At 40.6% G+C, this 57671-nt stretch carries 60 protein-coding genes (1 of these 60 running past the window's edge); 9 read left to right on the plus strand and 51 right to left on the minus strand.

Annotated elements, in window-relative coordinates; translation table 11 throughout:
• Nucleotides 1-144 precede the first annotated feature (144 nt).
• Together J5X91_RS10320 and fadR are read right to left on the minus strand one after the other, a co-directional pair.
• Entirely contained in the window at nt 145-750 is a 606-nt protein-coding gene (locus J5X91_RS10320) for a peroxiredoxin C (RefSeq protein WP_011327532.1), read from the minus strand.
• Between the two features lie 278 nt (nt 751-1028).
• Nucleotides 1029-1742, minus strand: coding sequence for a fatty acid metabolism transcriptional regulator FadR (fadR, locus tag J5X91_RS10325; RefSeq protein ID WP_011327531.1), 714 nt, complete (start codon nt 1740-1742; stop codon nt 1029-1031).
• 443 nt (nt 1743-2185) lie between these two features.
• On the opposite strand from fadR, the gene dsbB reads away from it, so the two are divergent.
• Both dsbB and J5X91_RS10335 read left to right on the plus strand, forming a co-directional pair.
• Nucleotides 2186-2704 carry a disulfide bond formation protein DsbB gene (gene dsbB, locus J5X91_RS10330; RefSeq protein WP_011327530.1) on the plus strand — a complete coding sequence of 173 codons (519 nt, stop codon included), beginning with the start codon at nt 2186-2188 and terminating at the stop codon, nt 2702-2704.
• Nucleotides 2704-3006 carry a DUF6170 family protein gene (locus J5X91_RS10335; RefSeq protein ID WP_011327529.1) on the plus strand — a complete coding sequence of 101 codons (303 nt, stop codon included), beginning with the start codon at nt 2704-2706 and terminating at the stop codon, nt 3004-3006. Before dsbB ends, J5X91_RS10335 begins: the two co-directional genes overlap by 1 nt.
• A gap of 15 nt (nt 3007-3021) precedes the next feature.
• On the opposite strand, the gene J5X91_RS10340 is transcribed toward J5X91_RS10335, so the two are convergent.
• Nucleotides 3022-3321 carry a helix-hairpin-helix domain-containing protein gene (locus J5X91_RS10340; protein WP_208834716.1) on the minus strand — a complete coding sequence of 100 codons (300 nt, stop codon included), beginning with the start codon at nt 3319-3321 and terminating at the stop codon, nt 3022-3024.
• A 315-nt stretch (nt 3322-3636) separates the two neighbouring features.
• On the opposite strand from J5X91_RS10340, the gene J5X91_RS10345 reads away from it, so the two are divergent.
• Nucleotides 3637-3954 (plus strand): YebG family protein, encoded by a 318-nt coding sequence (locus J5X91_RS10345; RefSeq protein ID WP_089367888.1) that lies wholly within the window; start codon nt 3637-3639, stop codon nt 3952-3954.
• A gap of 59 nt (nt 3955-4013) precedes the next feature.
• Here the strand turns inward: J5X91_RS10345 and putP are convergent, their stop codons facing one another.
• Nucleotides 4014-5525, minus strand: a complete 1512-nt coding sequence (gene putP / locus J5X91_RS10350) for a sodium/proline symporter PutP (protein ID WP_280117914.1) — start codon at nt 5523-5525, stop codon at nt 4014-4016.
• Between the two features lie 321 nt (nt 5526-5846).
• Here putP and J5X91_RS10355 point away from each other — a divergent pair, with 321 nt between their 5' ends.
• Complete coding sequence (locus tag J5X91_RS10355; protein ID WP_179807121.1) at nt 5847-7070, plus strand: HDOD domain-containing protein; 1224 nt, start codon at nt 5847-5849, stop codon at nt 7068-7070.
• A 63-nt stretch (nt 7071-7133) separates the two neighbouring features.
• Here J5X91_RS10355 and J5X91_RS10360 read toward each other — a convergent pair whose 3' ends face one another.
• From J5X91_RS10360 to ccmA, 10 genes are read right to left on the minus strand one after another with little or no spacing between them, the layout of a single operon-like run.
• Nucleotides 7134-7865, minus strand: coding sequence for a VacJ family lipoprotein (locus J5X91_RS10360; protein WP_208834720.1), 732 nt, complete (start codon nt 7863-7865; stop codon nt 7134-7136).
• Nucleotides 7866-7874: 9 nt separating this feature from the next.
• The gene (ccmI, locus tag J5X91_RS10365; RefSeq protein ID WP_182676792.1) at nt 7875-9116 is read right to left on the minus strand and encodes a c-type cytochrome biogenesis protein CcmI; all 1242 of its coding nucleotides are present in this window, start codon (nt 9114-9116) and stop codon (nt 7875-7877) included.
• Entirely contained in the window at nt 9117-9578 is a 462-nt protein-coding gene (locus tag J5X91_RS10370; protein ID WP_208834722.1) for a cytochrome c-type biogenesis protein, read from the minus strand.
• Nucleotides 9578-10147 (minus strand): redoxin family protein, encoded by a 570-nt coding sequence (locus tag J5X91_RS10375; RefSeq protein ID WP_011327521.1) that lies wholly within the window; start codon nt 10145-10147, stop codon nt 9578-9580. Before J5X91_RS10375 ends, J5X91_RS10370 begins: the two co-directional genes overlap by 1 nt.
• Nucleotides 10144-12114, minus strand: a complete 1971-nt coding sequence (locus J5X91_RS10380) for a heme lyase CcmF/NrfE family subunit (RefSeq protein WP_011327520.1) — start codon at nt 12112-12114, stop codon at nt 10144-10146. The genes J5X91_RS10375 and J5X91_RS10380 overlap by 4 nt, the downstream gene beginning before the upstream one ends.
• 2 nt (nt 12115-12116) lie before the next feature.
• Entirely contained in the window at nt 12117-12596 is a 480-nt protein-coding gene (gene ccmE / locus J5X91_RS10385; RefSeq protein ID WP_011327519.1) for a cytochrome c maturation protein CcmE, read from the minus strand.
• Nucleotides 12596-12796 carry a heme exporter protein CcmD gene (gene ccmD, locus J5X91_RS10390; protein WP_011327518.1) on the minus strand — a complete coding sequence of 67 codons (201 nt, stop codon included), beginning with the start codon at nt 12794-12796 and terminating at the stop codon, nt 12596-12598. The genes ccmE and ccmD overlap by 1 nt, the downstream gene beginning before the upstream one ends.
• A gap of 2 nt (nt 12797-12798) precedes the next feature.
• On the minus strand, nt 12799-13536 hold the full coding sequence (locus J5X91_RS10395) for a heme ABC transporter permease (protein ID WP_208834726.1): 738 nt from the start codon (nt 13534-13536) through the stop codon (nt 12799-12801).
• Nucleotide 13537: 1 nt separating this feature from the next.
• A complete protein-coding gene (gene ccmB, locus J5X91_RS10400) occupies nt 13538-14224 on the minus strand; it encodes a heme exporter protein CcmB (RefSeq protein ID WP_011327516.1) in 687 nt (228 codons plus the stop codon).
• Complete coding sequence (gene ccmA / locus J5X91_RS10405) at nt 14224-14844, minus strand: cytochrome c biogenesis heme-transporting ATPase CcmA (RefSeq protein ID WP_208834729.1); 621 nt, start codon at nt 14842-14844, stop codon at nt 14224-14226. The genes ccmB and ccmA overlap by 1 nt, the downstream gene beginning before the upstream one ends.
• 113 nt (nt 14845-14957) lie before the next feature.
• Between ccmA and J5X91_RS10410 the strand changes: the two genes are divergently transcribed.
• Both J5X91_RS10410 and J5X91_RS10415 read left to right on the plus strand, forming a co-directional pair.
• Nucleotides 14958-17060, plus strand: a complete 2103-nt coding sequence (locus J5X91_RS10410) for a flagellar hook-length control protein FliK (RefSeq protein WP_208834733.1) — start codon at nt 14958-14960, stop codon at nt 17058-17060.
• 2 nt (nt 17061-17062) lie between these two features.
• Nucleotides 17063-17371, plus strand: a complete 309-nt coding sequence (locus J5X91_RS10415; RefSeq protein WP_011327513.1) for an EscU/YscU/HrcU family type III secretion system export apparatus switch protein — start codon at nt 17063-17065, stop codon at nt 17369-17371.
• A 30-nt stretch (nt 17372-17401) separates the two neighbouring features.
• Here J5X91_RS10415 and J5X91_RS10420 read toward each other — a convergent pair whose 3' ends face one another.
• The 31 genes from J5X91_RS10420 to J5X91_RS10570 form a co-directional block, all read right to left on the minus strand.
• Nucleotides 17402-17803, minus strand: a complete 402-nt coding sequence (locus J5X91_RS10420; RefSeq protein WP_011327512.1) for a DUF2802 domain-containing protein — start codon at nt 17801-17803, stop codon at nt 17402-17404.
• A gap of 18 nt (nt 17804-17821) precedes the next feature.
• Complete coding sequence (locus J5X91_RS10425) at nt 17822-18319, minus strand: chemotaxis protein CheW (protein WP_011327511.1); 498 nt, start codon at nt 18317-18319, stop codon at nt 17822-17824.
• Nucleotides 18320-18343: 24 nt separating this feature from the next.
• Nucleotides 18344-19093 (minus strand): CheW domain-containing protein, encoded by a 750-nt coding sequence (locus tag J5X91_RS10430; RefSeq protein ID WP_089367882.1) that lies wholly within the window; start codon nt 19091-19093, stop codon nt 18344-18346.
• A gap of 3 nt (nt 19094-19096) precedes the next feature.
• Nucleotides 19097-19867 (minus strand): ParA family protein, encoded by a 771-nt coding sequence (locus J5X91_RS10435; RefSeq protein ID WP_011327509.1) that lies wholly within the window; start codon nt 19865-19867, stop codon nt 19097-19099.
• A gap of 12 nt (nt 19868-19879) precedes the next feature.
• Nucleotides 19880-20839 carry a flagellar motor protein MotB gene (locus tag J5X91_RS10440; protein WP_208834737.1) on the minus strand — a complete coding sequence of 320 codons (960 nt, stop codon included), beginning with the start codon at nt 20837-20839 and terminating at the stop codon, nt 19880-19882.
• Nucleotides 20840-20847: 8 nt separating this feature from the next.
• A complete protein-coding gene (locus tag J5X91_RS10445) occupies nt 20848-21612 on the minus strand; it encodes a flagellar motor protein (protein ID WP_208834742.1) in 765 nt (254 codons plus the stop codon).
• Complete coding sequence (locus J5X91_RS10450) at nt 21605-22780, minus strand: chemotaxis response regulator protein-glutamate methylesterase (RefSeq protein WP_208834746.1); 1176 nt, start codon at nt 22778-22780, stop codon at nt 21605-21607. The genes J5X91_RS10445 and J5X91_RS10450 overlap by 8 nt, the downstream gene beginning before the upstream one ends.
• Before the next feature lie 51 nt (nt 22781-22831).
• Nucleotides 22832-25009, minus strand: coding sequence for a chemotaxis protein CheA (locus J5X91_RS10455; RefSeq protein ID WP_182683999.1), 2178 nt, complete (start codon nt 25007-25009; stop codon nt 22832-22834).
• Between the two features lie 15 nt (nt 25010-25024).
• The gene (locus J5X91_RS10460; RefSeq protein WP_011327504.1) at nt 25025-25786 is read right to left on the minus strand and encodes a protein phosphatase CheZ; all 762 of its coding nucleotides are present in this window, start codon (nt 25784-25786) and stop codon (nt 25025-25027) included.
• Nucleotides 25787-25801: 15 nt separating this feature from the next.
• Nucleotides 25802-26185 carry a chemotaxis response regulator CheY gene (gene cheY, locus J5X91_RS10465; protein ID WP_011327503.1) on the minus strand — a complete coding sequence of 128 codons (384 nt, stop codon included), beginning with the start codon at nt 26183-26185 and terminating at the stop codon, nt 25802-25804.
• A gap of 40 nt (nt 26186-26225) precedes the next feature.
• Nucleotides 26226-26936, minus strand: coding sequence for an RNA polymerase sigma factor FliA (locus J5X91_RS10470; RefSeq protein ID WP_011327502.1), 711 nt, complete (start codon nt 26934-26936; stop codon nt 26226-26228).
• A 26-nt stretch (nt 26937-26962) separates the two neighbouring features.
• Nucleotides 26963-27823 (minus strand): MinD/ParA family protein, encoded by an 861-nt coding sequence (locus tag J5X91_RS10475; protein ID WP_208834752.1) that lies wholly within the window; start codon nt 27821-27823, stop codon nt 26963-26965.
• Nucleotides 27816-29306, minus strand: coding sequence for a flagellar biosynthesis protein FlhF (gene flhF / locus J5X91_RS10480; RefSeq protein WP_193038479.1), 1491 nt, complete (start codon nt 29304-29306; stop codon nt 27816-27818). Before flhF ends, J5X91_RS10475 begins: the two co-directional genes overlap by 8 nt.
• A 20-nt stretch (nt 29307-29326) precedes the next feature.
• Nucleotides 29327-31438, minus strand: coding sequence for a flagellar biosynthesis protein FlhA (gene flhA, locus J5X91_RS10485; protein ID WP_208834757.1), 2112 nt, complete (start codon nt 31436-31438; stop codon nt 29327-29329).
• 72 nt (nt 31439-31510) lie between these two features.
• Nucleotides 31511-32641, minus strand: coding sequence for a flagellar biosynthesis protein FlhB (gene flhB, locus J5X91_RS10490; RefSeq protein ID WP_058372792.1), 1131 nt, complete (start codon nt 32639-32641; stop codon nt 31511-31513).
• Between the two features lie 9 nt (nt 32642-32650).
• On the minus strand, nt 32651-33430 hold the full coding sequence (fliR, locus tag J5X91_RS10495; RefSeq protein WP_011327497.1) for a flagellar biosynthetic protein FliR: 780 nt from the start codon (nt 33428-33430) through the stop codon (nt 32651-32653).
• A 2-nt stretch (nt 33431-33432) separates the two neighbouring features.
• Nucleotides 33433-33702 (minus strand): flagellar biosynthesis protein FliQ, encoded by a 270-nt coding sequence (gene fliQ, locus J5X91_RS10500; RefSeq protein WP_011327496.1) that lies wholly within the window; start codon nt 33700-33702, stop codon nt 33433-33435.
• A gap of 41 nt (nt 33703-33743) precedes the next feature.
• A complete protein-coding gene (gene fliP / locus J5X91_RS10505; RefSeq protein ID WP_011327495.1) occupies nt 33744-34484 on the minus strand; it encodes a flagellar type III secretion system pore protein FliP in 741 nt (246 codons plus the stop codon).
• 4 nt (nt 34485-34488) lie between these two features.
• Complete coding sequence (gene fliO / locus J5X91_RS10510) at nt 34489-34872, minus strand: flagellar biosynthetic protein FliO (protein ID WP_041454360.1); 384 nt, start codon at nt 34870-34872, stop codon at nt 34489-34491.
• Nucleotides 34869-35267 (minus strand): flagellar motor switch protein FliN, encoded by a 399-nt coding sequence (gene fliN / locus J5X91_RS10515; RefSeq protein WP_011327493.1) that lies wholly within the window; start codon nt 35265-35267, stop codon nt 34869-34871. Before fliN ends, fliO begins: the two co-directional genes overlap by 4 nt.
• A 20-nt stretch (nt 35268-35287) precedes the next feature.
• On the minus strand, nt 35288-36379 hold the full coding sequence (gene fliM, locus J5X91_RS10520) for a flagellar motor switch protein FliM (RefSeq protein ID WP_011327492.1): 1092 nt from the start codon (nt 36377-36379) through the stop codon (nt 35288-35290).
• Between the two features lie 9 nt (nt 36380-36388).
• Complete coding sequence (fliL, locus tag J5X91_RS10525) at nt 36389-36919, minus strand: flagellar basal body-associated protein FliL (protein WP_089367876.1); 531 nt, start codon at nt 36917-36919, stop codon at nt 36389-36391.
• A 57-nt stretch (nt 36920-36976) separates the two neighbouring features.
• Nucleotides 36977-38557: a flagellar hook-length control protein FliK gene (locus J5X91_RS10530; protein ID WP_208834759.1), complete on the minus strand. Its 1581-nt coding sequence runs from the start codon at nt 38555-38557 to the stop codon at nt 36977-36979.
• Nucleotides 38558-38694: 137 nt separating this feature from the next.
• Nucleotides 38695-39144 (minus strand): flagellar export protein FliJ, encoded by a 450-nt coding sequence (gene fliJ / locus J5X91_RS10535; RefSeq protein WP_041454359.1) that lies wholly within the window; start codon nt 39142-39144, stop codon nt 38695-38697.
• Nucleotides 39144-40478 (minus strand): flagellar protein export ATPase FliI, encoded by a 1335-nt coding sequence (fliI, locus tag J5X91_RS10540; RefSeq protein WP_011327488.1) that lies wholly within the window; start codon nt 40476-40478, stop codon nt 39144-39146. Before fliI ends, fliJ begins: the two co-directional genes overlap by 1 nt.
• A gap of 18 nt (nt 40479-40496) precedes the next feature.
• A complete protein-coding gene (fliH, locus tag J5X91_RS10545) occupies nt 40497-41312 on the minus strand; it encodes a flagellar assembly protein FliH (RefSeq protein WP_244363830.1) in 816 nt (271 codons plus the stop codon).
• A gap of 3 nt (nt 41313-41315) precedes the next feature.
• Entirely contained in the window at nt 41316-42356 is a 1041-nt protein-coding gene (gene fliG, locus J5X91_RS10550; RefSeq protein WP_011327486.1) for a flagellar motor switch protein FliG, read from the minus strand.
• Entirely contained in the window at nt 42349-44064 is a 1716-nt protein-coding gene (gene fliF, locus J5X91_RS10555; protein WP_182676773.1) for a flagellar basal-body MS-ring/collar protein FliF, read from the minus strand. Before fliF ends, fliG begins: the two co-directional genes overlap by 8 nt.
• Nucleotides 44065-44084: 20 nt before the next feature.
• On the minus strand, nt 44085-44417 hold the full coding sequence (gene fliE / locus J5X91_RS10560) for a flagellar hook-basal body complex protein FliE (RefSeq protein WP_041454357.1): 333 nt from the start codon (nt 44415-44417) through the stop codon (nt 44085-44087).
• A gap of 160 nt (nt 44418-44577) precedes the next feature.
• Entirely contained in the window at nt 44578-46038 is a 1461-nt protein-coding gene (locus tag J5X91_RS10565) for a sigma-54 dependent transcriptional regulator (RefSeq protein ID WP_208834762.1), read from the minus strand.
• Nucleotides 46035-47147 (minus strand): ATP-binding protein, encoded by a 1113-nt coding sequence (locus tag J5X91_RS10570; RefSeq protein WP_208834836.1) that lies wholly within the window; start codon nt 47145-47147, stop codon nt 46035-46037. The genes J5X91_RS10565 and J5X91_RS10570 overlap by 4 nt, the downstream gene beginning before the upstream one ends.
• 145 nt (nt 47148-47292) lie before the next feature.
• Here J5X91_RS10570 and J5X91_RS10575 point away from each other — a divergent pair, with 145 nt between their 5' ends.
• Complete coding sequence (locus J5X91_RS10575; RefSeq protein ID WP_208834769.1) at nt 47293-47883, plus strand: DNA-3-methyladenine glycosylase I; 591 nt, start codon at nt 47293-47295, stop codon at nt 47881-47883.
• A 306-nt stretch (nt 47884-48189) separates the two neighbouring features.
• Here J5X91_RS10575 and J5X91_RS10580 read toward each other — a convergent pair whose 3' ends face one another.
• Complete coding sequence (locus J5X91_RS10580; RefSeq protein ID WP_208834776.1) at nt 48190-49623, minus strand: sigma-54 dependent transcriptional regulator; 1434 nt, start codon at nt 49621-49623, stop codon at nt 48190-48192.
• A 373-nt stretch (nt 49624-49996) separates the two neighbouring features.
• Here J5X91_RS10580 and fliS point away from each other — a divergent pair, with 373 nt between their 5' ends.
• Nucleotides 49997-50398, plus strand: a complete 402-nt coding sequence (gene fliS, locus J5X91_RS10585; protein WP_089367871.1) for a flagellar export chaperone FliS — start codon at nt 49997-49999, stop codon at nt 50396-50398.
• A 6-nt stretch (nt 50399-50404) separates the two neighbouring features.
• Nucleotides 50405-50704, plus strand: a complete 300-nt coding sequence (locus J5X91_RS10590) for a hypothetical protein (protein ID WP_036981719.1) — start codon at nt 50405-50407, stop codon at nt 50702-50704.
• A gap of 382 nt (nt 50705-51086) precedes the next feature.
• Here the strand turns inward: J5X91_RS10590 and fliD are convergent, their stop codons facing one another.
• The 5 genes from fliD to flgL form a co-directional block, all read right to left on the minus strand.
• Nucleotides 51087-52499 carry a flagellar filament capping protein FliD gene (fliD, locus tag J5X91_RS10595; protein ID WP_208834794.1) on the minus strand — a complete coding sequence of 471 codons (1413 nt, stop codon included), beginning with the start codon at nt 52497-52499 and terminating at the stop codon, nt 51087-51089.
• An 80-nt stretch (nt 52500-52579) separates the two neighbouring features.
• The gene (locus J5X91_RS10600) at nt 52580-52996 is read right to left on the minus strand and encodes a flagellar protein FlaG (protein WP_208834800.1); all 417 of its coding nucleotides are present in this window, start codon (nt 52994-52996) and stop codon (nt 52580-52582) included.
• A gap of 164 nt (nt 52997-53160) precedes the next feature.
• A complete protein-coding gene (locus J5X91_RS10605; RefSeq protein ID WP_208834805.1) occupies nt 53161-54684 on the minus strand; it encodes a flagellin in 1524 nt (507 codons plus the stop codon).
• Between the two features lie 269 nt (nt 54685-54953).
• Nucleotides 54954-56480: a flagellin gene (locus tag J5X91_RS10610; RefSeq protein WP_208834808.1), complete on the minus strand. Its 1527-nt coding sequence runs from the start codon at nt 56478-56480 to the stop codon at nt 54954-54956.
• A gap of 620 nt (nt 56481-57100) precedes the next feature.
• Nucleotides 57101-57671, minus strand: partial view of a flagellar hook-associated protein FlgL gene (gene flgL / locus J5X91_RS10615; RefSeq protein WP_208834811.1) — the 3' end only. 689 nt of this gene lie beyond the right edge of the window; the window shows 571 of its 1260 coding nt (coding positions 690-1260); the start codon falls outside the window, past its right edge; it ends in the stop codon at nt 57101-57103.

Here is a 57671-nt window from a genome sequence, read left to right on the forward strand (position 1 = left end):
GTTACCAACAAGGCGTCATGAGCGCAGCTTTCCACGATGTGTGAAAAAGAAACCATCTAAATATCCCTATAAAAAAAAGCCAGTCAGTGTTAACTGACTGGCATTAGCCAATTGGCGGTTTTTTTATTTAAAACGAGAGCTAAATTATAGATCGCCTTCGTTTTCAGATAGGAACTTAGCAACGCCTTCAGGGCTTGCATCCATACCTTTTTTACCTTCAGTCCAACCAGCAGGACATACTTCACCGTGCTCAGTGTGGAACGCTAGCGCGTCAACCATACGTAGCATTTCATCAATGTTACGACCTAGTGGTAAGTCGTTCACTACTTGGTGACGTACATTGCCTTCTTCATCAATTAGGAAAGAACCACGAAACGCAACACCCGCTTCAGGATGCTCAACGTCGTATGCTTTACAAATTTCATGTTTAATATCTGCAACTAGTGCATATTTAACTTTACCGATACCGCCATCTGCAACAGCAGTGTTACGCCATGCGTTGTGTGAGAATTGTGAATCGATAGAAACACCAATTACTTCAACGCCACGTTTTTGGAATTCTTCATAACGCTTATCAAATGCAATAAGTTCAGAAGGACATACAAACGTGAAATCTAGTGGGTAAAAGAAAATAACTGCTTTTTTACCTTTAATTTTTTCATGAAGGTTATAGCTATCTACAATTTCACCGTTACCAAGAACTGCTGCAGCGGTAAAGTCTGGTGCCTGGCGGCCTACTAATACACCCATTTTATTCTCCAAATATTTTGAGTTTGTTGTCAATTGCTTATGCAATGCTGATAGTTATATGGGCTCTAAAACTTAAAAACCAATAGCGCACATATAATTATTATTATTTTAGAGAGAACTGGTGCGAAATGACAATCGTATTTAACGATTCCTCCCATCGATAATACTGAACGCTAAAAAGTGATGGGGTTTATTTTATTAGCTCAGTTTCTTGGTTATAAAGTATTAATAAAATGAAGACATAAAAAAACCTGCAAATGCAGGCTTTTAAAATAGGTTTAATCCATTATGTCGCTGGGCATATCGCCACGAATTTGTTGCCAAATTTCACCGGTTTGATGACCATATTTACGCATCATCATGATCGCACCGTCGTGTTCTCTGTTTTCAGCCAATTTAGTTAAGTCTTTATAAAACTGGCGAGCCAACTCACGCGTCCCCGGATCTGAAAAATAATGACAACCTATTTTTGAATAAAATCCTTTAAAGCCATTGAGTATAAGCACGTAAATACGATTATTACCTGCAACAGCTAACTCGTGATGCACTTTATAATCGTAATCAGCAAATGCTTGCGCACTGTCTTCTAACTCATCGCTTTGTGAGAGAATTTCAATCACACGTTCTGGATTTAACTTTATAGCTGCACGCGTATAAATTGCGCTTATATTAGTGCGTGCAGAGAGTAACTGGTCGGTTAACTCTGGCATTTTATCTTCATCAAGACGTGCTAACGTTTCAAGAATATTTAGTCCTGACGTTTCCCAAAAGTTATTCACTTTTGTTGGCTTACCATGTTTAATAGTTAACCAGCCATCTCGAGCCAATCGCTGTAATACTTCACGTAACGTCGTTCGGGTAACACCTATTAACTCTGAGAGTTCACGCTCAGCAGGTAGAATAGATCCAGGAGGGAAATCGCCATTCCAGATAGACTCTACTATGTATTCTTCAGCAAATCCTGCTGGGCTTTTCGCTTTAAAAATTCTCATCCAATTCCCACTCGAATTAATTCACACTACTACATACGATTAACCGACTGATTGTACCAGACGACGCTCAAGTAACAAGTAAAGTACGCCATATTACTGCCAGTATGCGATTAAAATATTTGTGCCTATAAAATGCTTTATATTTTTTACTAACACTTGTCGCAAGCACTTATATATTCACCCTAGATACATTTTAAGTAGTTATTTACTTTAAGTTCGCGCCTTGCCTTATTAACTTATTACGTAAAGTCACCTCACACACATACTTTACTCGTTTAAAGGGCCACCTCTTTATTCACATTATTGGATTTTTATTGGCTTTTAGAATTATAACCTTAACTTTAATCATCATAAATGCATGTGGGTAGGCTTTAAGTCGTTTTGCTTGCCCCTAACTTTATCCTACGTCATAATCTAACGTCTTATTTAAATACGGATTTATTATGAACTGGCTTGCACAATTACCCACCCAACGTACTCCTTGGCTTTTGTTTAGTGGTATTGTTTTTCTGCTTGAAATAACGGCACTGTTTTTTCAATATAAAATGGGATTGGCGCCATGTATCATGTGCATATATCAGCGTACTGCGGTATTAGGTTTACTTATTGCAGGTATTATTGGTACTAGTAATCCAGAGCATAGAGGGGTTCGCTTGCTCGCCTATAGTGTATGGGCTGTTTCTAGTGTTTGGGGATTTATAATTGCCCGCGAGCATATCGAAATGCAAACAACCACTGATCCTTTTGCATTTAGCTGTGAGTTTGAACCTAACTTTCCTGCCTTTATGCCATTACATGAGTGGATCCCAAGCTTTTTTGCAGCCACTGGTGATTGCGGAAACATTGACTGGCAATTTGCGGGGCTAAGTATGCCGGCATGGATGGAAGTAATATTTGCGCTGTTTGCAGCCACTTTATTTTTACTGGTAACGAGTCGCTTAATGACTAAAAGGTCGCTGTAATGCTTGTGTTTTTTTCAAGCCAAATTAATGCTCTAAAACATTTAAAAATACGTGACAGACAAGCTGTTATAGCGATTTCTTTAAGTATGCTTTCACCTGTTAATAAAGTACTACTTCGTATTATAAAATTATTATTACTCAGTCCGCTGTTTTTAATATTTGCCGTATTTGAAGGCTGGTTACTCATCCCTTTTTTACTACTCGGTGGGTTGTGTTACCCACTACTAACGACTCCAATTGAAATTAACTTTGCTAAAAAGCATTTATGTGAAGCATTAACCCAATATACTAAGGGCGCTTAACGCGCCCTTTTTAACTTAAAACGAAACCTTACCTTCAAGCTTTGCAGCTAATTTTTTACCTATACCTTTTACCATTTTCAAATCCTCTAACGATGTAAAGTTACCCTTTGCTTCGCGATAATCTATAATAGCTTGTGCTTTTTTCTTACCAATACCAGGGAGCTTAGATAGCTGGCTAACATCAGCAGTATTAATATTTAAAGCTGCCTGCTTTACTTGCTGAGTTATTGCTGAGGTATCTACATTTGCATAAGTAAGGGTTACTGGCAACATACAAAAAGCTGCAGCTAAAACACTGTATTTTAGTTTTTTCATCTTTCTTCCTTTTTTGTTCATACATGAACATTTACTTTGTTGTTTATATGTTTAAGTCATAACGCAAAAGGCTTTTTACACCTGCACTTTATTAAATACTTAAACCTAACATTCACTCCCTGTGAGATCCTTAACTGCAACGGTACACAAAAGTGATTAAGTTAAATAAAGTAAAGTTAATCTTTGTTGTCAACTATTATCACTTAATATTAATTAGGGGACTTGCAAATTTAAGCACAAACTTGTACTGTACATAAAAACAGTAATCTAATGGTTTATATATACTATATGCCACGCAAGTAAGCAGGAGAAATCATGGCTGTTGTTGTTAAATATGTTGTAGAACGAAACGGAGTCGAGCGCATGACGTTTACTACCAAAAAAGAAGCTGATGCCTATGATAAAATGCTCGATATTGCAGAGTCGCTTGAAATTTTGCTAGAAAAAGTTGATGTACCATTAAGTGAGCAACAAGTAGAGTCACTCGCTTTAGAAATGGCAAAAAGTAAAGATGACTTCATGACAATATTAAAAGGTGGTAAAGAGCCTATAGCCCCTAAAGCTGCTGTAAAAGGCAAAAAAGCAGATAATGTTGCACCCATAGAAGAAAGTAGCGACAAAAAAGCAAGTTAATAAATTTTGCATAAAAAAAGGGAGTAACCTAAGTTACTCCCTTTTTTGTTTATAACTTTTTATAGTTCTTGTTCTACTTCATCAAATAAGGTTGTAATTTCTTTAGCTGGCTCACTGGTCATTAAGCTAACTAATACAATCGCAATACTTGATAAAATAAAGCCTGGGACTATTTCATAAATAACGCTACTTAAACTCCCACCATTAATGGTAATTGGTGCGTATATCCATATAAGTACTGTTGAAGCCCCCACTAACATGCCTGCTAAGGCGCCAGCAAAGTTCATTCTTCTCCAGTAAAGGCTAAACAATACGAGTGGTCCAAATGCAGCGCCAAAGCCTGCCCACGCATTACTCACTAAGTCTAAAATAGAACTATCTCTATCGTAAGCTAAGTAAATAGCAAACATAGCAACTAATGCCACACTAATACGCCCAACAAAAACCAGCTCTTTTTGAGAGGCTTCGCGATGCAGGTATATTTTATAAAAGTCTTCAGTTAACGAGCTTGAACACACTAGCAATTGTGAAGAGATAGTACTCATTACAGCCGCTAAAATAGCTGCTAATAAAAAGCCAGCAATCAATGGATGAAAAACCAATTCAGATAGCACTAAAAATATTGTTTCTTTATCATTTATCGGCATTTCATTTTCTAGTATGAAGGCTGCCCCAAATAAACCAGTTAGTACTGCGCCTATTGCAGATAATGTCATCCAAGACATACCAATGCGTCGCATTGCTGGAATATCTTTAACTGAACGTACCGACATAAAGCGTACTATAATATGAGGCTGACCAAAGTAACCAAAGCCCCAAGCTAACGCAGAAATAATTGCGATGGTAGAGCCACCAGCAAACCAATCTAGCATATTTAGAGAGTGAACTTCACTGGCCTTTGGCGAGATAAGTAACAGGTCATAGCTTGCATTAGCGAGCGTTTCCATTACTGGCTGATCAAGCATAGTAAACGTTACTATTGGTACTACTAATAGCGCAATAAGCATAATGCAACCTTGTACAAAGTCGGTCAAACTTACCGCTAAAAAACCACCAAAAAGCGTATAAAGTACTACAACGCCAGTAGTAACATAAAGGCCAACTTCATAGCTCATTCCAAATGAATTTTCAAATAACTTACCACCAGCAACCACGCCAGATGAGGTATAAAGTGTGAAGAAAACAATAATAACAATAGCTGAAATAACACGTAATATATTCTTATTGTCCGCAAAGCGATTTGCAAAATAATCCGGGATCGTAATTGAATCATTCGCTTTTTCAGTGTAAACACGAAGCCTAGGTGCAACTAAGAAGTAATTTGCCCAAGCACCAAGCACTAAACCAATCGCAATCCAAACCTTACTCAAACCAAAAAGATACATAGCGCCGGGAAGGCCCATAAGTAACCAACCGCTCATGTCAGATGCACCTGCAGATAGCGCAGCAACACTTGGTGATAAATTACGGCCCCCTAACATGTAACCTGAAACATCGCTGGTTGATTGCTTAAATGCATACAATCCTATACCTAGCATTACAACAAAGTATAATGCTAGTGAAATAATCATTCCTGTTTCCAAACTCGCCTCCACTAATAAATTGCAACAGGCTTTTGATCCAAATAATGACTCTTAAAATATTATAGTTAAGACAGTATTGGGATAAAAACCATTCTCTGTCACTATAGCATGGGTAATAGTTAAAATTCCAACATGTCAACTTTAGTGAATTAAAAACAAACAAATCGTATATATTTAAGTCAAAATTTCTGTAACTTATTAAAAATATGTTATTAATCTAAGATAAGCTTATTTACATCATGCTATTTTTAATGTTTTGCCATATATTGTTACAATCAATAGTTATTTTTTATCTATACGGAATTTTTTATGTACTTTTACGCTGCACGCCAACCGATCTTAGATCGCGATAAAAAGCTTATTGGCTATGAATTACTATTTCGTGATGGTGTAAATAACGTGTTTCCCGATATAGATGGAGATGAGGCAACAACACGCCTAATAGAAGGCAGCCAGTTTAATTTTGGCCTTGAGGATTTAACTGACAATAAACCAGCATATATCAATTTTACTCTAGAAACTTTACTAAAAGGCTACCCTACTTTACTGAGTAAAGACGCTGTGGTGGTAGAGATACTCGAAACGGTGCAACCTGGTAAGCGTTTACTTGCTATTGTTAAAGACTTAAAAGAAAAAGGTTATACATTAGCCTTAGACGACTACATTCATCAACCTGTGTGGCGCCACTTTTATCCATTTATTGATATTATAAAAATTGACTTTTTAACCTGTAATATAGAAACAATTAAAACAATTATTGATGATTTAAAACCTTATCCACATCTAAAATTACTTGCTGAAAAAGTTGAAACCCATGAGGTGTATAACCAAGCATTGGAACTTGGCTTTGATTATTTTCAAGGGTTTTTCTTTTCAAAACCAGAGATGATCCAAAGTAAAGCGCTTCCCCCCTCTGGTATGACATTAGCCGAACTACTTTATGAGACCTCAACGCTTGATATGGATCTAAAAAAGATCACCGATATATTTGAGCGAGATGTAAATCTATCTTATAAGTTACTGCGTTATTCAAACTCTGCAGCATTTGCTAGACGTGCAAAAATAAGCACAATAAAACAAGCGCTTATCACCCTTGGTGCCAATGAAATTAAAAAGCTTTTATCTTTATTATTTGCAGCGCAAGTTTCAACAGATAAGCCTATGGAGCTAATTAGGTTATCGCTCACTCGGGCGCGTTTTAGTGAGTTACTGGCTATTTCGCATGGTAAGTTTAAAGACACTGGAATGGTTTTTTTAACCGGCATGATGTCGCTTATGGATGCTATTTTAGATGAAAGCATGCAAAGTGTGATGCAAAAGCTGCCATTATCTAATGAGATTAAAGCCGCTTTACTTAATGATGAGGGCTTGCTTGCAAGCTACTTAAACTTGGTTAAGTTTTATGAGCAAGGCAACTGGCTGGCAGCTAATCAGATCAGCCAACAACTTGGTTTAGATGATAAAGTACCCGATGCTTACCACGAAGCAATTAGCTGGGTGAACGAGCAAATGCAGTTAATGAGCAATGTTTAATAACAACTTTCTAATCACTAATGAGAAAATAAAACGCCAGCATTGCTGGCGTTTTTAATAGGTTTACAAACTTTCTAAAAAATCTTCATCAAAGTCATCAGGCTCTTCTTTGATTGGCGGGTTACCGTCGTAAAGTTCGTATAATTGGCGTTGAAAATAAATATCTTTAATAAATAAGTAAGGGTCTAGTGAATCGTTCAATAAACCTTCTTGCGCAATTAGTGATGCACGGGCCTCAACAGCTTTTAACGCAAACACTAAAATTGTTTGTGGTGTAGTTAACGCTATTTCAGGTAAAACAAAGTTATCAACTACATCGCCGGTTAAGTTACGCGCTGTAGAAGGCCCCATAGCAGGTAGCATCAAGTAAGCACCATCACCTGCACCCCATACACCTAATGTTTGCCCAAAATCCTCATCTACATGTTCTAGCCCTAATGAGCTGGCCACATCAAATAAACCAAAAATACCTACGGTCGAGTTAACTAAAAAACGTGCTAAGCTAACACTGGCATTACCTGGTTTACCCTGTAAACCGGCGTTGATCATATCTACCGGCGCACTAATATTATTGGTAAAATGCACTAAGCTTTGACGCACTGGTACAGGGGTCACCGTGATATACCCTACGGCGGCCGGTCTTAGTATGTATGTGTCTAAAACATCCATATTAAAGTCGTATATTGGGCGGTTAATATTTTGTAGTGGATCGCGTTCGTCCTTTTGGCTATCAGGTACTTGTGCACACCCGGCCAGCACTAACAAAAATATATAAATTAAACCATGTTTTAACATCGCGTATCCTTAAGGTATTAATGTGTCTATTTGCAGTTGCAACTGACGGGTACTTTCACGTTTTAATGCTGCTGAATGCCCTTCTAACTCACCGCTACTTGGCATTACTGAATCATCATTAGAGATACGTGCAGTAATAACTATATCTTCTGCGCTTGACAAGTTTAATCCTGCAACCATAGAGTTTGCATCACTTAGTTCAACTGTAATAGGAAATTGATACTCGTTAAGCTTAACAACCGCTATTGGCATTGGAGAGCCATTTAACGCTTTTGCAAAAACAAATAAAATTCCGTTTTCAGGTTGTTTATTTTTAAGCTCTGTACTTATATTTACTGTCACTTTAATTGCTGCACTCTTTGTAACGTCAACATTTTGTGCTTGCTGTTGTTCTATCTCACTAATACGCTGCGCAATCATATTATAGCGGGTATCTGCTTTATCCATACTGGCAAGTAATACTTCAAACGCCGCTTTTGCTTGTACCCAATCTTTACGTTCGTAAGCAATGAGTGCCAATAAAGAAATAGCATCTAAATTTTGCGGCTCTTCTTGCAGTACTTTTGAAAGCATACCTGCAGCACGTGTCATGCTTGCTTCACTGCCCTCAAGTAACAGCACTTGGCTGTAACTAATAAGCACCTGCATATTGGCAGGATTCATTTGCAACGCTTTATCAAACGACTGCTGCGCCATATCAAATTCGTTCAATGACATAGCCACACGGCCCAGTAACATCCAAGCAATTTCGTCATCCCCCGTTTGGCTAAGCTTAGTTCGCAGTGCCAATGCAAATGCTTGCAGCTCGTTTTCACTCAGCGGCTCGCCTTTTTGCATAACAGCTCGCTCACCGTACTCTGCCAAGTTATCCATAGCATCGTGCCAAGCCGATATTTGCTGCTGATTACCGGTCATAGAGTAAAAAATACCGGTTAGGGCAATCACAAACGCACCGCCTGTTAAGGCAAAAATACGATTATTACCACGGCTATTAAGTGACTTTTCTGGAGAGAGCTCATTGAGTAAGCGACGTTTGAGCTCGATCACTGACTCACTGTGATTTTGTGCATCAATTCGCTGGTTTTCTAAGTCGTTTTGTAGCTCAACTAAACGCTGTTCATAAATACTAATAAGTTCTGCGTTCGCATTGTGCGTAATGGTTTTAACACGCTCTTTTTTTAAAAAAGGCAACATCACAAACAACAGTGCAATAAGTGTGAGTAAAGCAAAAGACGCCCACATTAAAATCATTTAACTTTGCTCCTGACGTTTATTTTTAGCAATTAATTTAATTAACATTGCTTCGTCGTTGTTGCTCCAGCTTTGTTTTACCGATGCTTTGCGTTGGCGAATAACAATAAAACCAAAACCAAAAATTACAATCAATACCGGTAAAACCCACAGCACTAAAGTTGCAGGGGTTACTGGTGGATCGTAATGTACAAAGTAGCCATAACGATCGATCATATAATCTATTACTTCGTCTTTCGTTTTACCATCTTTTACTAAAGCTAATACTCGCTCGCGTAAATCTTTTGCTACTACCGCATCAGAGTCGGCAATATTTTGATTTTGACACTTAGGGCAACGTAACTCTTTGGTTAGCTCTTCAAAGCGAACCGCTTGCTCGTTACTGTCAAATTGGTAACGGTCTTGCTGAGCAAGCGCCCCCATACTGACAAAAAGGCTAAGGGTTAATAACAACCACTTCATTATTTGAGCTCCTGCATAATTGGTGCAAACTTAGCACGCCACACTCGCGGATTTATATCACCGGTATGGTGCAACAAAATGGTGCCGCTTTTATCAACTAAAAAAGTCTCTGGCGCACCCGACACACCTAAATCTAACGACAGTGTGCGATGTAAATCTAAAATATTAAACTGATATGGGTCGCCAGCACGCGTTAGCATATTGGTTACGTCACTACGCAGTGCTTGCATATCAAATGGCCCGTCAAAATCGGCATCGTAACCTTGCACATAGTACAAGCCTATAATTTTAACGCCTTGCTCGCGCAATTTAGTTAAGTAGCCTAGCTCTGCTAAACATGTAGGGCACCAGGTACCCCATACATTTAATAAATAAACCTCACCTTTTAACTGCTCATTGCTCCACTGCTTATTATCTTGCATTAGATCTGGCAGGCTAAATTCTGGCATAGATTGCCCTAATCGCCCTGTTTGTATTTCCCTTGGGTTAGCAAATAACCCTTGGAATAAAAACACACAAATAAAAGCAAAAACCAGTAACGGTGCTATAGCTAAAAGCTTACGATTCATGCTTCGCTCTCCGCTGTTTCTTTTGTTGATTGAGGCGATGAGGTGCGATAGCGTTTATCAAATAAAATTACAAACCCTGCTAACGAAATTAATATACCGCCAATCCACATCCAACGCACAAATGGCTTATGATAAATTCGTAATGACCACGCGCCTTCGCTTAATTGCTCACCTAACGCTAGGTATAAATCGCGTGTGAAGCCTGCATCAATTGCTGCTTCTGTCATAAACTGCATGCCAATATCGTAACGGCGTTTTTCGGCATGTAACTGAGTAACTAGCTTGTCATTTTTTAATACCGATACAACACCCGCATGGCCACTGTAATTAGCTCCGCGAACATTTTTCACTCCTTCAAAGCGGTATTGATACTGATTAAGCTGCACCGTATCACCTGGTTTCATTGATACGTCGCGCTCAACCGAGTATGCCGAAGTAAGGGTTACGCCAGCAATTACAAAGGCAATACCTATATGGCCAAGTACCATAGCCCAATAACCTAAACCTAAGCGCTTAAAGCCTTCTTTAAAGGTGCTATGTACGGTAACTTTACTGTACAAATCAATACCTGTTGTAATTACAATCCATACAGCTAACGTGGTTGCTAATAAGGTAAGCGGTGCAATCACATCATAGCTAGAAAATAACCAAGCAAAGGTAATAATAATACTGACTAATACACCCATTAGTATTTTGTTTTGTAAAAACGCCCATTTATTTTGCTTCCAGCGTAAAAACGGCCCAATACCCATTAAAATAGCAAATGGCACTAACAGTATTGCAAACATCTTATTAAAAAATGGTTCGCCAATTGAAATGCTGCCTAAGCCCATTTCTTTGTGTACCATAGGCAATAAAGTACCTAGTAATACAATTAAAGTAGCAACCACTAAGAATATATTATTTAGCCACAGTGCTACTTCGCGCGATACTAACTTGTAACGCCCTTCGCTTCGCACTTGCGATACGCGCATGCCATAAAGTGCTAATGCACCGCCAACAACAATAGCTAAAAAGGCCAGTATAAATAAGCCTCTATCAGGGTCAGTTGCAAAAGCATGCACAGATACAATAATACCTGAGCGCACAATAAAGGTGCCCAGTAAGCTAAGTGAAAATGCTGCAATTGCTAACAGCACTGTCCATGATTTAAATACACCACGTTTTTCTGTCACACTCAATGAATGTAAAAGTGCTGTTGCTACTAACCAAGGCATTAAAGATGCATTTTCTACTGGATCCCAAAACCACCAGCCGCCCCAGCCAAGTTCTGAATACGCCCACCAACTTCCTATGGTAATACCTAAAGTTAAAAAGCCCCACGCGGTCATAGTCCAAGGACGAGACCATTTGGCCCAAGTATTATCTAGCTTGCCAGTTAAAAGTGCCGCAATTGCAAAAGCAAACGCTACAGATAGCCCTACATAACCCATATAAAGTAACGGCGGGTGTATGATCATACCCGGATCTTGTAGTAGCGGATTTAAGTCGCGCCCCTCTACCGGAAAATAAGGTAATAAACGCTCAAATGGGCTTGAAAGCAATAAGGTGTACATCATAAAGCCAACACCTAAAAAGCCAAGCACACCAAGTACACGAGCACGCAATACCCAAGGTAGTGCTTTAGAGCGCAGTGCAACAACAGCTGTCCAACCAGCTTGCATCAATAACCACAATAAAATAGCGCCTTCATGCCCACCCCAGGTCGAGGTTATTTGATAATACCAAGGCAAAGAGCTACTTGAGTGATACGCCACATACGCAACTGTAAAGTCATTTGTAAGGCTGGCATAAATAAGGGCGGCAAACGAAATAAATACAAATACAAATTGCCCTACCGCTAACGAAGGAGCAGCACGCATTAAACGTAAATTACCGGTATGTGCCCCCCACAGCGGAAAAACACATAATAAAACGCTTAGCACCATGGCAAGCGTTAAAGAAAAATAACCAAGTTCTGGGATCATTATTAATTACCACTATCTAGGTTGTATTTAGGTTTCTCGTGTTTAATTCCTTTTAACGCTTCTGCCACTTCAGCAGGCATGTATTCTTCATCATGCTTAGCAAGTACTTCAAATGCTTCTATTACATTGGGCTCCACAAGTACACCTTGTGCAACTATGCCTTGGCCTTCGCGGAATAGGTCAGGCAAAATCCCCTGATAACGCACTACCACGGTTGGGCCTGTATCAACTAAAGTAAAGCTTACTTTTAAACTTTGCTCATTGCGCTCTACCGAACCTGGTACAACCATGCCACCAATGCGTAGCTTTTGGCCTATTTGTGGTTTTTCTTTATTGGGGCCTTTACCGTCAACAAGCTCACTTGGGGTATAAAATAAATTAATGTTTTCTTGTAATGCATACAGTACCAAGCCTATTGAGGCACCAATACCAAACAGCACTGCAACAATAACTAAAAGGCGTTTTTTACGTCTTGGGTTCATTATATTTGCTCCTGCTTAGCATTTTTAATACGAACTTCTCGCGCTATTTGTTGCTCTACCGATGCCATAATATGTTTAGTCTCTCTGAGTGAACTAAATAAAATACCTAATAAAATAAGTGCGCATGTACCAAAAGAAAGCCACACATAAAATCCATAACCTCCCATTGCAATAAAATCAGAAAATGAGTCAAACTGCATAACTACCTCTTAGTTAACAACTGGCGCACCCATGGGCGATGCTTTTCACGTTGTAATATTTCATTTTTAAGACGAATTAAAGTAACAGTGCCAATAAAAGCCGCAAACGCCAAAATGTTTACCATTAATGGCCAAAACATACTGGGATCAATTGCTTTGGTATCTAGCTTAGTTATTGAGGCTCCTTGATGTAGAGTATTCCACCACTCAACAGAATAATGAATAATAGGTAAATTAATAACCCCTACAATAGCCAATATAGAAGCGGCACGACCCGCTGCCTTTTTATCTTCAAAGGCATGGTACAAAGACAACACACCCAAATATAAAAATAATAAAATAAGTTCTGAGGTTAAACGCGCATCCCATACCCACCAAGCGCCCCACATAGGTTTACCCCATGCAGCACCGGTTATAAGTGCAATCGCAGTAATGCACGCCCCTACAGGCGCAATTGCAATAACTGCAAGTTCAGCGTTTCGTAACTGCCAAACCAGCGCAATAATGGCAGCAATTGCCATTGATGAATAAGCACCCATAGATAAAATAGCCGAAGGCACATGAATAAAAATGATACGGTAGCTGTCTTTTTGTTGGTAATCGGCAGGCGCAAAACCAAGCCCCCATACCCAACCAACTAACATACTAATAACCGTAACTACGGCAAAATAAGGCAATAACGTATTGCATAACTTATATGCACGCTCTGCTTTAGCATAGGGATGTAACCACTTCCACATATTAACTTACACTCACTTTTAATGCTGACGATATGGCGATTGGCGCACTAATAATAGCAATAACTAACATAGCGCCAAGAATGGCAAGCTGCCCACTATAATCCAGCGACATAGTACTGGTATCGATAGCTGACGTTGCAAAAATTAAAACCGGAATATACAAAGGCAACACCAATAAACTCATTAAAATACCGCCTTTTTGTAATCCTACAGTAAGCCCAGCCCCAATTGCGCCAATAAAGCTCAACAAAGGCGTACCTAATAATAGCGTTAGTAACGTAGCCATTAATGCTGTGTTATCTAAATTCAATAGTAGTGCAAACAGTGGGGTCATTAATACTAAAGGAAGCCCAGTGATCACCCAATGCGCGGCTACTTTAGCCAACACAGTTAACGATAACGGATACGACGATGCAATAAGTTGTTCAAGTGAGCCATCGTTATAATCATCTCTAAACAGCTTATCTAACCCCAACATAGTTGAGAGTAAAGCAGCCACCCAAATTATACCCGGCGCCATTCTTGCCAGTAGACCGGGCTCTGGCCCAATAGCTAACGGAAATAATGAAATAACAATTAAAAAGAACAAAATAGGATTGATAATTTCAGCGCGCTGACGAAAAGCAAGTTTAACATCTTTACTAAACACGGCTTTAAAAAGTAACCAATAGGAGTGTTGTCGGGTCATTAGTGACGATACTCCAAAGTGAGTGTTTCTAGGTTGCTAAAATGGGCCGTTAAATCTTGATGCGTGGTTAGCAATATAGCTCCGCCATTTTTTAAATGCTCAACAAAACGTTGCTGTAAAAAGACAACACCACTTTTATCAAGTGCTGTAAATGGCTCATCTAAAATCCATAACTTAGCTTCACTTAACCATAATCGAGCTAACGCAACACGGCGTTGCTGCCCAGCAGAGAGCGTTCTAACCGGTACATCTTCAAGGCCTACTAAGCCAAGCTTACTTAATAAAGGGTATAAATCACCTTCATTAGTGTAGCCATTAATTGCCAGCCAATGCTTAACGTTTTCAAGCGCACTGAGCTGCACATTAACCCCGGTTTTATGGCCTATAAATAATAGATCTCTGGCGTACTCTTCATAGTACTTTTTAATCGACTGATTAAGGTACAAAATATCGCCTTCATCAGGCATAGAAAAGCCCGCTATAATACGTAATAAAGACGTTTTACCAGCACCATTAGCACCTGCTAATTGCATGATTTGGCCACTATTAAGGCTAAAATTAAGATCCGCAAACAAACAACGTTCTTGCTTGATGCAGGTGACGGACTTAATGTGTAACAAGATGACGATTCTCTCTGCCAAAAATTAGGCGTTAGTCTATCATAATGATAGGGTAATACGAATATTGCTTTAAAATCGATTCACTAAAAATAAAGAAAACTTGATTTAAAATAATGAATACACCTACGCAAATTACATTATCTAATTCATTGGTTAATAACCTAACCTCTAATGCGCCTAAGCATAACTTAACCTCGCTTCCTGGCGAGATGCTTGCGGCAAAAAACATTCAGTTTTCTAAAGAATCGATCACCCTAGATGTATTAATAAATAAGCACTGGCAAACTCTCAGGCTTGGTATTACAACTGCGCCAAAAAACTTAGACAAAATAGCCAGTGCGAGCATACAGCTCAGTAACGAGGGCAAGTCACTTGCAATTACCCCCAACAATACAAGGCTTACACTTAATCAACCAGTGCAATTACAGCAATTTTTAAATTATATAAATACCGGAAGCGAGGTACAAAATAACCCTATGCCGGCGCAGGTCGTATTAACGCCTACACCCAAGCTGGTAATTGAAAAGCTTAATGCCAGCATTGCAATTAATAAAGAGGTAGCGCAACTACTGGCCGCCGAGCAACCATTAAAAATAATAATTAGCACTAATAATAAAGGCGCGCAGCTAGACGTTATCAATCGCTTTGCTGAATCCGTGCATACACAACCCATAACTCAAGCAAAACTAGCAAGTTTACTTGCGCAAAATTTGCCAAATGCACAACTACAAGCAACCCCTAAATTTGCAATTTTAACGCATGCACAACAAGCAGGTTCATTTAAGCTTAATATAAACAATAATCAACTTAACCAACTTTCGCATACCGTAACAAACGTAAACTTGAGCAGCCAAGCCAACAAACTGTTAATTCAAACTAATATAAACAGTACCACTGTCATACTTAAAAACTCGTTCACAAAACCGTTTAATCAACTAATTTCGGCGCAGCAAAGCAGCGTATCAACAAGCAATTTAAATAACCCTACTAGTCCATTAATAGCGGCTAATAACAGCCCTATTGATTCTTGGTTAAAAAGTAGTTTTGGTGAACTAAAAACGCGTATAAGTGATGCAGTAAAATACTTCGAAAACAAACCTTTTGCCGCTATAAATCAAACGGCAACAGGTATTAATAAACTAAATGTCACCGAGCAGTTAAACCAGCAACCTAAGCAGTTGCCACCTTTAGTGCAGTTAACCCAATTAATTAAATCAAGTGTTAGCCTATGGCAGTTGCCAACAAGCATGCTCTTTGCAACAACGAGCAATGGCAAACTAAGTTCGCAAAATCAATTACACCCTTTAGAAGCTAAATTACTCGCTCCACTGCTAAACCAACTCAGTGCAGCTAGCGCAATAAACACACCCAATAACACGCCGCTTTTAAGCAGCAAAATAGCAGATATTGCACAGCAGTTATCGCAGCAACCAGCCGACTTAACGCGCCTCGTAAATCAGGCATTTAATCGGATGGTTTCTAGTAACAATTTGCACCCAACAGCTATACAGCGCGAAATTCTTGCCACATTACAACCAACGCAACTGACAAACGACACGCTGCAAAGCAGTTTTAGTAAGGGATTAGAGCAACTTGCAGTAAGCATTTTAGCCGCGCCTATTATTAGCCAAACAACTACACCTATTAGCATTAATAATCAAACCGGCTTAGATGCACTACTGCAGGTGTTATTACCCACATTTAAAACCGGCAACTCTGGTGCTAAATTACTTGAGCAACTGCAACAAAGCCAAGTGCAAGCACTTGCGGGGGAGTTAACACAAGTTAAAAATACCCTTGGCCAAGTAAATGTTACCCCTGCTAATCAGCTAGCCGACTCAAACCCCTTGGTAAACTTTTTATTACCAATGAAATTACCGCCAGAAGCGGCGCAAACAGAAATAACATTAGGCCAATATAAAAAGCCCAGTGGCGATAAGCTAGCAGGAAAAAATGTCTGGTTTGTTAGATTAAACTTTGATTATGCACAACTTGGTCAGTTACAAATTACTGCCGAATTAATGGATAAAGCACTTGATTGCCAGTTATTTGCATCAAGCCAAGAAGTGACCGCTATGGCTCATCCGCATCTTGATAATTTAAGATCAAAATTAGCCAAGCATGGTTTGCAAGTAGGTGATCTTACTTTAAAGCAAGGCGATGCAAGCCATCAAGCTTTTTATAAATCGCATACTATTATTAATATTAAGGTATAAAAATGAGTGACTCAGCCAACAACAAATCTGCGATTGGGCTTTTATATGCAGCCGGAAACTCGCCTATGGTAAGTACCAAGGGCTTTGGCAAATTAGCTGATGAAATAATAGCAGCGGCTGAAAAAAAAGGCATTATGATCCATCAGGATGAAGCATTAGCCAAAACGTTATCACACTTAGAGCTTGGGGAAGAAATACCTAAAGAGTTGTATTATGTAATTGCTGAGCTAATTGCATTTTCGTATGTATTAAGAGGGCAATTTCCGCCAGGCTGGCAAGACTTTCAAGGTAAGTTAAATATTAAGGCGTAGCTTTAACAGCATTAAAAAGCAAAAAAGACGCTAAGCGCCTTTTTGTTTATGCAATGAAAACAGCAGTTCTGCTTCTGCTCTAGGTAATTCGCATTCACGAATTACTTCTTCTAAATCAGCTCCAAGTTCGACCATTTTTACAGCACGAGAATAAATTTTTGCATCTGGATCGTCATACTTTTGCGCTGCTTGTTGTTGAGTTAGCTCTTCATTTTGCTGTTCAACTTCAAGTACTCGCTTACCAATACTTAATAACCCAGTGCGCAACTCTTGTACCTCACTGCGTAAAATATTAATTTGCTCAGCCGAGTCTTTAAATTGCTGCAGCTGAGAGGTAAGCTCACTTGCATAGCTGCTTTTAAATAGAATGATCATCGCCAATGCTATAAGGGCAACAGCTAACGCTATAATTGCTAAACTGAGTAATAACATAATTTTTAGTGGTAAAGCTTATAAATCGCTCAACTCATCCCATTCGTCGTCACTAAGTAGCTTATTTAAATCAACTAAAATAAGTAACTCGTTTTCGCGATTACACACACCCTGAATAAACTTAGCGCTTTCTTCTGTGCCTACATTCGGCGCACTGTCTATTTCTGAGCTGCGCAAATAAACCACTTCAGATACGCTGTCGGCTAAAATACCAATAACTTGCTCTTCAGCTTCAATAATTAAAATTCGCGAATTATCTGTTGCATCCGTACCGGCTAAACCAAAACGGGCACGAGTATCAATAACCGTAACCACATTGCCACGTAAATTAATAATACCAATCACGTACGAAGGTGCACCAGGTACAGGGGCTATTTCAGTGTAGCGTAATATTTCTTGCACTTGCATTACGTTAACACCGTAAGTTTCGTCTTCTAACTTAAACGTTACCCACTGTAGTATTTCATCATTATTATCTGCATTTTTATTTGCTGACAGTAACTTATCTTGGTTCATGCTGTTTCCCCGTAATGGTCATTACTACTGACGGCTGTCTAGGCCTTTCTCTAATAATGCATTTAAATTATTTACATCTATTAAAGCGCACATTTTTTCTTTAATAACACCGGCAAGCCATGGGCGCTTACTTTGGTTTGTACGCCATTTTACATCTTCTTTACTCAATGTAATGTTATTTATTAGCTTTTCTGCCAATAATCCCCACTGACTGTCGCCTAGTGTAATTAAATACTTGTAGTTAAGTGACGCCTCTAACTTTTCGTCATACTTTTCTGGCATAACCCAACGTGCGGTATCAACCACATTAAGTTTTTCATCTCTATTGAGCATAACGCCTTTAAACCACTTTGGTTTACCAAACAAATGATTTACTTCACTTAATTCATGTATACCGCCTAACGCTTTAAGCGGCACAGCTAGCGTTAATCCTGCCACTTCAAAAAATAAGGCTTGAAACTGCCCGTCAAAATAATCAGCTTGGCTTTGTGCGGCTAATATTTGCTCGGCCGACAGTGTTTGCTCAGCAGAGGTGACTAGGGCTTTGATTTCTTGCGCTATCGGCTTTTTAATAATTTCTGGCACAACTTGCTCAAATACTGGCGTACTTTGTGTGCTCTGCGCTTCTAAATCTGGGTGTTCAGTTTTTTTATCCGTTACTTGCTCAAGTAATTTTGCAACGGGTTCAAGATTATCTACAGGCTCGTCTTCGCACAATAACGCGCCTAGATATTGAGTCATTACTTTTTCATTAGCAAATAATTGCTTACTCATTGATTAACCTTGTTCTATTAAATAATCGAGCAATGCCTTGTAGGCATATACCCCGCGAGACCGTGGACAAAATTCACTTGGAACTTGTTGCGCTAAACTGGCGTCTCTAAATTTGGTATCTACCGGAACAACGCCCGGCCACACTTTATCAGTATAAGTATTTTGCAGTGTTTTATATGCCTCTAACGAGGCTTTCGTGCGCTTATCGTACATGGTGGCAATTATAGTATATTCATAGCTTTTAGCTTGAGATGTTTGCATTAACTGCATAGTACGCATCATTCTGTCGAGCCCCTTTAGCGCTAAAAACTCGGTTTGTACCGGCACTAAAATGCGTTCACTCGCAGCTAGCGCATTAACCATTAATACGCCAAGTACTGGGGGGCAATCGAGGATTGCATAGTCGTAATATTCGCTTATTTTTGCAAGCGCTTTTTTTAATATTAATCCCATGCCGGTTTTATTGCCCATACTTCTATCTAGGGTAGCAATAGCCATAGTGGCGGGTAATATATCTAAGTTTTCAATACTAGATGGACATAATGCTTGGAGTATTTCTTCGCTTTGCATGCTAGTTCCGCGTACAAAAATATCGTATACGCTAACCTCTAAATCCTCAGAATCAATGCCAAAGTAATAGGTTAATGAGGCATGAGGATCGGTATCAATCAATAATACGCGCTTACCTTGAGATGCTAAAATACCTGCAAGGCTAACCGCGGTTGTGGTTTTCCCTACTCCACCTTTTTGATTTGCTACAGTCCAAATCTTCACATTGCATCCTAATTACAGTTCATTTCGAGTCGATATACGAATACCGCCATGGGGTAAACGAATTATTTTTATTGTATTATCGTCAGAGGGTAATTCTGCTTCAGGCGCAGGTTTAACGACTACTTGTTGCGGCTCAACGCTTACTACTTCTGCTGTTGGTGGCAACCCATATTTAGATAGGGCAATAACTACTTTGCGATTTTCAGCACGCCCTTGCTTAGTATCGTTAGTGGCAAAAGGAGAATATTGACCATATCCCTCAATCGCCATTCGCGCTGAATTTATACCTAGGCTTTCAAGCTCAACTAAAACGGCTGTTGCACGCGCCACCGACAACTCCCAATTCGAGCGGTACATTTCATTACCTATGGTTTGGTTGTCAGTATAGCCGCGTACTCTAATATAGTTATCTACCGGAGCAATTATATCTTTAATTATTTTAACAACTTGCTTAGCGCGAACTTGCGCTACACTACTACCACTTGAAAATAGCATGCCAGAACTAAGCTCAATGATCAGCCAATCTTGGCTGAGTTCTAAACTTGCTTCACCATCGCGTATTTCATCTATTAATGACGATTGCAGCTTAGCCAACAAACTATCGAGTGGTTTGCCAAGGTGTTTTTGCTCAATATTACTGGTATCGCTTTGTCCGTCCAGCAGCTTTGGCCCGTGTTCTTCTTTTAAAATACTTTCGCCGTAGAGCACCTCTTGCTCTGGGGTTACTCTGTCTGTCAATATTGCGTCGCCATTTACCCCAGTTCCTTGCTGCGAATGTTGACGGGCTGACTTATCAAATACATAACCAATCGAATCGGACAGCACTTGAAATTTCTCTTCTTTGTTAATTGCTATTGCGTACAAAACCACAAAAAAGGCAAACATAATCGTCATATAATCAGCATAAGACACCAGCCAACGTTCTGTGTGTTGACTTTTAGTAGTGGTGTTGCGCAAGCGACGACGTAACATAATAGCTGCTACTCAACCACGACATTTGGGCGGTCAACCCGATAGGCTTCAAGCTTTAATTCAATACTTACTGGGCTTTCGCCTTGGCTTATTGCAATTACGCCCTCGGCAAGCATTTCGTGATAAAGCATTTTTTGCTCAACCCGTTGCTTTAACTTATTAGCCATAGGTAAAAATAATAAATTAGCTAAACCCACGCCATAAATAGTTGCTATAAAGGCAGTGGCAACACCGGCTCCAAGCTTTTGCGGATCTGTAATAAACGACATTGCCTGAATAAGACCAAGCACGGCCCCTAAAATACCTATGGTCGGACTATAACCGCCCATAGCTTCATAAACACGACTTGCCTCTAGCAGACGTTCGCGCTCTAACAGTAAATCTATTTCTAACGTATCGCGCAGTTTTTGATCTGAGCAACCATCAATTAATAATCCAAGCCCTTTTGCAGCATAGGCATCTGGGTGGGTAAGCGCTTCGTTTTCAAGGGCTAAATAACCTTCTTGACGTGCTTTATGTGACCATCCTTTTACTTGCTCTATGGCATCTTCAATATTGTATTTAGGCGATACAAAAACCCAGTGCGTAATTTCTAGCATCTTTTTAAAAGTACTGGCTGATGTTTGTAACATTACAGCACCCAATGTGCCGCCCAGTACAATGATCAACGCAGGTCCGTTAAATAATGCCGATACCACACCGCCCTCTAACGAGTAACCTATTGCAATGGCGCCTAAGCCAATAAGTAAACCTAGTACGGAAAGCTTATCCACAGCCCACCTCTGTCTTTAAACGTATTGCTACTTCATCTAATGGCAGACTTTCGCTCGCTAAACCAGCATTAGCAATTGCTTGTGGCATACCATAAACAACACAACTTTTTTCATCTTGTGCCCAAATGGTTGCCCCTGATTGTTTAAGCATACGAGCGCCTTCACGCCCATCTGCGCCCATACCAGTTAATACTATAGCTAATACATCACCTTGATACGCTTTAGCGGCACTGGCGAAGGTTACATCAACGCTTGGTTTGTAACTAATGCGCTCGCTGTTATCTTCAAAAACTCGTAGTGTTCTACTTGCCCCACGACCATCAATCATCATTTGCTGGCCACCCGGTGCTAAGTAAGCCACACCTGCTTGCAGTCGATCTCCTTGCTGCGCTTCTTTTACCTGAATTTTACACAAACTATTTAAGCGTGCCGCAAAAGCCGGGGTAAACGCAGCAGGCATATGCTGAATTAATAATATAGGGTGCGGAAAGTTAGCAGGAAGCTGAGTTAATATAGTTTGCAGCGCAACAGGTCCACCGGTTGATGTGCCAATTGCAACTAGTTGATAGTGCTTGCCACTCGCGCGCTTTGTTACTATTGCACTGCGACTAGTTACTGGCGAATTATTAAAGCTTCGCTCTGGTTGTACTACTGTTGTTGCTGTTTTATTTGTTTGTGCAAACCTTGCTGCTAATGCGCTTGGCGCTGAAGTAGGTGTAAATAAAGGTTTGTTTATACTGGAGGGGCTAGGGCTAGCAACACGTCTAATACGTTGGCGGCCAATTTCTTTTACTTTGCTTTGCAGCAGCTTAATGGCATCTTCGTTATTGCGAGCAATGTCTTCAAATTTTTTCGGTAAAAAATCCATAGCACCAGCATCAAGTGCATCTAAAGTTGCAGTTGCACCGGAGCGAGTTAACGAAGAAAACATTAAAATTGGCGTCGGGTTACTGGCCATAATTTCTTTTACAGCACTTATACCATCCAACACCGGCATTTCTACATCCATAGTGATCATATCAGGACGTAAACTAGCTGCTTTTTCTACAGCATCTCGGCCATTTACGGCAAAGCCAATTACTTCAATCTCGCTATCTAATTCAAGAATCTCACTCACTCGACGGCGAAAAAAGCTCGAATCATCAACAACTAAAACTTTAACGGCCATTTTGCTCTCTTATTTTTATTGTGTAGACGTATAAAGTATACGTCTACTTTATTATTTACCTGCGTAGTGTTTTAACATACTCGGTACATCTAATATAAGTGCAATACCACCATCCGAAGTAATAGTGGCACCTGCCATTCCAGGCGTACCTTGTAATAAAGCGTCTAACGGCTTAATAACCACTTCTTCTTGACCAATTAACGAATCAACCACAAAGCCAACTTGTTGTGTACCTATTTGCACAATAACCACATGCCCTTGCGCTTTACGGCTTGTACGATCGGCACCTTTCACTAGCCAATGCTCTAAATAAAATAAAGGCACTGCTTTTTTACGAACAATAATAGTTAACTGACCATCAACCACATTCGTTTTAGTAAGGTCTAAGTTAAATATTTCACTTACTCCTGCCAATGGTAGTGCAAATGTTTGCTCACTCACTACCACCATTAAGGTAGGTAAAATAGCCAAAGTTAACGGTACTTTAATTTCAAGTATAGTGCCCACACCTAGTTCTGACTCTATGCTAACCGAGCCATTTAACTGGGTGATTTTAGTTTTAACCACATCCATGCCAACACCACGACCAGAAATATCAGATATTGCTTCTTTGGTAGAAAACCCTGGCGCAAATATCAGATTGTAAGCTTCGGTGTTAGACAAACGGCTTGCTTGCTCTTGATCAAGCACACCTTTTTTAATTGCTATTTGTTTTAGTTTTTCAGCATCCATACCTGCGCCATCATCTTTAATGGTAAGCAAAATATGATCCCCCTGCTGCGAAGCAGAAAGCGTAACGGTACCTGTTCTCGGTTTACCCGCAGCTTCACGATCATCTGGCATTTCTATACCATGATCAACCGAGTTACGTACTAAATGCACTAATGGATCGGCCAGTGCCTCAACTAGGTTTTTATCTAAATCGGTTTCTTCGCCAACCAGCAATAAATTAATATCTTTATTTAAGGTACGTGCTAAGTCGCGAACAACACGCGGAAAACGGCCAAATACTTTTTTGATTGGCTGCATTCGCGTTTTCATTACCGCGCCTTGCAAATCAGCTGTAACAACATCTAAGTTAGATATTGCTTTACTCATAGATTCACTTTCTGAACTGGTGGCTAAACTCACTAAACGATTACGTACTAATACAAGCTCGCCCACCATATTCATAATTTGATCAAGGCGTTTAGTATCAACCCTTACTGTTGTTTCAGCTTGTGCAGGCGGCGCTTTTTTAGCAACTGGCGCAGCGGTATTGGTATTAGCACTTGCTGCTACAACAGCCGCTTGTGGCTGCTTAACTTTATCAACTGCTACTGGTGAGGCTTTAACTACAGCTGCTTTAGGAGCCGTAACTTTATTTACAGGTGCAGGTGTTGCCGCGCTTTCTTTAGATTTTGGCGCCGCTCCCTTGCCATGCAGCTCATCTAGTAAAGCTTCAAACTCATCGTCACTTATTTCATCATCGTTAGTGCTAGCAGCCGGACTTTGAGCTGCTTGAGGTTTTGGAGTTTTATTTACCGCACCAAAACTTCCCACCCCGTGAAGCTCATCTAATAAGCTATCAAATTCATCGTCGGTAATATCGCCACTTAAGTCGCTGCTATTACTTAATGACTCTTTTATTGCAGGGCCTTTACCTTTGCCATGAAGTTCATCAAGTAAGTTTTCGAATTCATCTTCGCTAATTTCATCAATGTGCGCATCGTTTGCTGTAGCGTTTGTTGCTGCACTGGGTGCATCAAACAACTCATCAAATGCAAAAGGGTCATCATCTAAATTAGCATCTTGCGTTATTACTGGCGCAATAGTGTCACCACCAAGCTCTTCTTCTGTGGGGGGTAAACCTAATTTATGTAATATTTCGAGTAACTGAGGATCGGCAGGCTCTGGTTGCTCACGATTTTTAATCGTAGCAAACATTTCATTAATAGTATCAAGTGCTTGAAGTATAACATCCATTAGCTCAGAGTTAACTGTTCGCACTTTTTGGCGCAGTAAGTCAAACACGTTTTCTGCGCCATGGCAGGCATCTACCAGCTCTGACATCGCTAAAAAGCCCGCGCCACCTTTAACAGTGTGAAAGCCTCTAAAAATAGCGTTCAATAATTCAGTATCTTCTGGGTTATTTTCCAGTTCAACTAATTGTTCAGATAAAAGCTCAAGGATTTCTCCAGCTTCAACTAAAAAATCTTGTAATATATCTTCATCGACTTCAAAGCTCATGCAGTTACTCTCCTATTAGAAGCCCAAACTTGATAAAAGATCATCAACTTCGTCTTGATCAGATACAACATCATCACGCGATTCTTTATCAATAATAGGGCCTTCTGGGCCTGCTAATGCTTGTGCGGCAATCGAGTTTTCTGTTTTTTGTTGCTCTTGGTTATCGTTTTCATCTTGTGCTGCAAACGCAGTTAACAGATGAATTAAACTTTCTTCAACTTCGCGTACCAGCTCAATAACACGGCGAATTACTTGCCCGGTTAAATCCTGATAATCTTGAGCCATTAACACATTAGTCATTAATACTTGCAACTCATCGGTTTTAAGATGCGAGCTGTTCATAAATTTATCAATGCTATGACACAATGTTTTAAATTCACCAAGTTCAAGATCGCGGCTCATTAACCGATCCCAGGTTGGCTTGATATGCGAAATATCATCAGCTAATTGCTGGGCTAAAGGCAGGCTCGCTTCAACCGCATCCATGGTTTTGTTGGCGGCATTTTCTGTCATTTCTATGACATAGTTAAGTCGCTTTTTAGCATCCGGAATGGCATCAGTGGTTAAATCTGTTATGCGGGTGTCAAGCTCAAAACCCTTTAAAGACTCGTGCAACTGGCGCGTTAATTTACCTACTTCTGCAAACAAATATGATTGTTCTTGAGAAGCAGTTTCTAAAATTAACTGATCAGCTTTATGTTGCTCACCGTTTTCTAAAAAAGTGACCAGCTGACGTGCTTGCTCTAAAGTAATCTGAGGCGCAGCAGGTGCTGACATAAGCCTCTCCCCTTATTAACCTAAGCGTTCGAACACTTTTTCTAATTTAGTTTTTAATGTACCCGCAGTAAATGGCTTAACAATATAACCATTAACACCTGCTTGGGCTGCTGCAATAATTTGCTCTTTTTTAGCTTCTGCAGTAACCATTAAAACCGGAAGATGCTTTAATTTGTCATCTGCGCGTATTGCTCTTAACAAGTCAATACCTTGCATGCCCGGCATATTCCAATCTGTTACTACAAAGTCAAATGATTGATTTTGCAACATAGGTAAAGCAGTTGAGCCATCATCTGCTTCTAAAACATTGGTAAACCCTAAATCACGCAATAGGTTTTTAATAATACGTCTCATCGTTGAAAAGTCATCAACAACAAGAATTTTTATGTTTTTATCCAAAACATCCTCCAGTGAGGCCTAAACCTGTATTTACTTACTTCTAATTTATCCAGTCATTGATTTTTGCTTTTAGCTTAATCATCGCCTGACCATGTATCTGACTTACACGCGACTCACTTACATCGAGTATCTGTCCAATTTCTTTTAAATTCATTTCATCGTTATAGTACAACGAAAGCACCATTGCATCTCGCTCTGGTAGGGATTTAATTGCACTTAATAAAGATTCATTAAACCTTTCATTTTTAACATTATTAAAGGGTTTGTCTAGTGCTAAATCGTGCCCAACAGGTGTTATAACATCCTCATCAATACCTAAATCTTCTATTCCTAAGATTTTACTGGAATTAACATCGGTTAAAATATGATGATATTGCTCTAGTGTAATTTCAAGCTTTTGGGCAACTTCACTGTCTGTAGGTTCACGATTCAGGCTGCTTTCTAATGCTGAAATAGCTTCTATAACCTGGCGGCTTTTACGATGTACTGAGCGAGGAGCCCAGTCTCCACGGCGCATTTCATCAAGCATAGCGCCCCGAATACGAATACCCGCAAAGGTTTCAAAACTAGCGCCTTTAGTGGCATCAAAGTTTTTTGACGCCTCTATTAATCCTATCATTCCTGATTGAATTAAATCATCGAGTTGTACACTAGGGGGTAAACGAGCAATTAAATGACATGCTACTTTTTTTACTAATGAAGCATGCTTTTCAACAATCATATTTAAATTTTGTGTTGATTCATATCCCATAGCTCTATTCACCAATGTAGTCATAGTTAGCCGTTAACGAGTTTCTCAATGAAAAATTCTAAATGACCCGAAGGCTGGTTCGGTATTGGCCACTTTGTTATTCTTGTTGCTAATGTTTTAAAGGCAAGTGCAGCAGGAGAACTAGGAAACAGTTCAACAATTACTTTTTGACGACGTGTTGCTTTACGCATATTTTCATCATAAGGAACGGTTGCAACCAGCTCCATTGATATATCTAAAAATCGGTCTGTAACCTTTGATAGCTTTGCAAATAACTCTTGCCCTTCGCGTAATGAACGCACCATGTTGGCAACAATTTTAAATTTATACACGCCATGTTCGCGGCTTAATACTTTGATCAGTGCATAGGCATCGGTTATTGAAGTAGGCTCGTCACATACCACAACCAAAACATCTTGTGCAGCGCGAGAAAAACTCAGCACCATATCCGATATACCGGCAGCGGTATCAACAACTAATATATCAAAATCAGTATTGAGTTCGCTAAAAGCACGAATAAGCCCAGCATGTTCTGCAGGCGACAACTCAACCATACTTTGTGAACCCGAAGTCGCTGGTACTATTTTTATCCCAGCGGGGCCTTCTACTAGTATTTCATCAAGCTCACATTCGCCAGATAACACATGCGATAAATTACGCTCAACACGAAGTCCAAGCATTACATCACAATTGGCTAAACCCAAATCGGCATCAAGCACTAACACTCTATTGCCTTGCTGACCTAAAGCGATCGCAGTATTTAACGATACATTTGTTTTTCCAACGCCACCTTTACCGCCAGTGACGGCGATAACCTTAACGCCGTTATTATTATTTTTTCTCATTTTACGCAGGCCGCTTGCTTGATCTAATACTGTGTTAATCATACATCTCTACTGTGCTCGACGCCACTGATTGGTGTCGTGAATGTTGTACTTTTGTTCTCTTTAAATATAATTGCTCAGCTTTTTTCACTAGTTTTTCTGCATTTGCAACTCGAATATCTTCAGGTACTCGTTGACCATTAGTAAGATACCCTATTGGCAGGCGATTTTGAATCGCAATACTAATTATCTCGCCTAAACTTAATGATTCGTCGAGTTTAGTGAAAATACAACCGCTTAACTGTACTTTTTTAAAGTGTCTTACGGTTTCTTGTAACACATTTATTTGCGCAGTGGCACTTAATACTAAGTAATTACGAATATCCACACGCTGATTACGCATTAAGGTATTTAACTGCTCAGTTAAACGTAAATCACGTTGGCTCATACCTGCGGTATCTATAAGTACTAAGCGCTTGTTACGTAAATGATATAACACTTCAGCCAGTTCGTTCGCATCTTTAACTTGTTTAACCCCACAGCCAATAATACGGCCATATGTTGCAAGCTGCTCGTAAGCACCAATTCTGTAAGTATCGGTAGTAATTAGCGCTACTTTATCAGCACCATATTTTTGTGCACCTAATGCCGCGAGCTTAGCCACTGTAGTGGTTTTACCCACACCGGTTGGGCCAACTAATGCGTAAACACCACCTTGGCGCAAAATTTCGTTATTCGTGGTTTGCATCTGATCTTCAACCATAGTTAACAGCGCTTTCCAGCCCTGCTGACGCGGAACATCTTCAGGTACAAAACAAGCCATTTGCTCAGCAACTTCTTTATCGATTCCCATGCCTACTAAGCGGTCAATCATGCATGCGCGCGTTGGGTCACGGCGCGCCATATCTTGCTGCATTAAACCCGACACTTGGTGCTCTAATAACTGGCGAATTGCGTTCATTTCTTCACGCATTGTGCTCATTGCTTCACTTTCGGTATTTTTAGTCGTGTGTGTTTGCGCAACTGGCGTGTCTAATTCATCAAAATCACGGTCTAGGTCATCAAAACCTAAGCTGTCAGCTTGCGTTTGTGGGCGTGCTTGCGCAGCTTCTTCACGCGCAAACATATTTGTAGGGCGTTGTTTAGCGACCGGCTCTTGATAATGCTCTGAGGTATCTATACCTGATTGCGAAAACATTGAAGCCAATTCTGCTGAACGTGGACGCGGCGACTGGCGCTCTAATAGTGCTTGTAAGCTATCGGCTACCTTTGCTTGTGGCTCAGGTCTAGCACGCTGTGGCTCTGGTTTTACAAAGTTATGCATGCTTTGCGAGTGGGCAGAATGTGCCGTACGCTGCTGCAGCGGCGCACTTTGTTGTGGCGCGGCGGCTTTAGGGGCTGCTTTGTCATAATCAACCGCTGCGACAATTTCTACGCCGTTTGCGAGTTTTTTATTAGACATAATAACCGCATCAACACCTAGCTCATCTTTAACTTCTTTAAGTGCTGTGCGCATATCTTTAGCAAAAAAACGTTTAATCTTCATGGTTCAACCCCTTTAAAATCTTATTGTTGGCCTACTGAGCTAACAATCTTGATCTGCCTTTCGTCTGGTATCTCTTGATAAGACATCACTCGCAATCCTGGAATGGTGTACTTAACAAAACGAGATAACACAGTGCGTAACATTCCTGACGTTAACAGTATTGAAGGTTCACCGGCCATTTCTTGATTTTGATGCGCTTCGTTTAATGACACTTGAAGTCGCTCTGCAAGTCCTGGCTCTATTCCGGCACCTTCGTCGCCTGCATTTTGTAATGACTGATGCAACATCTGTTCCAACTCAGGCGCCAAGGTTATGACAGGGATTTCTGAAGACATACCCACCGCATCTTGAACTATTAATCGACGCAGTGAAATACGTACCGCAGCGGTTAAAACATCTGGGTCTTGGCTACGCGGGCCATACTCTACAAGGGTTTGTACTATTGAGCGCATATCGCGAATAGCTACACCTTCGTTTAATAAATTTTGTAAAACTTTAACTATGGTAGTTAATGGCAATACATCAGGCACCAAGCCTTCTACTAACCTTGGGTGACTTTTTGCTAGCATATCTAATAGGTTTTGTACTTCTTCGTGGCCTAATAATAACGCCGCATTATTGGTGAGTAATTGGCTAATATGAGTGGCAACCACAGTCGCCGAATCAACCACGGTATAACCAAGCGATTGCGCTTCATCTTTTTGATCAGGCTTGATCCACACCGCATCTAAACCAAAAGCCGGATCTTTAGTTTCAATCCCTTTTATAGGACCAAATACTTGCCCCGGATTAATTGCCAATTCATCGCCGTGTTTTAGTTCGCCTTCGCCACTTGATACGCCCATTAAGGTAATTCGGTATGCATTTGGGTCTAGCTCTAAGTTGTCGCGTATATGTACCGGGGGCACTAAAAAGCCTAATTCTTGAGAGAGCTTTTTACGCACGCCTTTAATGCGGTTTAGCAATTCACCACCTTGGGATTGATCAACCAATGGAATAAGTCGGTAACCTACCTCTAAACCAATTACATCAACCTGCTGCACATCGTCCCAGCCTAACTCTTTTTGCTCTTGCTTATTGGCAATGCCTGTACCTACTGCGCTGCCATTAGCGGTTTCCTCAGCAAGTACTGCTGCCGCTTTTAATTTGTTTTGTTGGGTGTAGTAAGCTAAATAACCTAATAATGCGCCCAAGCTTAAGAACGCTACGTGTGGCATACCAGGTACTAAACCCATAATAATTAAAATGCCTGAAGCAATAAATAACGACTTTTCGTTACCGAGTTGTTTCTTAAATTGATCGCCCATGTTGTGCGACTCATTTTGACGCGTTACAACAATAGCAGTACCAATAGAGAGTAATAATGAGGGAAGTTGTGCAACTAAGCCATCACCTATGGTAAGCAAGGTATAAATTTCCATGGCACTGCCAAAGCTTAAATCGTGTTGGATCATGCCAACAAATAAGCCACCAACAATATTAATAATTAATATAACAATACCGGCAATAGCATCGCCTTTTACAAATTTACTGGCACCATCCATAGAACCATAAAAGTCGGCTTCGCGGGTAACTTCTTCACGGCGCTCTCGGGCTTGCTCGGCGCTAATAAAGCCCGCATTCATGTCGGCATCAATTGCCATTTGTTTACCCGGCATAGCGTCAAGGGTAAAGCGCGCCGACACTTCAGAAATACGCCCAGCACCTTTAGTAATTACCACAAAGTTTATGATGATCAAGATTAAAAACACCACTAAACCTACTGCATAGTTCCCACCAATAACCACAGAGCCAAAGGCTTCAATTACTTTACCGGCAGAGTCACCACCATTGTGGCCCTCAAGTAATACTACTCGGGTGCTGGCAACGTTAAGTGCCAAACGCATAATAGTGGCGATTAGTAACACAGCCGGAAACATACCAAACTCAAGTGGTTTCATGGTGTATACAGTTACCAGTAACACCACCAAAGCAAGGGCAATATTAAAAGAAAATAATATATCAAGCAGGAACGGAGGAAGAGGTAAAATGACCATACCCAGCGCAGCAAGTACCATTAATGGTGTACCTACGCCTTTGGCATACTCTTTTTTATCTTTGTTAAGTTGTTGTAATACCGCTTTAAATCCCATAACCCTACAATTTCAAAAAATTGACACTACTTTGAAATTGCAATAACTATTCCAAGTTATAGGTTATTTAAATTAATACTGATAATCGTCAGGAATAGGCAGTTTTTTATTAAGTTTGGTGGGGCGTTTTCCGCGCCCTTTATTAAAGCGCTTAAGCTGAAACACATAAGCTAATACTTGCGCAACTGCGGTAAATAATTGATCCGGGATTTGCTCCCCCACTTCTGCAGTATGATAAAGTGCTCGAGTAAGCGATGGCGATTCTAAAATAGGCACTTCATTACCAATCGCTATTTTACGAATTTGCATTGCCATTTCATCAATTCCTTTGGCAACTACTATAGGTGCTCCGGCGCGTTCGGTGTCGTACTTTAAAGCCACAGAGTAATGGGTAGGGTTAGTTACAATAACATCGGCATCGGGCACATCTTGCATCATACGTTTTTGCGACATTTGCCGCTGGGTTTGCCTTATGCGCGCTTTTATTTGTGGGTCACCCTCTGAGTTTTTATACTCGTCTTTTACTTCTTGAAGGGTCATTTTAAGTTGTTTATTGTGGTTATAGCTTTGAAACGGCGCATCAATCGCAGCAATAATAATTAAGGTACAAGACAAGCCTAAAAACATCCAAGCCAATATTTCTAAGGCATGAATAATATTACCTGGGGCGCTTTCTACACTTAAGTGCAGTATTTCATCAAAAAAGGTATTAATTAAAAACACTGCAAAACTGGCAACTAAACCAAATTTTAACAGCGACTTTAACAGCTCCACCCCAGCTTGTGGGCCAAACATACGTTTAAAGCCTTTAGCAGGCGACATTTTACTGGCTTTAGGCGCAGCGGCTTGCCAGCTAAAATTAAAGCCACCTAACATGGTGTTACCAATAAAAGCAGCTAATACAATAATAAATACAAACATTGCCATAGGAAACATCAGCGCATCGGCCACTTCGCCCCATACAGCAAACATTTTGGTGGTATCGTAGGTTTCGTTACGGTTTAGGCTAAGCATTCTACCCATTACGTTATACAAACCTTTACCAATTTCGGGACCGTACATGAGCAACGAAATAGCCGAAAAAATAAGCACAAACATAGTACCCAACTCTTTGGATCGCGCTATTTGGCCTTTCTTTTTGGCATCCTCTATTTTTTTGGATGTGGGTTCTTCGGTTTTTTCTTGTCCAGAATCTTCAGACACAATAACCTCCTAAGGCGAGCAGCCCACTAATGAGCACATTAACTCGACCATTTTTAGCCACTGAAACTCAAACTGCGATACAAAGTTACCTAAGGTCGCCCAAATAATGATAAGCCCAGCAACTAACGTAAACGGAAAACCAATAGAAAAAATATTTAGCTGTGGCGCGGCGCGGGTCATAATGCCAAACGACATATTAATTACCAGCATAGCAGTAAGTGGTGCCAGTGATAGCACCAGCGCTGTAGTAAACATCCAGCCGCCCCAAGTTACTATGTCCCAGTAATGATCCACCGACCACCAATTACCATCAATTGGCAGCACTTCAAAGCTGTGTACCACCATTTGAATCATCATTAAGTGACCATTAAATACAAAAAATAATAAGGTCGCTAAAATAAGGTAAAACTGCCCTACTGCAGGCACACTTAAACCATTGGAGGGGTCAACTACAGAGGCAAAACCAAGACCCGTTTGCATAGCCAATATTTGCCCAGCTAACACAAAGGTATTTAACAATAAGGTAGATGCAAAGCCAATCGCAATGCCTATTAGCATTTGCTGAATAACCACTAAAATCATTTCAAACGAAAACAAATTAGTAAAGGTAGCAGGCGGCAGCATAGGCACAGCAACAAAAGTAACAACAATTGCTAAGCCCATTTTTATACGTGTGGGTACGTTTTTAGCGCCAAGGCCAGCCATTACCATAATCATTGAACTAATACGCACTAATGGCAGTAAAAAGTCACTCAACCATTGAATAACGACAGCAAACGGTAATTCCATACTTAGCCTGCAATTTCAGGAATAAGTAATACTAGGCGGGTAAAAAAGTCCATTAACTCTTGGGTAAACCAGTGGCCGCCAACAATAAGCGCACTTATAGTAATAAGTAAGCGTGGTAAAAAACTCAAAGTTTGCTCGTTAATTGAAGTTGCAGCCTGAAACACTGCAACCACTAAACCCACAATTAAGCCCGGCACTACAATAGCAGAAACCAATTTAATTACTAAAAACAGCGCGCTACTTAAAATATCAACAAATACTTCTGGTTCCACGGCGTACTCCTAGTGCGTAATTAGCTTAGTGTTAAGTAAGGTCATGTGCCTAAACCAAAGCTTTTTGCCAAGGTTCCCATCACTAAGCTCCAGCCATCAACCAACACAAACAGCATTATTTTAAACGGTAAAGACACTATCATTGGCGATAGCATCATCATACCCATGGCCATTAATACCGACGCCACCACTAAATCCACGATTAAAAAAGGAATAAAAAACATAAAACCAATAATAAAGGCCGTTTGCAGCTCACTGGTTACAAACGCCGGAATAAGTACAATTAAAGGAGTGGCTTCTGGCGAGTCTAGCTGATCGTACCCTGCTATTTTGGCAAAGGTTTCTAAATCTTTAATACGCACTTGCGACAGCATAAAGGCTTTCATTGGCTCTTTTGCCAGCTCCAATGCTTCCATTGAAGTGACTTGCTCGCTTAGATAGGGCTCTATAGCGCGTTCGTTCACTTGCTGATAAATAGGCGCCATAATAAAAATACTTAAAAATAACGACATACCTAGCAATACTTGATTTGAGGGGGTTTGTTGTAAACCTATGGCTTGGCGCAAAATAGCCAGCACTACAATTATACGGGTAAACGAGGTCATCATGATTATAGCCGCCGGAATAAAGCTCAGCGCGGTCATAATAGCCAATACTTGCAGCGTTACCGAGTAGTCTTGGGTGCCATCTGCATTTGTGGTAATGGTTAGTGCGTCTATTCCTTCTGCACTTACATTTGGTACAAACAGCATGACAAAAATAAGAAGCAGCCATTTAGTCATAATTTTAATTCTTTTTATTTTGATTTGCTTGTGGGTTTAAAAGCTTACTAAAGCGTTTTGCTAATTCTGGTAGCTCTTTTTCACTCAAAGGTGTGTCTAATTTATGTAAATAGTTAATGCTGTGCGGGGTAACCCCTAACAAATGTTGTGCGTTGTCTATTTCTACCACCATTAAACGCTCACGCGAACCAAGCGGTAAACTACGCACTACTTTAAACTCATCACTATTTGCTAAATTTGGATTAAACTTTTTCACAAAAAATGCCAGTACTATAATTAGCACCAGCACCATAACAAGCGATAACACCATAGAGAGAATATCGCCTGTGGGTGTTACCTGCTCTGCTTTTGTAAATACCGAGCTGGTTAAAGCAACAACCATACTCATCGTAATTTTTTGATCCGTTCTACTTGGCTAATTACGTCGGTTAAACGAATACCAAACTTATCGTTTACTACCACCACTTCGCCATGGGCAATTAAAGTACCATTAACCAGTACATCTAACGGCTCACCTGCAACACGGTCAAGCTCTACCACCGAGCCTTGGTTTAATTGTAATAAGTTACGAATATTAATTTTAGAGCGCCCTACTTCCATAGAAATAGTCACAGGTATATCTAAAATTGTATCGAGCTTGCGCTTTTCATCGCCACTGATCTCGTGTTTTGCATCGCTTAATTCATCGAGTTCAGTTACTTTTGCTTGGCCACTGTCATCAGTGCCCTCAGCTTCGGCTAAAGCTGCTGCCCATTCATCCATAGTGTCTTGATCATCGCTCATACGTTTAACCTTTTAATCAATTACCAGTCTAAGTCTACACCGTCAGAGAGGTGTAAATCATCTTCTAGTTCTGCTAATTCTGCATCTGAATCAATTTTCTTGCCGCCTTTGGTAAATACATGCAGCTCAGATTTAACTGAATCAGGTCGTTTAATTTTTTCACTAATTTGCAGCGCAACACTATCGCGTGAGCGGCCCATTTTAGCTCTAAATGTCGGTAACTCTTCAACAAATACAGTTATATGCTCAGGCATTTCTACCGGAATAATATCACCTGCTTTGAGTTCCATTATTTGTTTTAGTGTTAAATCTACTTCCAATAACTGAGTAGATAGCTCAACCTCTACGTCCATTATTTCATCGCGTAGTGCCTTACTCCAACGTAAATCGGTGTCTTCGGTATCCGATTGCACACCCGCGTCAAGCAGCTCTCTAATTGGCTCCAGCATAGAATAAGGCAGAGCAATATGAAAGTCTCCCCCACCGCCATCCAATTCAATATGAAAAGAGCTAATAACCACCACTTCGGTTGGGCTTACAATGTTAGCCATAGCAGGGTTTACTTCAGAATCTAAGTATTCAAACGATACATCCATTACCGGTGCCCATGCTTCTTTATAATCTTCAAAGATTATTTTTAGTAACATTTGCACAATGCGTCGCTCTGTAGGGGTAAATTCACGCCCTTCAATTTTTGCATGGTAGCGGCCATCACCACCAAAAAAGTTATCAACCAAAATAAACACTAAACGTGCTTCCATGGTAATAAGGCCGGTGCCTTTTAAAGGTCTAAAACGCACCATATTTAAACTGGTTGGCACAAACAAAGTATGCACATACTCGCCAAACTTAATCATTTGTACGCCATTTATAGACACCTCAGCGGTGCGGCGCATCATGTTAAATAGGCTAATTCGCATATGACGAGCAAAGCGTTCATTAACAATTTCCAGTGTCGGCATTCGCCCACGTACGATCCGATCTTGCGAAGAAAAGTCATACTGAAGCGTATTGCCTTCACCGTCTTCACCTTCGGGTATATCTTCCTCGTCAACGTCATCAACACCATGCAATAACGCATCAATTTCGTCTTGGGATAATAAATCGCTCACGCTAGCCCCTTATTGCATCACAAAGCCGGTAAATAATACCCGCTCAATTACTTTACTGCCTTCAACGTCCATTAAGCTAGCTTGTACTTTTTCTAGTGCTGCAAAGCGTAAGTTTTCTTTACCTACACTGGTGCTTAGTTCGTCAGCCGTGGTCATAGAAAATATACTTAATAATGTACTTTCTATTAGTGGAATATGCTTTTTAGCGGTTTCTTCGTTTGCTTCGCCGCGCACTAATAATTCCACTTTAATTTGCACAATTCTATCGCGACTAGAGCCCGGTATGTTAAATACAAAAGGTCTTGGCATTGCAACATAAAGTGCGCTGCCTATTTTGGCCGATGAACCTGTAGAAGAGCTAGCTTGCTGTGCTGTAGCGGCTTCATCATTTAACGTTTCCGCTGGCGTGTCTGAGCCCGAAAGCAAAAAATAACCAACAACAGCTGCAACAATAACAAGCAATACAGCTGCAATAATTACTATGATTTTCTTTTTGCTGTTACCTGTTTCTTCTATTTCTAAATTAGTCTCTTCAGCCATGATATTTCCTTTATTAGCAAAGGTACTTGCTTGTTTTAGCTATTATAATAGCAGTACTTAGGCATAGTAATCTATTGATGATGACGTTTGTTGTCGAGAACTTGGCATTTGTGTATTAATTTGCTCATCGTTTTCATCAGTAGTCAATTCATTATTAGCTAAACGACGACTATCGTTGTCATCATTTTGCTCTGCTCCTTGCCCTCCAGGCTCACCATAAGAAATAGTACTTTCGCCTAAATCTATGCCTTGTTGGGCAAGCATTTCGCGTAAGCGCGGAAGCGATTGTTCAAGCGCTTCTTTAGCTTGCTGGTTTTGTACTACAAAGTTTATTTGTGCTTGCTCTGCATCGCTTCTGATGCGAATTTGCATACTGCCCATTTCTGGTGGGTCGAGACGAATTTCTGCTACTTTATTATTTATGCTAAGCATAGAGCTCACTCGCTCTTGCAACATTTTTGCCGCGTCACTTTTTATAATATTAAGCGCTTGCATAACACCTGGGTCCAAGCTTGCTTGTTTAACTTGCGCTGTGCTTTGTAATTGCCCAGCCTGCAACGCTTGCATATCAATTATAGTTTGCTCATACCCTACACTATCGTATAGGCCTAAACCATTTACCGTACTGGTAATTTGCGTCAATAATTGTGCTGCTCGGGGTGATAACTGTTCAGTGTTATTTTTTTGCAATGACTCTAACGATTTAGTGAGTTCTTTATCGCTAAGCGCATTTAATGCTGTTTTATCATCTGCAGATATTAATACTTTTTTATCAATCGATGCGCTTAGCTCTGCAATTGTTTGCTTAATACTTGCTAGCTGCTCACCTTGTGGCTGCTCATTTTTAATATAGCTATTTAACTGGCTCAGTAGCGCTTGTTTTTCTGGGGTGGTTAATGCATTTATTTGAGAATTTAAAGCCTGTTTAGCCGTGTCTGCTGCGCTTGCTTTATCACTTTCAACAACATATTGAGTAAGCATTTGCTTTAACGTTGCGAGGTTATCGTTGCTATTGGGTTTGCTACTTGCCTGCAGCTGCGTAGTTAATTGCTCATGCTGCTCGGGTGTAAGTTTAGCAAGTAACGGATCTGATTTAATTGCCTCGCTATCTTTGCTTAGCAAGTTCATTACTGCGGCATCTACCGATTGTTTTTGCGCTGTTGCATCGCCTTTATTATTTGCCGTAGCCATGCTTTGAGATAAGGGCATTAACTTTTCATTTGCCGCTTCAGCGCTTGCTGCAACATCGCTAAACACACCTTTTTGCGGTGCAATTACAATAGGGGCAAGCTGATCATCAGGCTTCCCTTTTAATTGCTTAGCGTCTTCATCTAAAGCCTCGGCTTTAGCATCAGCGTTCTTTTTAACTGAGGTGTCTATAGTGTGCGCAGCATTTATTTGCGCCAACATACTATCGCCCGAAACAGCATCGTCTTGTGTTTCAGGCTGCTCAGCCTTAGCATTGCTAGCGCCTGCTTTAGCTTTGCTGTTATTATTGTAAGCCGCTTTATTGGCATCTTCTAACTGATTAAAAAAACCAGTATCAGAGTCATCATTACGTCTTGAGTTACTCGCTTGTTTATTAGAGTAAGCGTCTTGCTCAGATACCGCTAACATTGAAATATCATTAATCGTCATAAATCACCTAATATAAAGCGGCAACAAACCACCCAATAATACCTAAAATTATAGTTCACTTAACAACAAAGCAATTAACGTGCCTTTGTTTATAAGGTACAAGCTTTTGTTAAAGCGGTTAAAGTACTCGCTACTTACTAAAGTCGATTGTTGTGTCGTTGAAAAAATTGATTAGCCGAAAATTCATCCAACATCTTTTGCTCATTTTTAGCCACTAGCACATCGGCCTTTAACTGTTGTTTTTCGATGAGTTTAGCGACTGCTTTAGCCTTAATTTGCTGCTTTAACCACAGGGTTTTACGCTGGCTAACCACTTGTTTTGCAGTGTTAACTGTATTGGCTTGTTGGCGAATTGCTTCTTCTATTTTAGCAATAAATGCATGAAATTGACTAAACCCAGCACTTGATAAGCCCGACTGCCCTTTAATGTGTAATTGCTGGGTGTATTCCAATCTAAAGTTATTTAAACCTTGGAGTTTTTGCTGGTTTGCCTGCAAATTTTGATTCGCCTGCAAATAGCTCATCCGCAGCGTTTCTTCTTTATCGTTTTCAATCTTTAGTAATAAATGCAGTTTGTTTTTAGCCATTATGCTTGCCCTAATAACTGCGCTAGCCCTTGCAGGCCGTCGTCGTAACTAATTACATCGCGCATGCCTTGCTGTAAAAAGGCATTTACTCTTGGCATCATATTTATGGCTTGATCAAGCATTTGATCTGTCCCTTTTTGATACGCACCTAGGGTGATCATGTCTTTATTTTGCTGGTACATAGAGTACACCTGCTTAAGCACTCGCGCTTGTTGCATGTGCGTCTCAGATACCACTTGCGGCATTACTCGTGAAATAGATTTTTCTATATCAATTGCCGGATAATGACCGCTGTCGGCCAGTTCCCGCGAAAGTACAATATGGCCGTCGAGTATGGCGCGCGCCGCATCGGCAATGGGATCTTGCATATCATCGCCTTCACTTAATACGGTAAAAAAGGCAGTAATAGAGCCTTGCCCTTCTCCGCCGTTACCGGCACGCTCCACCAGCGCTGGTAGTTTTGCAAACACCGAAGGCGGGTAGCCTTTAGTCGCCGGTGGCTCGCCTACTGCAAGTGCTATTTCACGCTGCGCCATGGCATAGCGCGTTACCGAATCGAGCAATAACAAAACGTTTAATCCCTGATCGCGAAAGTACTCTGCAATTGTTACCGCACTTTCGCAGCCTTTTAAACGCATTAATGGTGAAGAATCTGCCGGTGCTGCTACAACCACCGAGCGTTTTCGCCCCTCAACACCAAGTATTTCTTCAATAAATTCTTTTACTTCGCGGCCACGCTCACCCACCAGTCCCACCACAATAACATCGGCTTCACTACCACGAGTCATCATACCAAGCAGTACCGACTTACCTACACCCGAGCCTGCAAACAAGCCCATTCGCTGGCCTTGTCCTACTGTTATTACTGAATTTATAGCACGCACGCCTACATCCATAGGCTGGCTTATAGGTCGTCTTGAAAGAGGGTTTATCGGTTTTTGGGCAAACTTAAGATAGTGCTCAGCATTAATTTTACCTAAACCATCAAGAGGACGACCTAAGCCATCAACTACGCGGCCCAGCAAACTCATGCCTACAGGTAAACCTGTGTCGTTAAGTTGGGGGATCACCCGAGCACCAGGGAGCACCCCCGATATATGATCGTTTGGCATTAAATATAAGGTTTGGTCGTTAAAGCCAACTATTTCGGCGTCAACAAAGCCGTTCATAGTTTCTATTTTACATTGGCTACCTACAGGCGCACGTAAGCCTTTAGCCTCAAGGGTAAGGCCAACTACTCGCGTTAAAATACCCGCTACAGCAAGTGTTGGCGGTTTAATATGCTGTTTGTATTGAGATAAGCGTTCGCTTAATGAAACATCTAAAGCAGACATAACAGACCAATAAAATAGTTAGATACTACTGCTATGCAAAAAACTATCCAATGTTTCTTTGACACGTGTTTTAAGTGTCATATCAAGCGATGATTGCGCCGTTTTAACTTCGCAGCCGCCTCGCTCTAACGTTGGCTCTGCAATCAACTGCCAGTTATTATCTGTCACTGTTTGCTCGCCATAACTTTGCTTTATTAGCTCTAAATCTTCGGGGTGTAAATGAATTCGTATTTTTTCTTGCTCTGTATTAAGCGCATCAATACTGTGTTTAAGGGTGTGTAAAATAACATCAGGAGAGGTTTTTACTTCTTGATAAATAATAGCTTCTGCAAGCATAACGGCTAATTGCACTAATTGCTTTTCAGCTTGCTCATCCACTTTACTTAGCGGCGCGGTCAATCCCTCTAAAACACTACGTAGGCCAATTAACTGCTCTTCTATTAGTGGTTTTACATCTTCTTGGCCTTGGGTTTTTCCCAGCTCTAGGCCTTCTTTGTAGCCAGCTTCTTTACCTTCGGTAACGCCTTTATCAAAACCGTCTATGTAACCTTGCTCGTGCCCTTGTTTTACACCTTCTTCAAACGCATCTTGTCTAATGCGCTCAAGTTCGGCCATAGTAAGCGCAGGTAACTCAGGTTCTTGCGGCTCTTCAATTAGCGACTCTTCAGCCATTTCTTTTCGATACAACTCAGCAAGCGGTGTACCAAAGGCAGTAGAGCGATTACCAAAGCTTTTTTCATCGGGTGCTACATCAGGAACATCCCAGTGCTTTAATAGTTCATCGGCTTCATCGACGTGCAGTGGACGCCCTTTGTGCATTGACGATTTAGTCATGGTTTATAAAAACTCCTCGCCGCCGCCGCCGCCAAGCTGTATTTCGCCCGAGTCAGACAATCGACGCGCCGTAGAGAGTATTTCTTTTTGCGCGGCTTCTACTTCACTAATACGCACTGGTGCCATTGCCTCTAAGTCATCGGCAAGCATTTCGGCAGCACGTTTAGACATATTACCGAGTATTTTTTCTTTAAGCGCATCGTCTGTGCCTTTAATCGCTTTCATTAGTACGTCTTGTTGTACTTCGCGTAAAATTGCTTGAATACCACGGTCGTCTACGTCCATTAAGTTTTCAAACACAAACATAAGATCTTGAATTTGTTGCGACATTTCTTCGTCATGCTCACGAATAGAGTCCATTAACTGCCCTTCTACGTTGGTATCTAGGTAGTTCATAATATCGGCAGCCGCTTTTAAGCCGCCCATTTTCGCAGCTTGCGCACCTGCTTGGCCAGCAAACTGTTTTTCCATAATTTCGTTAAGCTCTTGCAAGGCAGCTGGCTGCACTTCTTCAAGGTTAGCAATACGCATGGTTAAATCCAGGCGCACTTTATCAGGAAACTGCGCCAGTATTTCGGCAGATTGCTCAGGCTCTAAATAAGATAATACAATGGTTTGTATTTGCGGATGCTCATTACGAATAATGTTAGCTACTTGCTTCGAGTCCATCCACTTTAACGAATCAAGTCCTTTAGCGCCCGATCCCATTACTATTTGGTCAATTAAGCTAGCGGCTTTATCTTCACCTAATGCAGCGGTAAGTGCTTTTTTAATAAAGTCTTCTGATTGAAAACCAATTGTACTAAAGCTTTGAATTTGCTCTATAAATAAATTATGTACTGCGCTTATTTTAGCTTGCGATAGATCCTGCAAACCGGCCATCGCCATACCCACTTTTTGCACCTGTTTGGGCTCTAAATGTTTGAGTATTTGCGCTGCATCTTCTTCAGATAAACTTAATAGCAGTATGGCCGCTTTATCTACGCCATCTAGCTTATCAACATCGAAAGCTGCTGGGAGTTGTTTTTGGTTTTGATCAGTCATCTTCGGTTAACCACGCTTTCACTACTTGTGATGATAGTTCTGGTTCATTAGCTACAAGGGCACGTACGGCTTTAAGTAAGTCTTCGTCACCATGTAAATCGGGTAGCTGCAGTGTACCATCGCTTGAGAAGCCAACTGAAGCAGAATCAAAGTCTTTATTTAGCATATCTAAGCTATTATCGCCAATATCAACCCCTGAGCTAAGTGCATCTTCATCGTACTCATCAAGCGTGCTGTCTGGGTAAATTAAGCGTTTTAGCATAGGTTTAACTACAGCCATAATCAACACAATAATAACCAATGCAGCCAGTACTAAGCGTACTATTTTCATAAACCAGTCTTGTTCCCATAAAGGTACTTCAAAACTCATATCTACGGCTTCTCGTACAAAGGGAACTGTTACTACTTCTAGGGCATCGCCGCGCTGTATATCAAAGCCAACACCACCTTGTAATAAACGTCGAATATTTGACAGTGCCTCAACCGAGCGCGGGGTCATGGTGGTTTCACCGTTTTCGCCCACTGTTGGCAAATAATCAACCGCCACCGATACACTAATTCTGCGAATCGTGCCGCTTTGTTGGCGCTTATGCGAAATAGTAGTATCGAGCTCATAGTTACGCGTGGCTTCTTTATGCGTGCGGCTCGGTGAAGTAGCACTTCCTGCGCCGCCTTGGCCTGCCACTTCTGGAATATCTGAATTTACCGGAGGCTGATTACTTAACGCGCCAGGAATACCCACAGCTAAGCCGCCTATGTTGTTTTCCTCAAACGTGGTTTCGCTTCTTACCGCTGGTAGGTCTGGGTTATAACGTTTTTGCGTTTCTTCTAATGAGCTAAAGTCCATGCTCAAATCAACTTGCGCAGTGTAATTACTCAAACCAACAATAGGGATTAAAATGCTATCTATTTTTTCTAGGTATTCTTGCTCGCGCTTACGCTCTAGGTCGTACTCTTTACGAGAACGCGCAGAAAGTGAGCTTTGTGAGCCCGAATTTAATAAACGGCCATTTTGATCGGTAACCGTTACGCGTGCAGGCTCAAGCCCTTGCACTGCTGAGGCTATCATATCCACCACAGAGTCTACTTCTTCGCTGTTAAGTGAGCGGCCGCGTTTAAGCGTAAGTACTACCGTTGCTGAAGGCTTTTTCTCTCTGCGGGCAAATACGTTTTCTTTTGGAATAGCTAACAGCACCTTGGCGCGAGTGATGTTATTAAGCTCTTCTATAGTGCGGGCAAGTTGCTGCTCTCGGCCATGCTTTAGGCGCTCGCGCTCTAAGCGTTGGCTTACACCAAAGCCCATGTCTTGCATTATTATGTCTGAGCCAGAAGTAGGACCTTGATCCAAGCCTTCGCGAGTCATTAGTAATTTTATATTTTGGTATTCGCTTTCATCAACCGACACTACGTTGCCATCAAGTTGATAATCTATTTTTTGCGCATCTAAAAAATCAAGCGTTTGAATTAGCTCTTCGGTGGGCATTTTACCTAATGGGCGCATATCTGGCTGACGTGCCCAAATAATCACAAAAATGGCAATTGCCAAACAAATCGCCAGTGCAATAATAAGGGTAACTTGACGCAATACATCAACACCGCTTAACGCACTTAAATAGCCCGACTTTTGTTCTTGTTGATCGTCACTATCGCTTTGCTCAATACCGCCACTAGCAAGTGCAAGATCTGTAGATTGATTAGATTGCGCCACAATTATTCTCCACTACCTGATTAAACAGGCATATTCATGATTTCTTTGTAAGCTTCAACAAGTTTATTACGCACTTGTACGGTCGCTTCAAATGCAACAGAAGACTTTTGCGAAGCAATCATTGCCTCAGCAAGCGATACGCTTCTGTCGCCCATTTCAACCGCTTTTACTTTTTGACCTGTGTCTTGCTGTAACTCATGCACAGTATTGAGCGCATTGCTAAGCATATCGCCAAATTGTGCTGATGACGTAGACTGAACTTGCGTAGGCAATTTATTAATTTGATTATTACGGCCCGCTTCTAAGGCCATTGATTGCATTTCTTGAAATACAGCGCTATTTTGAATTTTCATTATTTGTCTCTAACAATGCAGTTAACTCTTAAGGTTAATAAAGCACAAAACGTGCCACATAAATAAAGCTTTAAATACATGGTGTTACAGTTGGTTTTTACTTAGTCAGAGTTTTGACAGCCCTAAATTCAAGGTGTTGAATTTAGGGCTTTTTTGAAGGTTATGCAGGAAGTGAAATACCTAAGTCGCGCATTTGCGCTAGTTTATAACGTAAAGTTCGCGGGCTAATACCCAAAGTTTCAGCTACGTCTTTACGCTTGCCTTGGCAACGCGCAAGTGTTTCTAAAATAATTCGATGCTCTTTATCTTTAAGCTCATCTTTATAACTGCCTGTATCTTGAGCGAGTAAATCTGATTTTTGCTCATTCGGTGTTTGATCATCAAGCTTTTCATCACCCGACTTTTCGTCATTAATAACGGCTGTTGTTTTACTATCGTAATAGGCGCTAGTTAACGCACTTTCACTAATTGCTGGCTCTACTACAAAGTTACTTGGGGCTAAATTTTCAATAAAAATAGCTTGCTCACCTATGCTGTTACCACTGCGCAGTATAAGCGCACGCTGAATTACGTTATCAAGCTCACGCACATTACCTGGCCATGTATGGCTAAGGAGCTTTTGCTCAGCTTGCTTATCTAAAATAGCCAGCGGCTGCTTAGCTTTTATTAAATGGCGTTCAATTAAGTGCTTCGCCAACACAATTATATCGCCAGGGCGCTCGCACAATGGCCGCCACATTAGCGGAAAAACGTTAAGGCGATAATATAAATCTTCCCTAAACTGATTATTCGCTACCGCTTGTTTTAAATCGCGGTTACTGGTTGCGAGTATGCGTACATCTAGCGCAATGGTTTTACGACTCCCTAAGCGTTCAACTTCACGCTCTTGTAATACACGCAGTAGTTTAACTTGTAAGCCTAAATCCATTTCGGTAATTTCATCAAGTAAAATAGTACCACCCTGCGCTTGCTCAAACTTACCTGGACATGCCTGAATCGCGCCAGTAAAAGCGCCTTTTTCGTAGCCAAATAATGTTGCTTCTAGCATGTTTTCAGGAATCGCCGCACAGTTAATAGCCACAAAGGGCTTTGCAGCACGCGCTGATTTATCATGAATAAACCGCGCTAATACTTCTTTACCCGAGCCACTTGGCCCCAGCACCATAACACTGGCGTCTGATTTAGCTACCCTGCTTGCAAGCTCCAGCAATTGAATACTAGTTGGGTCGGCAACAATAGGGCCGTCGGTTTCTTTGGGTTTTTCGGGCAAATAGCGGCTCACCATATTTAATAGCACCTCGGGTGCAAATGGTTTGGCCATATAATCAATCGCGCCTAAGCGCATTGCCTCTACCGCATCGTCAATAGTTGCGTAGGCGGTCATCATTAATACCGGTAAATCGGGGTAATTTAATTTAATACTGCGCAGTAAATCTAGGCCGCTCATAGTGCCCATTTGCACATCGCTCACCACTAACGAAAAGGATTCTTTTTTTAGTAGTAACATCGCCTGCTCTGCACTGTCGGCAGCAACGCATTCAATACCCGACATTTCTAGGGTATCTATTAATGCTTCGCGAAGCCCTGCGTCGTCCTCTACAACTAAAATAGTATTACTCATAACGATTCCTCTAATTTAGATGCTGCGCTAATTGGCAATAACAGGTTAAAACAAGCGCCGCCATGTACATTATTAGTCACCTCAATACGCCCTTGGTGCGCATTAGCAACAGAGCTAACAACCGCCAACCCTAAGCCTGTGCCTTGGCTGCTAGTGGTAAAAAATGGTTCAAACAGTTTATCTACCTGCTGTAGGTCAACACCTGGGCCATTATCACTCACGCTAATGCGTACAAAATCTGGGGTTTGCAAATCGCGCATTGCACTTACTTGCACTTGTGCCCCAGAGCCTATAATTTGAATACTGTTATGAATCAGGTTTTGAATCGCACTGGCAAGCGCGGTTTTATTCCCTAAAATCGCAATGTCGGGCTCAGGTAAGCTTACATCAAGCTCACTGTTATTAAGCGTTACCATGGCATCTGCACCGGTTTTTACTTCGCTTAATAATTGCTGCATAGACACCTGCTCAACCACATGCTGATCGCCACTTTTGGCAAATAGCAGCATGTCGTTTACTTGGTTTTCTAAATCTTTTAAGCGCGACATTAATTTAGTTTGAAAGTTATCGCGCGACGCTTCGGGTAAGCATTTTGAACCTAAATTAGCAGCATAAAGCATAGCCGCCGACAGCGGCGTACGTACTTGGTGCGCCAAAGATGCCACCATTTTACCCAGCGCACTTAAACGCTGCATATGTGCAACCCGCTTTTGTAAGCGGCGGGTTTCACTCAAGTCTGTCATTAAAATAAGTTGCCCTGGCTCTGGGGCAAGTGCGGTAATATCAAGTTTTATTAAGCGCCCGTCTTTTAAAGACACCTCGTGGCCATCATCTTGCTGAGGCCGAAAAGAGCGCTGAATAACACTAAACCACTTTTCGCCTTCTAGCGGCTCGCCAAGCATATCAATCGCAATTTGATTCGCTTTCGCTATCATGCCTTTACCATCAAGCACTATTACTCCTGCGGGCATAGTATCTACTAAATGCGAAAGCCAACTAGCCTGTTTACGCAGATCGCTTAACTCCCCTATATACTCCTCTTGAAGTAAACATGGGTTATACTGATTTGCAGAAATAAACTGTGGTTTTAACACACTAGCAAGTGCCATAATCAAATCTCTAATTGATGCAGATACAGGGTTAAATGCACAATTTATACCACCTTTTATTACCATGTATATCATTGAGTTACACAGTAAAAATACGCGACATTAAAATGACGCGCAAATAAAGCACCGCAACTAAGGAACTATAATGACCAAGCAAACCCGCTGCTCATGGCTCGACACCAGCAAACCCGACTACGTTGCATACCACGATAACGAATGGGGAGTGCCAGTGTATGACGATAAAAAACTGTTTGAATTTTTAACGCTGGAGTCGGCGCAAGCAGGATTGAGTTGGTACACTATTTTAAAAAAGCGTAATGGTTATAAAAATGCTTTTGCCGATTTTGATGTACACAAAGTAGCAGCATTTACCGAGCAAGATATTGAGCGACTAATGCTTGATGCGGGTATTGTGCGCAATCGCTTAAAAATTGCTGCTACTGTAAATAACGCCAAATGCTTTATTAAAATTCAGCAAGAGTTTGGCAGTTTTAGTAACTATCAATGGCAGTTTGTTGGCAATAAGCCGCAAGTAAGTAATTTAAATTCTGCTGACAACGCCCCAGCAATTACCCCTACCTCAAGCGCATTTGCTAAAGATTTAAAAAAGCGTGGTTTTAAGTTTTTAGGGCCAACAACCGTATACGCCCATATGCAAGCCTGCGGTATGGTTAACGATCACAGTAATAACTGTTTTAGAAAAGAAGAAGTTATGAGGCTAGGGGCTAGGGGCTAGGGGCTAGGGGCTAGGGGCTAGGGGCTAGGCAAACAGTCTGATTTCAGGCTTTTAATCAAGCCTCTGTAATTATTACATTTAGTGAAATTTATTTTCACCAAGAGCTGTGTATAACAACACAAAAAAAGAACAGTACACCTATTTATAAGTCTCTATAGCTCAGCGTCTCTAACCCTCTTAGCGAATATTGTTACTAAGACTAAGTCGCACTACGTACGCGCGTCAGCAAGCTAAACGCTGTGCTTGGTTATTTTTTACCTAAAGCCTGAACCCTGACACCTAAAACCTGATAGCTGCCCTTAATTTTTAGTCTCTCGACAAGTTATATTTTTTCATTTTTTCGACCAAAGTAGTGCGGCGTACCCCGAGTATTTCAGCGGCGCGGGCAACTACATAATCAAAGCGCTCTAATGCTTGAGTAATTAAGTTAATTTCTAGCTCGGCTAAGTATTCTTTAAGCTCAATCCCTTCGCTGGGTAACAAGCCTGAATCTGCTGCTGTAGAGTGTTCGGTTTCATCGTCATAATCGCTAAAGTCGGTGCTAAATATGTCGTTAAAAGCATCGCGCTCCATTAACTCTTCTGGGTACTGCGGCTCATAGGCTTCAACTTCAATATAACGATACTTAGCCGGTAAATCAGGAACATCGACCACTTTTTCTGGGAACATTATCACCATTCGCTCAACTAAGTTTGCAAGCTCGCGAATATTACCCGGCCAACTATGCTCTTTTAAACTCTCGACCGCGCGCTCAGTAAACTTAGCGGTTGAGCCACTTTGCTCATTAACGCGGCGCATTAACTCTTTTAATAACAGCGGTATGTCATCGGCGCGCTGAGTAAGCGACGGGCTTTCAATAGGGAATACGTTTAATCGGTAGTATAAATCTTCACGAAACGTGCCTTGCTCTATCATCGTTTCGAGGTTGCGATGGGTTGCAGCAATAATACGTACATCGGCTTGAATCGCTTTTGTACCACCTACTCGCTCATAACTGCGCTCTTGCAATACGCGCAGTAATTTAACTTGCATTTGCAGCGGCATATCGCCTATTTCATCTAAAAATAGCGTACCGCCTTGCGCCAGTTCAAAACGCCCTTTACGAGCAGAAATAGCCCCTGTAAATGCACCTTTTTCATGGCCAAACAATTCGCTTTCGAGCAACTCTCCCGGGATCGCACCACAGTTAACTGGTACAAAAGGCCCTTTAAGGCGTTTAGACAATAAATGTACGTTACGCGCCACTACCTCTTTACCTGTGCCCGACTCACCTAAAATAAGTACATTAGCATCGGTTTTGGCTACTTGTTCAATTAAAAAGCGCAGGTCTTTAACCGCCGATGTTTCACCCACTAAGCCGTCAAAGGTATTATGTGGCTTACTGTGTTTGTGCTCATTAGGCAGCATACGTTGATATTGTTGGCAGTCGTGTAATAGTTGCGTGGTTACTTCGTGGCTAAATGGCTCACAAATCAACCCAACCACATTAGCAATACTCAATAAAGGTTTGAGTGTTTCGCCAATTAGCAAAAAAGGAAACGTAGGGTAGCGCTTAATTAAACTTTCGTGATCAAGCGCCTGCAGTGCACCTAAAATTACAATGCATTCTTTACTTTGATACTTACTACACGCTTGCTCAAAGTCGGCTTCCGTTTGTAATTGCACCGCTTCACCAATAAAAGTAAGTGAGGCATATAATCCTATCGAGCGATTGTTATTATTATCTAAAATTAAGATCATATTTAGCGGGCCATTCATTTCACTAATTTATTTTGTTAATCAAATTGTAAGCCAGTTGAAATTGTATGCAAGCACTAGTGGCGACTTTTTGACATTAACGCCAAAAAACAGACACTTTAATTAAAGCAACAATACTTAAGGATTAACCATTAAGTATTAAGGTTGTAAATACCCCTACATTCGCATAATAAGTTAATCGCAAAGCTTAATACTTAAATTAGAGATATAAAGTCACTTTATAATAAAAATATTCACTAATATTTACTTAAGTTGCCACCTTAAATGCCGATAAGTAAATATATATAAAATGCTTGGCATTATAATTGCTGGTATTGTATTAATATTTTTAGTTATCAAAATTTAGGATCTTCTCATGGCACATGCATCAATTAAAAAATACGGTCAAGTTCGTGCAAGCAGTATTAGCGAAATGACACCTTACGAACAAATAAACCTAATTTTTAGTAACATTATCGGGCGCTTAGCTGCAACCAAAGGTTTTATTGAACGCAAAGAAATTGAAAAAAAGGGCGAAAACATTTCAGCCTGTATTTTACTTTTTGGCGCATTACAAGACACACTTAATTTTGACGTTGAGCAAGGCTCAGGAATTTCAAATAATTTAGCTGCGTTATACGACTATTGCCAACGTACATTAACTAAAGCTAACTTAAATAACGATACAGCAGCAATTATGGAAGTTTCTAGCATAGTGAAAGAAATAAAAGAAGGGTGGGATAATATTCCTGCTAGCGAACGCTCTCCTGCAGTTTAATTTATTATGCCTTTAATAACTGACCAACAGCCAGCAGAGCAAATTAAACAATTGCTCTGCGAGCTTGAAACACTGGTAAATAACAACGATGCTGACGCGGCAGCTTTACAGCTTGAAGCGTTAAATACGTGTTTAAAAAGCTGGTGCGAAAGCAATGAGCAGCCAAGTAGTGACGAACTTATAGCAACACAAGCGCATATTAATGCTATTTTAACTCAAGCTAATATCCATAAAGACGACTCGTTTAAAGCCTTGTTAAAGCATAAAAAGTCAGACAAAGCGATCAGCGCTTACAAAAGCACTTAAAAAGACAGTTAGCATAATAAAAAGTAAATTAAACGATGGTTTTATACTTTTCTTCTCTAAAGCGCAGCGCCCTCTTAACCTCTTTGTGAATATATTTACTTAAATCAAATATGCATAGCGAGGAGAGGACGCGGGGAATGAGGAGTGAGTTAAACAAGTAATTTAGTGCCTTTTCTTCTCTAAAGCGCAGCGCCTCTTAGCCTTTTTGTGAATAAATCACTTAAAGCTTTTTTGCACTGTTTTAATCTATTTAACGCAAAAAGTGCGGTATTGTTGTTATTAAATAAAACCGCACCTTTAAAAACTGAAAACTACCTTTTCGCAAGCTCAGTGTTTGTATTAGCGTAAAACCTAGCCTCCTCCCTAGAGCCTAACTATTAAACTATTTAGAATTTCTAACTACGCCTGGCATGTTATCTAACTGAGATTGAAGATAACTACTCGTTGAATTTAAGCTTGCTACCAATAAATCCATGCTGTTGTACTGCGCATAAAGGCGCGACTCTAACGACTCCATTTTACGTGAAAACGATACTCGTTCGTCATCAATCCCGCGAAGCTGACCTTCTTTACTCTCTATTCTGTTTTGAATTAAGCCATCTGACTTAGTATAAAAGTTCATTAACTCATCAAACGATTGGGCAAAACCGCCTTCGTCTTTATTTTCGCCAATAAAAAACTGTTGCACTAAATCAACATCATTTTTTACTTGCTCATCTAAGCGCTCGGTATCTAAGCTTAATTTACCATAGCGGTCGGCTTCTACACCTAACTGCGACAGCGATAAAGAGTTACCATCGCCTAAGTCAACACTGTTGGTAATTTCTTGCCTTAACTTTGACATAACACCACGTAGCAGTGAATCACCCGCCATTACGCCAGCGCCATCTTCGCCAGATTTACCCAAGTTTTTACTTAGCTCTAACAGCTCGTTATAACTTTCGATAAACCCATTTAAGCCAGCTTTTATATTATTGTTATTTTCTTTAACGGTTAGCTTACTTAGGTCGTCGTCAACACCTTGTGCTTTTTTAGCGGTAATAGTCACGCCATCAATCACGTTTTTAAATTCGTTAGTGCTACTAGTTACTGTTACTGTGCCGTCAATAGTTATTGACGCATCGACAGCGGCAACCACTTCGCTCACATTTTTTATTCCTGCAGGTGCAGGGTCAAATGCTAAACGCGAAAGGCCTAGGGTATCGGTGTTGTTAGCATCGTCATCGGCCACTGCAATTTTAATTTGGTTTTCTACACCACTGGTTTGAGCCGAAAACACTAAGCGCTGGCCAGTATCATCAGTAATTATAGTGGCGTTAATACTTTTATTATCTTTACTGTTGTTTATTGCATCGCGCACTTCGCTAAGTGTTGCAGTGTTTGATACTGCAATATCAAAGCTATTATCGCCCGAGCTTAATGTCATGGTGCCAGCACCAACAGGATTGGCGGCATCAAACGCACTCGACATTATTTTATGCTCAGTGGCTAAATTATTTACTTTTACTGAGTAGCCACCTGGTTGAGCGTCTTTATCTGAGCTAAGCGATATAAAATCATCATTACCCGATGTCGTACGTTTTTGATAGTTATCAACGTCGCCTAATGCACTCATCGACTCTTGTACTTTTTCAAGTGCAGCTTTAAGCGCACCCACAGCGGAAATGTCGGTAGTTAAGTTAGCTTCTTTTCTATTTAAACGTGATTCAAAAGGCGCTTTTTCGGCATTAACCAATGCACCTACAATTTCAGATACTTGTAAGCCTGAACCTAAGCCAGTAAACGAAATAGCCATGTTTATACCCCTTTACACTATTAAATAAAAAACAAAAAACTTAAAAAACGCAGCTACTATTTAGTTATATACTTATATAGCTATACCGTTTGGTCAATCAATAAACCCGCAGTTTCAGACAACTTTGATACTAAACTTAACACTTCTTCCGAAGGGTATTGTTTAATAACATCGCCAGTTGCCTTATCGAGCACTTTAATTACATCGCGGCCTGAATCTTCATCAACCTGGAACTGTAAACTACGGTTCATTTCGCCCATAAAATCTTGCAATTGCTGCGCCACTTTTTCAAGCTGTTCACGCTCTAGCGGTTGTTGCTGCTGCGTAGCAGTGTCAGCATTACTTTGATACTGCTGTGCTTGTGAAGCACTTTTTTTAACATCGTCAATGGCACTAGCCGTTAGTACCGTAGCTGCTTGCCCTACTTTACTTTCGCTAGCTTGCCCAGCATTACTTGCCGTTACTAAAACTTCTGCGCCTGAGGTAATTGTATTCATAACGCCTCCTAAATAGTTTTAAACATTGTACACTATTTATAAATTAGCTTAATTTAGTAAGTTAAACGACAAAAGGAGATGAACAAAGCCATCTCCTTTTTTAAATTACTAATACTGACTTTTGGTATTAGTTAGCTATTAATAAGCTAATGCCTAATGAACTATTAACCTAGTAAGCTAAGTGCTGCTTGTGGCAACTGGTTCGCTTGCGACAAAATTGACGTACCTGCTTGTTGCAATATTTGGTTTTTAGTCATTTGTGCAGTTTCTGTTGCAAAGTCAGTATCTTGAATACGACTGCGCGATGCAGATACGTTTTCAGAAATATTAGCCAAGTTACTAATGGTGTGACCAAAACGGTTTTGTAAAGCACCTAAATCAGCACGGCTATCGTCTATTTGTGCTAGCGCGCTATCAATTATACTTAACGCATTTTGCGATTCACCAGCTGTTGAAAGGTCGATAGTATCAACGTTTTTAAGTACTGAGTTATTCGTGTTCGTATCCCCAGCAAGTAAAGTATCACTTGCTGTTGCTGAAAACGTAGCTGTTGATGAGAGCTTCACTGTACCAGCAAAAGTGGCAGCTTCAGAGCCTGCAGCAGCATTATCATTACCGGTATCATCCTCTAAAACGATTCCAGTGGTTTCAGCAACACCTTTAGCATCTAAAGCAAAGGCAGATACAGTGCCACCATCAACACCACCATTAATTGTAACTGTATCAATTTTAATGTCTGCACCGTCGTTATTACTTAAAATCAAATCACCATCAGTATTTATTTCTGCTGATACACCTGTTGTGGTTGACTTCTCATTAATAGCTGAAGCAACAGATGTCATATCTGAATTAGTCGCATTAGCAGAAATCGCCTCTCCATTCAAGTTAAATGAGAATGTACCATTCGCACTTAACGTGCTCGTATCAATTTTAACACCCGTTTGAGCGGTAGCCTCAACACCTGTTGTGCTTTTTTCTGTATTTATTTTTGCAGCAATATTTAATGCACTGTCACCAGCTGCTAACGTTATTGTTTTAGGTTTCAAACCATTTATAGCAATTGTTGAATTAGCTGCAACGCCATTACCAGGCCCAGCATTATCACCAGCAGCTGAACCAACACTTTGCCCTAATCCACCTGCAGTACCTTCAACTGCTTTTAAATCAAGCTGCCTTGCACCGATTTTATCTGCACTGATATCCCCAAGAGACATCGAGATAGTTTCATTTGCATTTGAACCGACTTGAAACGCTTTAGTACCAAATGAGCCATCAAGCAACTTTTGTCCACCAAAAGAAGTCGTTTCAGCGATACGTGTTAACTCTAGTTGAAGAGCGCCAACTTCTTTTTGTAGAGCTTGACGGTCAGTATCCGAATTTGAACCATTCGCTGATTGCAATGCTAGTTCGCGCATACGCTGTAAAATACTAGTTGACTCACTCATCGCGCCTTCAGCTGTTTGCGCCATTGAAATACCATCGTTAGCATTTCGTTGGGCTACTGCTAAACCATTAACCTGTGATGTCAAACGGTTGGCAATTTGCATGCCGGCTGCATCATCTTTAGCGCTATTAATACGCATACCAGAAGACAGTCGCTCCATTGAAGTAGCTAAACCTTGACCAGATTTAGAAAGGTTACGTTGAGCGTTTAATGAAGATACGTTTGTATTTACTGATATAGCCATGATAAAACTCCTGATTACTTTCGTAATGTTACTATTTTAATTTAACCAAGAGCTGTCACAAATTGTATGCTCAGCTCCGTACTGATTAAGTTAACGGCAGGAGATAAGCTATCTTTAGAGATATTTTAAAAATAAATTGGATTATTTATTAAATTAAATGTAACCAACTGTATTTAATGAAAATATTTCCAATGTTTTTTGCGATAAAATATAAAACGCACTTCAAATTGAAGTGCGTCTATATAAACAGTTACTAATAAACTAAATAATTAGCCACCTAACAAGCTAATGGCTGCTTGTGGTATTTGGTTTGCTTGCGAGAGTATTGACGTACCCGCTTGTTGCAATATTTGGTTCTTCGTCATTTGTGCAGTTTCTGTCGCAAAGTCGGTATCTTGAATACGACTACGCGATGCAGATACATTTTCAGAAATATTAGCCAAGTTACTAATGGTGTGACCAAAACGGTTTTGTAAAGCACCTAAATCAGCACGGCTATCGTCTATTTGTGCTAGCGCGCTATCAATTATACTTAACGCATTTTGCGATTCACCAGCTGTTGAAAGGTCGATAGTATCAACGTTTTTAAGTACTGAGTTATTCGTGTTCGTATCCCCAGCAAGTAAAGTATCACTTGCTGTTGCTGAAAACGTAGCTGTTGATGAGAGCTTCACTGTACCAGCAAAAGTGGCAGCTTCAGAGCCTGCAGCAGCATTATCATTACCGGTATCATCCTCTAAAACGATTCCAGTGGTTTCAGCAACACCTTTAGCATCTAAAGCAAAGGCAGATACAGTGCCACCATCAACACCACCATTAATTGTAACTGTATCAATTTTAATGTCTGCACCGTCGTTATTACTTAAAATCAAATCACCATCAGTATTTATTTCTGCTGATACACCTGTTGTGGTTGACTTCTCATTAATAGCTGAAGCAACAGATGTCATATCTGAATTAGTCGCATTAGCAGAAATCGCCTCTCCATTCAAGTTAAATGAGAATGTACCATTCGCACTTAACGTGCTCGTATCAATTTTAACACCCGTTTGAGCGGTAGCCTCAACACCTGTTGTGCTTTTTTCTGTATTTATTTTTGCAGCAATATTTAATGCACTGTCACCAGCTGCTAACGTTATTGTTTTAGGTTTCAAACCATTTATAGCAATTGTTGAATTAGCTGCAACGCCATTACCAGGCCCAGCATTATCACCAGCAGCTGAACCAACACTTTGCCCTAATCCACCTGCAGTACCTTCAACTGCTTTTAAATCAAGCTGCCTTGCACCGATTTTATCTGCACTGATATCCCCAAGAGACATCGAGATAGTTTCATTTGCATTTGAACCGACTTGAAACGCTTTAGTACCAAATGAGCCATCAAGCAACTTTTGCCCACCAAAAGAAGTCGTTTCAGCGATACGTGTTAACTCTAGTTGTAATGCTGCAGTCTCTTTTTGCAATGCTTGCCGATCTGTATCAGAATTTGATCCATTCGCTGATTGTAGTGCTAACTCACGCATGCGTTGCAAAATATCGGTAGAGGCCGACATCGCACCTTCAGCAGTTTGTGCCATTGAAATACCATCGTTAGCATTTCGCTGCGCTACTGCTAAACCATTTATTTGCGATGTAAGGCGGTTTGAAATTTGCAGGCCGGCTGCATCATCCTTTGCGCTATTAATACGCATACCAGAAGACAGTCGCTCCATTGAAGTAGCTAAACCCTGACCTGATTTTGTTAAGTTACGTTGTGCGTTTAGTGACGACACATTAGTATTTACTGTTAATGCCATTTTACCATCTCCGAGTGTTTAACAGGATGTGGTTCAAAATGCTTTTGCAGGAACCACTATTAGATGCACTTAATAAAGCAGGTTTTGTGCCAACTAACCCAACAAACCCAATACATTGTTTTTAATGTAAATTATAAATATCAAACTGAGTTTTAGAGTAAAAATGAGCTTTATAATGGAAGGCTAATAAATAGTGACATTTTTTTGCCGCTTGGTTAGTGGGGATATTCGGAGGACGATTACCGGGGTATGTCATGTTTTTTACTGTAGTGTGTTTGGTTTCTAAGAGCGCAGCGCCATCTTAGCCTTTTTGTGAATAAAGCATTTAAATATTACTGTGCACAAAGAGAAAACAATGAGAGTAAATGAGAAGTAAATTGAAAAACTCGGAAACACATAATTGAGTGCTTTTTTCTTCTCTAAAGCGTAGCGCCCTCATAACCTCTTTGTGAATAAATTTACTAAACCCATTTGCACAAAGAACAGTAAATTTCAAATAGTCGAAAACCCAAAAGCGCGGTATAAAACCGCGCCTATAAAATTATATTTAAATTTTCACCGTGCTTGGTTAATTTTTGCCTAAAACCTGATACCTGACACCTAAAACCTGCTCTTAACCTTTAAATATAATCAAATAACGAGAGTTTGGCTAAGCGGCCGAAAGTAGCTTGCGACGCTTGGAGTGCGGTTTCTTGCTGAGTGAGTTCGCTAATTGCAGCGGCCATATCTACTTCAAGCAGGCTTGAACGATTACTTTGGTTTTGAATATCTAACGCAGAGTTAGAGTCGGTTACTCTTTCTAGCACATTCATACGCCCGCCTAAACTAGCTTGGGTAAACACTACTTGCTCGCTGGCGTTTTGTAACTGCGTTACGCCATCGTTAAGTACTTGCTGAAAATCATCCCCCGCAAGCGTGCCATTATTTAAGCCTGTAATTAAGCCTTGTAGCGTATTAAGTACGTTTTCTTTGTGGGGTTTTTCTAGGCTAAAATCGAGCTGCTGCCCAGGTGCTGCGCCAGTGAGCTGAATTTTCATGCCCGCAAACTCTATTGGCTCGTCGGTTACATTCCCGCTAACAGGTGGTGTTTGCGCTACTCCATCTCGTAAAATTTCATACTGATCCAGATCGCCTGGGTTAGCACCGGCAGTAACCACTACATTAAAAGTATTTGCTGTGACTGACACTAAA

This window comes from Pseudoalteromonas sp. K222D (assembly GCF_017653575.1).
GTDB classification, from domain to species: domain Bacteria; phylum Pseudomonadota; class Gammaproteobacteria; order Enterobacterales; family Alteromonadaceae; genus Pseudoalteromonas; species Pseudoalteromonas nigrifaciens.

Excerpts from the sequence above, each read along its gene's own strand:
- J5X91_RS10320 (WP_011327532.1), bottom strand. The coding sequence starts at position 750 with ATGGGTGTATTAGTAGGCCGCCAGGCACCAGACTTTACCGCTGCAGCA.
- fadR (WP_011327531.1), bottom strand. The coding sequence starts at position 1,742 with ATGAGAATTTTTAAAGCGAAAAGCCCAGCAGGATTTGCTGAAGAATAC.
- dsbB (WP_011327530.1), top strand. The coding sequence starts at position 2,186 with ATGAACTGGCTTGCACAATTACCCACCCAACGTACTCCTTGGCTTTTG.
- J5X91_RS10335 (WP_011327529.1), top strand. The coding sequence starts at position 2,704 with ATGCTTGTGTTTTTTTCAAGCCAAATTAATGCTCTAAAACATTTAAAA.
- J5X91_RS10340 (WP_208834716.1), bottom strand. The coding sequence starts at position 3,321 with ATGAAAAAACTAAAATACAGTGTTTTAGCTGCAGCTTTTTGTATGTTG.
- J5X91_RS10345 (WP_089367888.1), top strand. The coding sequence starts at position 3,637 with ATGGCTGTTGTTGTTAAATATGTTGTAGAACGAAACGGAGTCGAGCGC.
- putP (WP_280117914.1), bottom strand. The coding sequence starts at position 5,525 with ATGATTATTTCACTAGCATTATACTTTGTTGTAATGCTAGGTATAGGA.
- J5X91_RS10355 (WP_179807121.1), top strand. The coding sequence starts at position 5,847 with ATGTACTTTTACGCTGCACGCCAACCGATCTTAGATCGCGATAAAAAG.
- J5X91_RS10360 (WP_208834720.1), bottom strand. The coding sequence starts at position 7,865 with ATGTTAAAACATGGTTTAATTTATATATTTTTGTTAGTGCTGGCCGGG.
- ccmI (WP_182676792.1), bottom strand. The coding sequence starts at position 9,116 with ATGATTTTAATGTGGGCGTCTTTTGCTTTACTCACACTTATTGCACTG.
- J5X91_RS10370 (WP_208834722.1), bottom strand. The coding sequence starts at position 9,578 with ATGAAGTGGTTGTTATTAACCCTTAGCCTTTTTGTCAGTATGGGGGCG.
- J5X91_RS10375 (WP_011327521.1), bottom strand. The coding sequence starts at position 10,147 with ATGAATCGTAAGCTTTTAGCTATAGCACCGTTACTGGTTTTTGCTTTT.
- J5X91_RS10380 (WP_011327520.1), bottom strand. The coding sequence starts at position 12,114 with ATGATCCCAGAACTTGGTTATTTTTCTTTAACGCTTGCCATGGTGCTA.
- ccmE (WP_011327519.1), bottom strand. The coding sequence starts at position 12,596 with ATGAACCCAAGACGTAAAAAACGCCTTTTAGTTATTGTTGCAGTGCTG.
- ccmD (WP_011327518.1), bottom strand. The coding sequence starts at position 12,796 with ATGCAGTTTGACTCATTTTCTGATTTTATTGCAATGGGAGGTTATGGA.
- J5X91_RS10395 (WP_208834726.1), bottom strand. The coding sequence starts at position 13,536 with ATGTGGAAGTGGTTACATCCCTATGCTAAAGCAGAGCGTGCATATAAG.
- ccmB (WP_011327516.1), bottom strand. The coding sequence starts at position 14,224 with ATGACCCGACAACACTCCTATTGGTTACTTTTTAAAGCCGTGTTTAGT.
- J5X91_RS10410 (WP_208834733.1), top strand. The coding sequence starts at position 14,958 with ATGAATACACCTACGCAAATTACATTATCTAATTCATTGGTTAATAAC.
- J5X91_RS10415 (WP_011327513.1), top strand. The coding sequence starts at position 17,063 with ATGAGTGACTCAGCCAACAACAAATCTGCGATTGGGCTTTTATATGCA.
- J5X91_RS10420 (WP_011327512.1), bottom strand. The coding sequence starts at position 17,803 with ATGTTATTACTCAGTTTAGCAATTATAGCGTTAGCTGTTGCCCTTATA.
- J5X91_RS10425 (WP_011327511.1), bottom strand. The coding sequence starts at position 18,319 with ATGAACCAAGATAAGTTACTGTCAGCAAATAAAAATGCAGATAATAAT.
- J5X91_RS10430 (WP_089367882.1), bottom strand. The coding sequence starts at position 19,093 with ATGAGTAAGCAATTATTTGCTAATGAAAAAGTAATGACTCAATATCTA.
- J5X91_RS10440 (WP_208834737.1), bottom strand. The coding sequence starts at position 20,839 with ATGTTACGTCGTCGCTTGCGCAACACCACTACTAAAAGTCAACACACA.
- J5X91_RS10450 (WP_208834746.1), bottom strand. The coding sequence starts at position 22,780 with ATGGCCGTTAAAGTTTTAGTTGTTGATGATTCGAGCTTTTTTCGCCGT.
- J5X91_RS10455 (WP_182683999.1), bottom strand. The coding sequence starts at position 25,009 with ATGAGCTTTGAAGTCGATGAAGATATATTACAAGATTTTTTAGTTGAA.
- J5X91_RS10460 (WP_011327504.1), bottom strand. The coding sequence starts at position 25,786 with ATGTCAGCACCTGCTGCGCCTCAGATTACTTTAGAGCAAGCACGTCAG.
- J5X91_RS10470 (WP_011327502.1), bottom strand. The coding sequence starts at position 26,936 with ATGGGATATGAATCAACACAAAATTTAAATATGATTGTTGAAAAGCAT.
- J5X91_RS10475 (WP_208834752.1), bottom strand. The coding sequence starts at position 27,823 with ATGATTAACACAGTATTAGATCAAGCAAGCGGCCTGCGTAAAATGAGA.
- flhF (WP_193038479.1), bottom strand. The coding sequence starts at position 29,306 with ATGAAGATTAAACGTTTTTTTGCTAAAGATATGCGCACAGCACTTAAA.
- flhA (WP_208834757.1), bottom strand. The coding sequence starts at position 31,438 with ATGGGATTTAAAGCGGTATTACAACAACTTAACAAAGATAAAAAAGAG.
- fliR (WP_011327497.1), bottom strand. The coding sequence starts at position 33,430 with ATGGAATTACCGTTTGCTGTCGTTATTCAATGGTTGAGTGACTTTTTA.
- fliP (WP_011327495.1), bottom strand. The coding sequence starts at position 34,484 with ATGACTAAATGGCTGCTTCTTATTTTTGTCATGCTGTTTGTACCAAAT.
- fliO (WP_041454360.1), bottom strand. The coding sequence starts at position 34,872 with ATGAGTATGGTTGTTGCTTTAACCAGCTCGGTATTTACAAAAGCAGAG.
- fliN (WP_011327493.1), bottom strand. The coding sequence starts at position 35,267 with ATGAGCGATGATCAAGACACTATGGATGAATGGGCAGCAGCTTTAGCC.
- fliL (WP_089367876.1), bottom strand. The coding sequence starts at position 36,919 with ATGGCTGAAGAGACTAATTTAGAAATAGAAGAAACAGGTAACAGCAAA.
- J5X91_RS10530 (WP_208834759.1), bottom strand. The coding sequence starts at position 38,557 with ATGACGATTAATGATATTTCAATGTTAGCGGTATCTGAGCAAGACGCT.
- fliJ (WP_041454359.1), bottom strand. The coding sequence starts at position 39,144 with ATGGCTAAAAACAAACTGCATTTATTACTAAAGATTGAAAACGATAAA.
- fliI (WP_011327488.1), bottom strand. The coding sequence starts at position 40,478 with ATGTCTGCTTTAGATGTTTCATTAAGCGAACGCTTATCTCAATACAAA.
- fliH (WP_244363830.1), bottom strand. The coding sequence starts at position 41,312 with ATGACTAAATCGTCAATGCACAAAGGGCGTCCACTGCACGTCGATGAA.
- fliG (WP_011327486.1), bottom strand. The coding sequence starts at position 42,356 with ATGACTGATCAAAACCAAAAACAACTCCCAGCAGCTTTCGATGTTGAT.
- fliE (WP_041454357.1), bottom strand. The coding sequence starts at position 44,417 with ATGAAAATTCAAAATAGCGCTGTATTTCAAGAAATGCAATCAATGGCC.
- J5X91_RS10565 (WP_208834762.1), bottom strand. The coding sequence starts at position 46,038 with ATGAGTAATACTATTTTAGTTGTAGAGGACGACGCAGGGCTTCGCGAA.
- J5X91_RS10570 (WP_208834836.1), bottom strand. The coding sequence starts at position 47,147 with ATGGCACTTGCTAGTGTGTTAAAACCACAGTTTATTTCTGCAAATCAG.
- J5X91_RS10575 (WP_208834769.1), top strand. The coding sequence starts at position 47,293 with ATGACCAAGCAAACCCGCTGCTCATGGCTCGACACCAGCAAACCCGAC.
- J5X91_RS10580 (WP_208834776.1), bottom strand. The coding sequence starts at position 49,623 with ATGATCTTAATTTTAGATAATAATAACAATCGCTCGATAGGATTATAT.
- fliS (WP_089367871.1), top strand. The coding sequence starts at position 49,997 with ATGGCACATGCATCAATTAAAAAATACGGTCAAGTTCGTGCAAGCAGT.
- J5X91_RS10590 (WP_036981719.1), top strand. The coding sequence starts at position 50,405 with ATGCCTTTAATAACTGACCAACAGCCAGCAGAGCAAATTAAACAATTG.
- fliD (WP_208834794.1), bottom strand. The coding sequence starts at position 52,499 with ATGGCTATTTCGTTTACTGGCTTAGGTTCAGGCTTACAAGTATCTGAA.
- J5X91_RS10600 (WP_208834800.1), bottom strand. The coding sequence starts at position 52,996 with ATGAATACAATTACCTCAGGCGCAGAAGTTTTAGTAACGGCAAGTAAT.
- J5X91_RS10605 (WP_208834805.1), bottom strand. The coding sequence starts at position 54,684 with ATGGCTATATCAGTAAATACAAACGTATCTTCATTAAACGCTCAACGT.
- J5X91_RS10610 (WP_208834808.1), bottom strand. The coding sequence starts at position 56,480 with ATGGCATTAACAGTAAATACTAATGTGTCGTCACTAAACGCACAACGT.